Origin of the sequence: Bradyrhizobium genosp. A, assembly GCF_049949275.1 — a bacterium.
Lineage (GTDB): Bacteria > Pseudomonadota > Alphaproteobacteria > Rhizobiales > Xanthobacteraceae > Bradyrhizobium.
Genome location: NZ_CP188196.1, coordinates 6,489,793 through 6,546,963, shown reverse-complemented (window position 1 = coordinate 6,546,963; position 57,171 = coordinate 6,489,793). Strand labels below are relative to the sequence as shown.

General features: G+C 65.1%; 47 protein-coding genes, 1 other RNA gene and 2 pseudogenes (2 of these 50 cut by a window edge). 37 read left to right on the top strand and 13 right to left on the bottom strand.

Annotated elements, in window-relative coordinates; genetic code table 11:
- Together ACP2YP_RS30690 and ACP2YP_RS30685 are read left to right on the top strand one after the other, a co-directional pair.
- Positions 1-524, top strand: partial view of a DUF899 domain-containing protein gene (locus tag ACP2YP_RS30690; RefSeq protein WP_426419961.1) — the 3' portion only. Its footprint begins 259 nt before the window's first position; only the last 524 of its 783 coding nucleotides appear in the window; the start codon falls outside the window, past its left edge; it ends in the stop codon at positions 522-524.
- Positions 467-868, top strand: coding sequence for a hypothetical protein (locus ACP2YP_RS30685; RefSeq protein WP_426419960.1), 402 nt, complete (start codon positions 467-469; stop codon positions 866-868). The genes ACP2YP_RS30690 and ACP2YP_RS30685 overlap by 58 nt, the downstream gene beginning before the upstream one ends.
- A 44-nt stretch (positions 869-912) precedes the next feature.
- On the opposite strand, the gene ACP2YP_RS30680 is transcribed toward ACP2YP_RS30685, so the two are convergent.
- Complete coding sequence (locus ACP2YP_RS30680) at positions 913-1,245, bottom strand: GIY-YIG nuclease family protein (RefSeq protein WP_426419959.1); 333 nt, start codon at positions 1,243-1,245, stop codon at positions 913-915.
- Positions 1,246-1,478: 233 nt separating this feature from the next.
- Positions 1,479-2,183, bottom strand: a complete 705-nt coding sequence (locus ACP2YP_RS30675; RefSeq protein ID WP_426419958.1) for a L,D-transpeptidase — start codon at positions 2,181-2,183, stop codon at positions 1,479-1,481.
- 274 nt (positions 2,184-2,457) lie between these two features.
- Here ACP2YP_RS30675 and ACP2YP_RS30670 point away from each other — a divergent pair, with 274 nt between their 5' ends.
- From ACP2YP_RS30670 to ACP2YP_RS30660, 3 genes are all read left to right on the top strand, one after another.
- Positions 2,458-3,510 (top strand): glycosyltransferase family 4 protein, encoded by a 1,053-nt coding sequence (locus ACP2YP_RS30670; protein WP_426419957.1) that lies wholly within the window; start codon positions 2,458-2,460, stop codon positions 3,508-3,510.
- A 33-nt stretch (positions 3,511-3,543) separates the two neighbouring features.
- A complete protein-coding gene (locus tag ACP2YP_RS30665; RefSeq protein ID WP_426419956.1) occupies positions 3,544-4,233 on the top strand; it encodes a methyltransferase domain-containing protein in 690 nt (229 codons plus the stop codon).
- Between the two features lie 155 nt (positions 4,234-4,388).
- On the top strand, positions 4,389-5,048 hold the full coding sequence (locus ACP2YP_RS30660) for a hypothetical protein (protein WP_426419955.1): 660 nt from the start codon (positions 4,389-4,391) through the stop codon (positions 5,046-5,048).
- 143 nt (positions 5,049-5,191) lie between these two features.
- Here ACP2YP_RS30660 and ACP2YP_RS30655 read toward each other — a convergent pair whose 3' ends face one another.
- The gene (locus ACP2YP_RS30655) at positions 5,192-6,856 is read right to left on the bottom strand and encodes an aminotransferase class III-fold pyridoxal phosphate-dependent enzyme (protein ID WP_426419954.1); all 1,665 of its coding nucleotides are present in this window, start codon (positions 6,854-6,856) and stop codon (positions 5,192-5,194) included.
- A gap of 35 nt (positions 6,857-6,891) precedes the next feature.
- Here ACP2YP_RS30655 and asd point away from each other — a divergent pair, with 35 nt between their 5' ends.
- Both asd and ACP2YP_RS30645 read left to right on the top strand, forming a co-directional pair.
- Positions 6,892-7,755: an archaetidylserine decarboxylase gene (asd, locus tag ACP2YP_RS30650; RefSeq protein WP_426419953.1), complete on the top strand. Its 864-nt coding sequence runs from the start codon at positions 6,892-6,894 to the stop codon at positions 7,753-7,755.
- Between the two features lie 66 nt (positions 7,756-7,821).
- Positions 7,822-8,391 carry an NUDIX hydrolase gene (locus tag ACP2YP_RS30645; RefSeq protein ID WP_426419952.1) on the top strand — a complete coding sequence of 190 codons (570 nt, stop codon included), beginning with the start codon at positions 7,822-7,824 and terminating at the stop codon, positions 8,389-8,391.
- Positions 8,392-8,601: 210 nt separating this feature from the next.
- On the opposite strand, the gene ACP2YP_RS30640 is transcribed toward ACP2YP_RS30645, so the two are convergent.
- A complete protein-coding gene (locus ACP2YP_RS30640; RefSeq protein WP_426426315.1) occupies positions 8,602-9,990 on the bottom strand; it encodes a FecR domain-containing protein in 1,389 nt (462 codons plus the stop codon).
- Between the two features lie 270 nt (positions 9,991-10,260).
- Complete coding sequence (locus tag ACP2YP_RS30635) at positions 10,261-11,037, bottom strand: DUF2147 domain-containing protein (protein ID WP_426419951.1); 777 nt, start codon at positions 11,035-11,037, stop codon at positions 10,261-10,263.
- A 513-nt stretch (positions 11,038-11,550) separates the two neighbouring features.
- On the opposite strand from ACP2YP_RS30635, the gene ACP2YP_RS30630 reads away from it, so the two are divergent.
- The gene (locus ACP2YP_RS30630; protein WP_426419950.1) at positions 11,551-12,750 is read left to right on the top strand and encodes an extensin family protein; all 1,200 of its coding nucleotides are present in this window, start codon (positions 11,551-11,553) and stop codon (positions 12,748-12,750) included.
- Positions 12,751-12,809: 59 nt separating this feature from the next.
- Here ACP2YP_RS30630 and ACP2YP_RS30625 read toward each other — a convergent pair whose 3' ends face one another.
- Both ACP2YP_RS30625 and ACP2YP_RS30620 read right to left on the bottom strand, forming a co-directional pair.
- Positions 12,810-13,154: a DUF6665 family protein gene (locus ACP2YP_RS30625; protein WP_426419949.1), complete on the bottom strand. Its 345-nt coding sequence runs from the start codon at positions 13,152-13,154 to the stop codon at positions 12,810-12,812.
- A gap of 54 nt (positions 13,155-13,208) precedes the next feature.
- A complete protein-coding gene (locus tag ACP2YP_RS30620) occupies positions 13,209-13,844 on the bottom strand; it encodes a TetR/AcrR family transcriptional regulator (protein WP_426419948.1) in 636 nt (211 codons plus the stop codon).
- Between the two features lie 195 nt (positions 13,845-14,039).
- Between ACP2YP_RS30620 and ACP2YP_RS30615 the strand changes: the two genes are divergently transcribed.
- From ACP2YP_RS30615 to ACP2YP_RS30595, 5 genes and pseudogenes are all read left to right on the top strand, one after another.
- Complete coding sequence (locus ACP2YP_RS30615; RefSeq protein ID WP_426419947.1) at positions 14,040-15,347, top strand: HlyD family efflux transporter periplasmic adaptor subunit; 1,308 nt, start codon at positions 14,040-14,042, stop codon at positions 15,345-15,347.
- A 30-nt stretch (positions 15,348-15,377) separates the two neighbouring features.
- Positions 15,378-16,964, top strand: a complete 1,587-nt coding sequence (locus ACP2YP_RS30610) for a DHA2 family efflux MFS transporter permease subunit (RefSeq protein WP_426419946.1) — start codon at positions 15,378-15,380, stop codon at positions 16,962-16,964.
- Positions 16,965-17,089: 125 nt separating this feature from the next.
- Entirely contained in the window at positions 17,090-17,314 is a 225-nt protein-coding gene (locus tag ACP2YP_RS30605) for a hypothetical protein (protein ID WP_426419945.1), read from the top strand.
- 4 nt (positions 17,315-17,318) lie between these two features.
- Complete coding sequence (locus ACP2YP_RS30600) at positions 17,319-19,118, top strand: ABC transporter ATP-binding protein (protein WP_426419944.1); 1,800 nt, start codon at positions 17,319-17,321, stop codon at positions 19,116-19,118.
- A 55-nt stretch (positions 19,119-19,173) separates the two neighbouring features.
- A pseudogene (locus ACP2YP_RS30595) lies at positions 19,174-20,581 on the top strand (MATE family efflux transporter).
- Here ACP2YP_RS30595 and ACP2YP_RS30590 read toward each other — a convergent pair.
- Complete coding sequence (locus ACP2YP_RS30590; protein ID WP_426419943.1) at positions 20,578-21,321, bottom strand: sulfite exporter TauE/SafE family protein; 744 nt, start codon at positions 21,319-21,321, stop codon at positions 20,578-20,580. The pseudogene ACP2YP_RS30595 and the gene ACP2YP_RS30590 sit on opposite strands and share 4 nt — an antisense overlap.
- Before the next feature lie 337 nt (positions 21,322-21,658).
- Between ACP2YP_RS30590 and ACP2YP_RS30585 the strand changes: the two genes are divergently transcribed.
- A complete protein-coding gene (locus tag ACP2YP_RS30585; protein ID WP_426419942.1) occupies positions 21,659-21,940 on the top strand; it encodes a hypothetical protein in 282 nt (93 codons plus the stop codon).
- 68 nt (positions 21,941-22,008) lie between these two features.
- On the opposite strand, the gene ACP2YP_RS30580 is transcribed toward ACP2YP_RS30585, so the two are convergent.
- Positions 22,009-23,385, bottom strand: coding sequence for a PLP-dependent aminotransferase family protein (locus ACP2YP_RS30580; RefSeq protein ID WP_426419941.1), 1,377 nt, complete (start codon positions 23,383-23,385; stop codon positions 22,009-22,011).
- 79 nt (positions 23,386-23,464) lie between these two features.
- On the opposite strand from ACP2YP_RS30580, the gene ACP2YP_RS30575 reads away from it, so the two are divergent.
- Both ACP2YP_RS30575 and ACP2YP_RS30570 read left to right on the top strand, forming a co-directional pair.
- Positions 23,465-23,896: a DUF983 domain-containing protein gene (locus ACP2YP_RS30575; protein ID WP_426419940.1), complete on the top strand. Its 432-nt coding sequence runs from the start codon at positions 23,465-23,467 to the stop codon at positions 23,894-23,896.
- A 63-nt stretch (positions 23,897-23,959) separates the two neighbouring features.
- On the top strand, positions 23,960-24,673 hold the full coding sequence (locus ACP2YP_RS30570; RefSeq protein ID WP_426419939.1) for an alpha/beta fold hydrolase: 714 nt from the start codon (positions 23,960-23,962) through the stop codon (positions 24,671-24,673).
- Positions 24,674-24,901: 228 nt separating this feature from the next.
- On the opposite strand, the gene rnpB is transcribed toward ACP2YP_RS30570, so the two are convergent.
- Positions 24,902-25,329, bottom strand: an RNA gene (gene rnpB / locus ACP2YP_RS30565) — RNase P RNA component class A.
- Between the two features lie 148 nt (positions 25,330-25,477).
- On the opposite strand from rnpB, the gene ACP2YP_RS30560 reads away from it, so the two are divergent.
- Together ACP2YP_RS30560 and ACP2YP_RS30555 are read left to right on the top strand one after the other, a co-directional pair.
- On the top strand, positions 25,478-25,828 hold the full coding sequence (locus ACP2YP_RS30560) for a YciI family protein (RefSeq protein ID WP_426419938.1): 351 nt from the start codon (positions 25,478-25,480) through the stop codon (positions 25,826-25,828).
- The gene (locus ACP2YP_RS30555; RefSeq protein WP_426419937.1) at positions 25,825-27,054 is read left to right on the top strand and encodes an RNA polymerase sigma factor; all 1,230 of its coding nucleotides are present in this window, start codon (positions 25,825-25,827) and stop codon (positions 27,052-27,054) included. Before ACP2YP_RS30560 ends, ACP2YP_RS30555 begins: the two co-directional genes overlap by 4 nt.
- Positions 27,055-27,163: 109 nt before the next feature.
- On the opposite strand, the gene ACP2YP_RS30550 is transcribed toward ACP2YP_RS30555, so the two are convergent.
- On the bottom strand, positions 27,164-27,946 hold the full coding sequence (locus ACP2YP_RS30550; RefSeq protein WP_426419936.1) for an N-acetylmuramoyl-L-alanine amidase: 783 nt from the start codon (positions 27,944-27,946) through the stop codon (positions 27,164-27,166).
- A 515-nt stretch (positions 27,947-28,461) separates the two neighbouring features.
- Between ACP2YP_RS30550 and rsmH the strand changes: the two genes are divergently transcribed.
- From rsmH to ligA, 19 genes and pseudogenes are all read left to right on the top strand, one after another.
- Positions 28,462-29,451: a 16S rRNA (cytosine(1402)-N(4))-methyltransferase RsmH gene (gene rsmH / locus ACP2YP_RS30545; RefSeq protein ID WP_426419935.1), complete on the top strand. Its 990-nt coding sequence runs from the start codon at positions 28,462-28,464 to the stop codon at positions 29,449-29,451.
- A gap of 3 nt (positions 29,452-29,454) precedes the next feature.
- Positions 29,455-29,847 carry a cell division protein FtsL gene (gene ftsL, locus ACP2YP_RS30540; protein WP_426419934.1) on the top strand — a complete coding sequence of 131 codons (393 nt, stop codon included), beginning with the start codon at positions 29,455-29,457 and terminating at the stop codon, positions 29,845-29,847.
- Entirely contained in the window at positions 29,844-31,586 is a 1,743-nt protein-coding gene (locus ACP2YP_RS30535; protein ID WP_426419933.1) for a peptidoglycan D,D-transpeptidase FtsI family protein, read from the top strand. The genes ftsL and ACP2YP_RS30535 overlap by 4 nt, the downstream gene beginning before the upstream one ends.
- A gap of 83 nt (positions 31,587-31,669) precedes the next feature.
- The gene (locus tag ACP2YP_RS30530; RefSeq protein ID WP_426419932.1) at positions 31,670-33,142 is read left to right on the top strand and encodes a UDP-N-acetylmuramoyl-L-alanyl-D-glutamate--2,6-diaminopimelate ligase; all 1,473 of its coding nucleotides are present in this window, start codon (positions 31,670-31,672) and stop codon (positions 33,140-33,142) included.
- Complete coding sequence (locus tag ACP2YP_RS30525; RefSeq protein WP_426419931.1) at positions 33,139-34,518, top strand: UDP-N-acetylmuramoyl-tripeptide--D-alanyl-D-alanine ligase; 1,380 nt, start codon at positions 33,139-33,141, stop codon at positions 34,516-34,518. The genes ACP2YP_RS30530 and ACP2YP_RS30525 overlap by 4 nt, the downstream gene beginning before the upstream one ends.
- A 206-nt stretch (positions 34,519-34,724) precedes the next feature.
- Entirely contained in the window at positions 34,725-35,828 is a 1,104-nt protein-coding gene (gene mraY, locus ACP2YP_RS30520) for a phospho-N-acetylmuramoyl-pentapeptide-transferase (protein ID WP_426419930.1), read from the top strand.
- Positions 35,829-35,838: 10 nt separating this feature from the next.
- Positions 35,839-37,236, top strand: coding sequence for a UDP-N-acetylmuramoyl-L-alanine--D-glutamate ligase (gene murD, locus ACP2YP_RS30515; protein WP_426419929.1), 1,398 nt, complete (start codon positions 35,839-35,841; stop codon positions 37,234-37,236).
- A gap of 240 nt (positions 37,237-37,476) precedes the next feature.
- A complete protein-coding gene (gene ftsW, locus ACP2YP_RS30510; protein WP_426419928.1) occupies positions 37,477-38,628 on the top strand; it encodes a putative lipid II flippase FtsW in 1,152 nt (383 codons plus the stop codon).
- 175 nt (positions 38,629-38,803) lie between these two features.
- Positions 38,804-39,904: an undecaprenyldiphospho-muramoylpentapeptide beta-N-acetylglucosaminyltransferase gene (gene murG, locus ACP2YP_RS30505; protein WP_426419927.1), complete on the top strand. Its 1,101-nt coding sequence runs from the start codon at positions 38,804-38,806 to the stop codon at positions 39,902-39,904.
- 201 nt (positions 39,905-40,105) lie between these two features.
- Positions 40,106-41,510, top strand: a pseudogene (gene murC, locus ACP2YP_RS30500) (UDP-N-acetylmuramate--L-alanine ligase).
- Between the two features lie 342 nt (positions 41,511-41,852).
- Entirely contained in the window at positions 41,853-42,773 is a 921-nt protein-coding gene (gene murB / locus ACP2YP_RS30495) for a UDP-N-acetylmuramate dehydrogenase (protein WP_426419926.1), read from the top strand.
- 22 nt (positions 42,774-42,795) lie between these two features.
- Positions 42,796-43,782: a D-alanine--D-alanine ligase family protein gene (locus tag ACP2YP_RS30490; protein ID WP_426419925.1), complete on the top strand. Its 987-nt coding sequence runs from the start codon at positions 42,796-42,798 to the stop codon at positions 43,780-43,782.
- A gap of 348 nt (positions 43,783-44,130) precedes the next feature.
- Positions 44,131-45,159, top strand: a complete 1,029-nt coding sequence (locus tag ACP2YP_RS30485; RefSeq protein ID WP_426419924.1) for a cell division protein FtsQ/DivIB — start codon at positions 44,131-44,133, stop codon at positions 45,157-45,159.
- Positions 45,156-46,478 carry a cell division protein FtsA gene (ftsA, locus tag ACP2YP_RS30480; protein WP_426419923.1) on the top strand — a complete coding sequence of 441 codons (1,323 nt, stop codon included), beginning with the start codon at positions 45,156-45,158 and terminating at the stop codon, positions 46,476-46,478. The genes ACP2YP_RS30485 and ftsA overlap by 4 nt, the downstream gene beginning before the upstream one ends.
- Positions 46,479-46,565: 87 nt before the next feature.
- The gene (gene ftsZ / locus ACP2YP_RS30475) at positions 46,566-48,356 is read left to right on the top strand and encodes a cell division protein FtsZ (protein WP_426419922.1); all 1,791 of its coding nucleotides are present in this window, start codon (positions 46,566-46,568) and stop codon (positions 48,354-48,356) included.
- A 355-nt stretch (positions 48,357-48,711) separates the two neighbouring features.
- A complete protein-coding gene (gene lpxC, locus ACP2YP_RS30470; protein ID WP_426419921.1) occupies positions 48,712-49,674 on the top strand; it encodes a UDP-3-O-acyl-N-acetylglucosamine deacetylase in 963 nt (320 codons plus the stop codon).
- 244 nt (positions 49,675-49,918) lie between these two features.
- Positions 49,919-50,806: an outer membrane protein assembly factor BamD gene (locus tag ACP2YP_RS30465; RefSeq protein ID WP_426419920.1), complete on the top strand. Its 888-nt coding sequence runs from the start codon at positions 49,919-49,921 to the stop codon at positions 50,804-50,806.
- 24 nt (positions 50,807-50,830) lie between these two features.
- On the top strand, positions 50,831-52,516 hold the full coding sequence (gene recN / locus ACP2YP_RS30460) for a DNA repair protein RecN (protein ID WP_426419919.1): 1,686 nt from the start codon (positions 50,831-50,833) through the stop codon (positions 52,514-52,516).
- 84 nt (positions 52,517-52,600) lie between these two features.
- Positions 52,601-54,748 carry an NAD-dependent DNA ligase LigA gene (gene ligA, locus ACP2YP_RS30455; protein ID WP_426419918.1) on the top strand — a complete coding sequence of 716 codons (2,148 nt, stop codon included), beginning with the start codon at positions 52,601-52,603 and terminating at the stop codon, positions 54,746-54,748.
- A 219-nt stretch (positions 54,749-54,967) separates the two neighbouring features.
- Here the strand turns inward: ligA and ACP2YP_RS30450 are convergent, their stop codons facing one another.
- Together ACP2YP_RS30450 and ACP2YP_RS30445 are read right to left on the bottom strand one after the other, a co-directional pair.
- The gene (locus tag ACP2YP_RS30450; protein WP_426419917.1) at positions 54,968-56,122 is read right to left on the bottom strand and encodes an IS481 family transposase; all 1,155 of its coding nucleotides are present in this window, start codon (positions 56,120-56,122) and stop codon (positions 54,968-54,970) included.
- Positions 56,123-56,244: 122 nt separating this feature from the next.
- Positions 56,245-57,171, bottom strand: partial view of a multidrug effflux MFS transporter gene (locus ACP2YP_RS30445; protein WP_426419916.1) — the 3' portion only. It continues 354 nt past the right edge of the window; the window shows 927 of its 1,281 coding nt (coding positions 355-1,281); its start codon lies off the right edge, out of view; it ends in the stop codon at positions 56,245-56,247.

The following is a 57,171-nucleotide window of genomic DNA, read 5'->3' as shown; positions in this document are numbered from 1 at the left end:
ACCGGGCCTTCTTCGAGCCGGGCGTGTTCGGCTGGCCCGACCATGCCTGCCGCGGCTGCTCCATGGTGGCCGACCAGGTCGCCCATGTGTCGCATCTGAACGCCCGCGACACCACGCTGGTGTTCGCCTCGCGCGCGCCGCAGGCGGATATCGCGCGGCTGAAGACGCGGATGGGCTGGGACATTCCGTGGGTCACCATCACCGACAGTTTCGATGCCGATTTCGGCGTCGGCGAGTGGCACGGGACGAATGTGTTCTACCGCGACGGCGAGCGCATCTTCCGCACCTATCTGATCAAGAGCCGCGGCGACGAGCAGATGGGCGGCACCTGGAACTATCTCGACATCACCCCGCTCGGCCGCCAAGAGGTCTGGGAGGATTCGCCCGCTGGCTATCCGCAGACCCCGACCTACAAATGGTGGAATTGGCACGACAGCTACGAGCAAGGTGCCGCGCCCGACAAGAAATGGGTCGAGGTCTCGGACGCCGGAGAGATCGCGCTCCGCGCGGCGGGCGCGCAGTGAGCGAGACCTGCTCAGTCAGCGCGGCCGCCGATGGTGGTCGTGATGGCAGGGAGGTCGTGGCCGCATCCCGCCTCGCCCGATGGCTGGGTCTTGCGGCCACGCCGACCTTCGCGATCATGGCCGCGCTGACGGCCGTGCTCGGCGGCCCGGCGGACATGCTCTGCTCTGCCGGACACGGGCTGTGGCTCGGCGGGATGGTGCCGATGTATCTGCTGATGAGCGCGTTTCACTCAGCCGCGTGGCTGAGGTTGATCTCGGGACGGCGTTGGGTAAGGACTTCCGCCAGTGTGAACGCCTCGTCCTTCGAGACGACCGCTTCGCGGTCTCCTCAGGATGAGGCTTAACTGGCATCCGTGCTTCGGCGAACGTGACACCGCGCATTCAGTCCTCATCCTGAGGAGCCCGCCAAAGGCGGGCGTCTCGAAGGATGATGAGATCCGCGCTTTGCCAATTCCTGGAGCTCGGTAAAATCGCCGCGCATGAAGGCTTCCTTCTTGGCGCGGCTCCATTTCTTGAGCTTGCGTTCGCATTCGATTGCGTCGGTGATCCGATCGAACCATTGCGAGAAGACCAGCGTTACTGGTCTGCGCGACTTTGTATAGCCGCCGAACGTGCCCGCGTTGTGCTGCGCGACTCTGATCTCGAGTTCGGTTCGTGTCGTGCCGATGTAGTAGCTGCCATCAGCACATTTGAGAATGTATAGGTAAGCGCCTTCGGTCATCGTGCCCGCCCCATCCTTCGAGACGCGCGCAAAGGCGCGCTCCTCAGGATGAGGCTAACTGGCATCCGTGACTGGCGGCAAGCATGAAAAATTCGTCGCTGCACAGTCCGCCCTCATCCTGAGGAGCCCGCCAAAGGCGGGCGTCTCGAAGGATGGCCGCAATCACCGGCCCCAAATGAAACGGCCCCGACATCGCCGGGCCGTTCGCATCTCAATCTCGTCAGCGCCTCGCGCTACCGAAGCTCCGCTCTCCGTTCCGTCATCGGCAGCACGATCACCTTGGTGCCGACGTTGACGCGGGAGTAGAGGTCGGAGACGTCGTCATTGGTCAGGCGGATGCAGCCGGAGGAGACGTGCTTGCCGATCGTATCGGGGGCGTTGGTGCCGTGGATGCGATAGACGGTGCCGCCGAGATACATGGCGCGGGCGCCGAGCGGGTTGCCCGGGCCGCCGGCCATGTGGCGCGGCAGATAGGGCTGGCGCTGGATCATTTCCGGCGGCGGGGTCCAGTCCGGCCACTCGGCCTTCTTGGTCACCGACTGGGTGCCGGACCAGGTGAAGCCGTCGCGACCGACGCCGATGCCGTAACGGATCGCCTGGCCGTTGCCGAGCACGTAATAGAGATAGGTGTTAGGCGTATCGATGATGATGGTGCCCGGGGCCTCGCGCGTCGCATAAGAAACTGTCTGGCGGCGGAAGCGGGCCGGCGTCTCGACGGCGTCCGGATCCTCGGACGGCGCGGTCTGATAGGTCGGCGCCTGATAGGGCTGGTACGGCTGAAGCGGCTGCGGCGCGGTCATCGTCGGCAGCGGCTGGAAGAACGGAAACAGCTGCACGGGCGCGGCCTTGACCGGGCCGGCGAACGCGATTGCAGTGACAGCCACGGCACTGACAGCAACGGCGCGCGAACAATTCCTCAACGTGTCCAGCTTGAACATTGGTCGCCCCTGTTTGCTCGGTGTTTCTTGGTCACCCCGGCACCGTTTCGGTGCTCCGTTGCCTCAATCACTAACGGCAAAAAGTTTCGGGACGTTTGCACGGAAAACCGAAAACGGTTTCGTCATGGCAAGGATTGTTTCATGACAGTTTCGTGGCTGGGGTGCGCCCGTTAACAAACAAAACAGCGCGCCGACACTTATGTGACGTCACACGCCTGAAATATCCGTGGTTGATGGTCCTAAGCCGAGAATCATCAAACTCTCGGGATTTCCCATGCGGGTATTAATCGCGACTGACGCCTGGCATCCGCAGGTCAACGGTGTGGTCCGGACGCTGACCTCGCTGGCTGCCGCCGCCAAGGCCCTCGACGTCGAGATCGACTTCCTGACACCGGAGGGCTTCCGGTCGTGGCCGCTGCCGACCTACCCGGGCCTGCGCTTTGCGCTGCCGAGCCGGAAGGAGATCGCGCGGCGGATCGAGAAGGCCGCACCCGAAGCGCTGCATATCGCCACCGAAGGCCCGATCGGCTGGGCCGCGCGGGCCTATTGCCGCCGCAACGGCCTCGCTTTCACCACCTCCTACACGACGCGCTTTCCGGAATACGTCTCGGTGCGGACCGGCATCCCTGATGCCGTCGGCTATGCCGTGCTGCGCCACTTCCACGATGCCGCCGCCATGACCATGGTGGCGACGCCGTCGCTGCGGCAGGAGCTCTCAGGCCGCGGCTTCAAGCGGCTCGGCTTCTGGGGGCGCGGCGTCAACACCGAGCTGTTCCATCCTGATTCCCCCGCCGAGCTGGACCTGCCGCGACCGATCTTCATGACGATGGGCCGCGTCGCGGTGGAGAAGAATCTCGAAGCGTTCCTCGCGCTCGATCTGCCCGGCACCAAGGTCGTCGTCGGCGACGGTCCGCAGAAGGCGGCGCTCGAGAAGAAATATCCGGATGTCGTCTTCCTCGGCGAGAAGAAGGGCGCGGATCTGACCGCGCATCTCGCCGCCGCCGACGTGTTCGTATTCCCGAGTCTCACCGACACCTTTGGCGTGGTGCAGCTGGAGGCGCTCGCCTGCGGCACGCCGGTTGCGGCGTTTCCGGTGACGGGACCGAAGGACGTCATCGCCGATCACCCGATCGGCGCGATCGACAACGATCTGCGCGCTGCCTGTCTGCGCGCGCTCACCATGTCGCGCGAGACCTGTCGCAACTTCGCGCTGGAGCGCTCCTGGGAAAACAGCGCGCGTCAGTTCGTCGGCAACCTCACCTCACTCCAGCCCAGCCGCATCCTGCGCGCCTCGCCTGTCATGGCGCGGCGGCCGGTGCGCGGCTGATCCATAGTTTGACCCACAGCGAGAACCTCATCGATGGCTAAGATCATGAACCTTGACGGCACCCAGCAGCTCGACCTCACCCGCGGCACGGTCGAGCAGGCGTATGATCGCTGGGCGCCCGTCTACGATCTCGTGTTCGGCGGTGTGTTCGCCAAGGGCCGTCAGGCCGCGATCACAGCCACCAACAAGATCGGTGGTCGTGTGCTCGAGGTCGGCGTCGGCACCGGCATCTCGCTGCCGCTCTATGCCCCGAACCTGCGCATCTTCGGCACCGACATTTCGGAAGCAATGCTCGACAAGGCGCGCCGCCGCGTCAGCGAAGGCAACCTGAAGAACGTCGAGGGCCTCGCGGTGATGGACGCCGAGAAGCTCGAATTCCCCGACAATTCCTTCGACGTCGTGATGGCGCAGTATGTCGTCACCGCCGTGCCGAATCCGGAGAAGGCGCTCGACGAATTCGCCCGCGTGCTGCGTCCGGGCGGCGAGCTGATCATTCTCACCCGCGTCAGCGCCGACACCGGCATGCGGCGCTTCATCGAGCAGAAGCTCCAGCCGGTGGTGCGTCCGCTCGGCTTCCGGACCGCCGAGTTCGCCTGGTCGCGCTACGCCAAGTGGCTGGCCGGCGCCAACGGCATCGAGCTTGCCGAGCGTCGTTTGATTCCGCCGCTGGGCCATTTCTCGCTGGTGCGTTTCCGCAAGGTCGACGTCGCCAAGGCAGCCTGAGTCGGGCAGCTGTGAGCGGCGGCATGGTCCGCCGCTCACGCTATTGCGTGCGTCATCGCGTCGCTGCCGATTGTCATATGACAAAATGATGATGTCACACGACAGACATCGAATCCCTGTAAATCCTGAAACCCGAAAGCATTTTGGGGGAGAGCATGATCAAGAATTATCTCGAGCAGCTGCGGATCCAGCGCTGGGACGACCATCGCTACTATCACCACAGCCGCATCAATCAGAGCCTGCACTTCGTCAGTGCGCTGAGCTTCCTCTTCGCCTATCTCTGGCTGTTCGTCGATCCGATGATCTCGGCCCTGGTCGGCTGGCTGGTCTCGATGACCTCGCGCCAGGCCGGTCACTTCTTCTTCGAGCCGCACGATTACGACCACATCAACCACGCGACCCACGAGTACAAGGAAGACATCAAGGTCGGCTACAACCTGCAGCGCAAGGTGGTGCTGATGGCGATCTGGGCGGCTTCGCCGCTGGTGCTGTTCGCCGATCCGACCTTGTTCGGCCTGTTCACGCCCTGGGCCAGCGCAACCGATTTCATGCGGCAGGTCGCCAAGATCTGGCTCGTGATCGGCGGCGGCGGCCTTCTGTTCCGCACCGTGCACCTGTTCTTCATCCGCGATGTCGAGACCGGCCTGGTCTGGATGACCAAGATCCTGACCGATCCCTTCCACGATCTGATGCTCTATCGCAGCGCTCCGCTCGCTTTGATGCGCGGCGAGCTGATGGATCCCGGTCTGCATCTCAACCCCGAGCATACGCTGGGCTTCATCGACGAACCCACGCTCGAAGAGCAGCACGCCTGAGCGCGCCGTTCTCACAAAATACTCCGATGTCGATTGGCTACGTCATGCCCGGGCTTGTCCCGGGCATCCACGTCTTAGAGCTTTCGTGCAGAGGCGCGTGGATGGCCGGGACAAGCCCGGCCATGACGGAGGAGGAATCAGTCTCAGCGCCCAAAGCGCTTGGCCAGCATCTCTTTCAGGATCTGCCGCTTGATGGTCTTGTTGGTGAGCACGCCGTCATGCCACCAGAAGCCATCGGCCTTCATCTTCTCGGCGGCGCGGACGAAGCGGTCGGCGACTTCGGCGAAGTCGGCGTCGGTGTAGTTGAGGCTGAAGATCAGCCGGCCGGTACCGACCCAGCTCAGCGCCAGGCCTTCGGCGCGCAGGTAATATTGCAGCATCCAGTTGTAGCGGGACGGGGTGGTGTATTTCACCGTCCAGATCGACGAGAGATTGGCGAACCGCACCGGCAGCTTGGCGTCGGTCATCATCTGGTTGAGCTTTTGCGCGCGACCGTTCCAGGTCGCATCCAGCCCGTCATAGATGGCGCGGAAGTTCGGGCTGGCGAGCCGGCTCAGGAACTCGTCCATTGCCGTCATGACGTAGGGATGCGAGTTGAAGGTGCCGCGGGCGAAGCAGATGTCGGCGGGACGATCGTCGCGGAAGCGGCGCATCAATTCGCGTCTGCCGCAGACCACGCCGACCGGCAGGCCGCCGGCCAGGCTCTTGCCGTAGGTCACCATGTCGGCCTTGACGCCAAAATATTCCTGGGCGCCGCCGGCAGCGAGTCGGAAGCCAACGAACACCTCGTCGAAGATCAGAACGATGCCGCGTTCGGTGCAGACCTCGCGCAGCTTCTTCAGCCACTCGGTGTAGGCTGCGCGATCGAAATTACCGCCGCGGGACGAGTCGACCAGGGAGGAATCGCCGGGCGCATTGCCGTTCGGATGCAGGCCTTGCAGCGGGTTGACCAGCACGCAGGCAATGTCCTTGCGCGTGCGCAGCACGTGAAGGGTCTTCTCGGACATCTCGGCGAGTGTGTAGGTCTCGTGCGCGGTGATCGGATTGCCGACACCCGGCTGCACGTCGCCCCACCAGCCGTGATAGGCGCCGGCGAAGCGGACGAGGTGCGTGCGCTTGGTGTGGTAGCGCGCGAGCCGCACTGCCTGCATCACCGCTTCGGTGCCGGACATGTGGAACGAGACCTCGTCGAGGCCCGAGATCTGGCACAGCCGCTGCACGTTCTCGAGGATGACGGGGTGGTAGGGGCCGAGCACCGGTCCGAGCGCATGCGCCCGCTTCTCGGAACCCTCGATGCACTCCTTGTAGAAGTCGTTGCCGAAGATGTTGACGCCGTAGGACCCCGTGAGGTCGTAGGAGGTGTTGCCGTCGACATCCGTCACGGTGACACCGCTCGAGGAGTCCATGAAGGTCGAGGTGCCCAGATGCTCGCGGACGAGGCGCGAGAACTGGAACGGCACGCGGTAGGTTTCGGTGAAGTTGAGGTCGGAGATCGTCTCGGCCGCTTCCTTCGTCATCGCGCGGCCCCGGGGGTAGCGATCGGCGTAGATTCGCGCGAGGCGGAAGAAAGCCTCCCTGCGTTGCATCACCACATTCACCGGCGCGCCGTCGCAGCCGAAATATTTGTCGCCTTCGAACTCGTAAAACGGAAGCAACTTGGCCACCCGGCGCGACATTTTGGAGTGTCCGGCGAGCGAGCGGTGCTTGGCGCGGGACAATGCGATGCGCGCCTTGAGTTTTGGGAAGGCTGCGGCAGCGGACGCTGCGGCGGCCACGGAAAATGAGAGAATCGGGAGTGTCGTTTCCATGACAACAAGCGCTAATACTGCGAGCTGACAGATTCATGACAGTCAAAGCCCTCATCGCCTCTTTCACCCAGCAGGAAGACCTCAACTTCCTGTTGACCAACCGCATCCCCCGCGCGGCGCTGACCCGCTTCATGGGCTGGTTCTCCAAGATCGAGAACCCGCTGGTGCGGGACGGCTCCATCGCGCTGTGGAAGCTGTTCTCCGACCTCGATCTGTCGGAGGCCAAGAAGGACCATTTCAGGAGTCTGCACGACTGCTTCACCCGGGAGCTCAAGCCGGGCCTGCGGCCCTTTGATCCGGATCCTGCGGTGGTCGCGAGCCCCTCGGACGGCATCGTCGGCGCCCATAGCCGGATCGCCGACACTGAGCTGTTCCAGGTCAAGGGCGCGCCCTATTCGCTGCTCGACTTGCTGGGCGACCCCGCGCTGGTCGAGCAGCACCGCAACGGGAGCTTCGTCACGCTGCGGCTGACCTCGAGCATGTATCACCGCTTCCACGCGCCGTATGATGCGCATATCGAGCGCGTCACGCTGATCCACGGCGACGTCTGGAACGTCAACCCGATCGCGCTCAAGCGGGTCGAGCGGCTGTTCTGCAAGAACGAGCGCGCCGTGATCCGCACGCATTTGTCGACCGGCGAGGCCGTGACGCTGGTGCCGGTCGCCGCGATCCTGGTGGCGAGCATCCGGTTGCACTTCCTCGACATGGTGCTGAACGCGCAGACCAGGGGGCCGGTCAATTTCCCCTGCGACGTCAACGTGAGCAAGGGCGAGGAGCTTGGCTGGTTCGAGCACGGCTCGACCATCATCATTCTCGCGCCAGGGGATTTTTCGTTCTGCGACGGTATCGTCGAAGGAACGCGCATCCGTGCAGGTCAAGCGCTGCTGAGGAAAATCTAGCCTTCAATCTGCCGTTTCGGCCGCCTATATCGTCCGCGGGGACGAATCGACGACACGGGTTTGGTGATGGCGCGGGCGCCGGTGATGGCGGCGGGTGGTATTGTGTTGCGGCGTAGCGCGCCGCCGCTGGTTGCGATCGTGCGTCAGCGCAAGCGCAATGAATGGGTTTTGCCCAAGGGCAAGCTCGACGACGGCGAAACGCCGAAACAGGCCGCGCACCGCGAGGTGCTGGAGGAGACCGGCCACGAGGTCGCCATCCATGAATTTCTGGGCACGCTCGTCTATCAGTCGGGCGGGCGCTCAAAGGTCGTGCATTTCTGGCGGATGGAGGCCGAGGGCGGCCAGGTCCGTGAGCTGATGAGCGACATCAAGGCGGTCGACTGGGTGCCGCTCGAGGAAGCGCTCGCGCGCCTGTCGCGCGAATATGAGCGCGCCTTCCTCACTGAGGTCGGCCCGATCGCGATTACCGCGGCCGGCCTCGCATCGTCACCTGCGCCGGAGCCGACGCCAACATCGGCTGCCGACGACATCGATGCCGCCCTGCAGACGCTGACACCGGCCGAAGCGGCCTCGGTCGACGAATTTCGGCATGGCCTGCTGCAGAAGGTGCGAGCCTGGCTTCGCGGAGAGGCGTGAGGTCTCATCACCTCTGCTTGCAAGATGGCGAGCATCCGAGAGTCAGCATGATTGGGGTAGCGTCAGCTCTCTCCAAGTCGTCATTGCGAGCGCAGCGAAGCAATCCAGAATCTTCCCGCGGAGGGACTCTGGATTGCTTCGCTTCGCTCGCAATGACGGAGGAGAGAGCAGGACGGGGAGCGCACCGCGTGCTCGGCGCGCACACTGCCTCTATCGCTTCTTCTTTTCCTTCGGAGCCGGCGCAGGCCTGCGCGGTGCGGCTGGGCGTTGTGCGCCGGGCAGGCGTTGTTGGAAGCCGGGCTGGCGTGGCGCGACGCCTTGTTGCGGCTGTGCGCCGGGCTGCAATCCGGTGCGCGGTGTTTGCGGTTGTGGCGTGACCGTGCCAGGCGCTTGCGGAGATTGTCTGTTGCGCTTCGGCTGCGTCTGCGGCGCGCTGCCGGGCTGTGTGCCTTGTCCGGTACGCGGCTGGGCGGCCGGCTGTCCCGTGCCCTGCTGCTGCTGACCCGCGCGCGGCGTGCCTGGCTGCCCGCCCTGTCCCTGACGCTGCGGCTGCTGCGTGCCCGGCTGCGTCCCCTGACGGTTCGGTGCACCCGGCGGCTGCTGACCCGGACGGTTGTTCTGACCCGGCTGGCCGTTCGGCCGCTGCGGCTGCGGGGTCGGCGCCGTGTTCGGACGCAATTGCTGCTGTTGCGGCGGCTGTGCCGGTCGCGGAATGCGGCTGATCGCGGCCGGATTGGCGCGACGGAAGTCGCGCTGCTCGGTGACTATCTGGCGGCCGGTCGTCTGCGCCGCATGCACCTGGTTGACGAAGCCGCGGTCGCGCGCGATTTGCTGCGGCGGGATCGTGATCGGCACCGCGGCAAAGCGCATGCCGCCGGGGCCGCCTGCACCGGGCCGGATCGCAAAGCCGCTCGAGGCTTGCGTCAGCGCGCCGAGCCGCGTGCCGCTCGTGCGGTCGTTGACGTCGATGTGGCCGACCCGGCCGTCGGCGTCGGGATAGAGTTTTATGTTGACGTTATTCGCAGTGTTCGCGGTCGCGTTTTCGGGCACGTCGACGACGCCGGTGGTGCCGCGGATGCCGAGCGTTGCGGTGGGCGTTGCGATCTTCATGTCGCCGCTCTTCGCCACCGCAGCCGCGACGAAGGCGACCGTGCCCTTGCCGATGTCGAAGATCGCCGAATTCTGCTTGCCGCCGTCCTCATAGACGTAATTGTCGATGGTGATCTTGGCGCTGGCGGAGAGGTTGAATGTGGTGGCGTCGTTGAAGGTGATGCCGAGCGACGAGTTCGAGGAGGTCTGCACGACGTCGTTGAGATAGATGTCGTCGCGCAATTTCAGCGGATAGGAGTTCTTGTCGCGGACAACGGTCGCGATTCCCGTCACGGTGGCGACGTTGCCGATCGGCTCGACGGCAGCGGGCTGTGCATCGGCCGCCGGCGCGGGCGAGGCCGATGGCGTCGGGGAAGGGGCGGGCGTCGGTTGTGCCTGCGGCTGCGCCTGCGCGAGCTCGACCACGTCGGACGCGCACGCCCTGTCCGCACCGGCCAGCGGCAGCGCCAGCAGCGGCAAAGCAAACACGACGCGGCGCCAAGCCACCATCAAAGCCACGAATGAGGTCCCGGTGAGAACACGAGGCGAGATCGGCCGATATCAGCCGGAGCTGGCTGAATGGCGGATGAACGTCGGTCGCACGGGACGGGCGAACGTTCAAACGCCACGTCCCGGTGTCAGGGACGTGGCGCCATCCTCTTGCTCGTCATTCCGGGGCGCGACGAAGTCGCGAACCCGGAATCTCGAGTAGTGCGAGTTCTCGGCCCGAGATCCCGGGTTCGATGCTTCGCATCGCCCCGGGATGACGCGCTTCGCGCCTCAGCTCACCCGCTTCCAAGTCTGGCCGCCGCAGAACATGCCGCCGAAGGCGCAACCCTGCACACGCATCGCATTCGGGCCCTTCATCGCGATCGTCGAGTCGTAGTTGCGGCCGGAGTCGGGATCGTGGATGCGACCGCTCCACTTGGCGCCGTCGGGCCTCATGTTGATCAGGATGCGCTCGTTGCTCTTCTCGGCATAGCCGCAGAGATTGGCGCCGCATTGTTCGACGCGTACATTGCCCTTGTTCTCTTCGGTCGCCCACACACCGAGCGGCGTGTTCGCAGCCTGTACGGGAGCGACAGGAGCAGGCGCAGGTGCCGGAGCCGGCGCATACGCGGGAGCCGTGGCGACCGGAGCAGGAGCGGCAACCGGCGCCGGCTGCGTGGTGGTGTCGATGGACGGCGCTGCGGCAATGGTTGTCTGAGCGGCGGGAGCAACGGCGGGCGCTGCCGGAACGGTGGCTTGCACCGGCGCCTGCTGCACGGGTTGCTGCTGCACCGGAGCCGGCGCGGGGCTTGCCGTCGTCGTGCTCGGCGTGCTGTCGTCATCGTCCTTGGAGCCGCCAAGGCCGTTGAGATTGATGTCGTTCAGCTTGATCGGCTTGTTCGACAAGCCCGGCGCCACGATGGTGACGCAATCGAGCGAGGCGCAGTTGCGCGGCGTCTCGATGCGGACGCGCTGGCCTTCGATCTGGAACGAGATCGAATTGCCGGCCTGCGCGACGGCGGTCGAGGCGAGGAAGAGTGCGGTGGCGGCGATGGTGAGCTTGTTCATGACAACCTCCAGAATGGCGTGGGTCCCGATATGGACTGAAGTCGATGGCGGACCGGATGTGGTTCGACCTTATGCCCGATACGTCCGGCGCTCTGTGATGAACCTCACAACGGCTGACCGGGTGAGCCAGCGCACATTCCGACTGCTCGAATTTCTGAGCAACGCAAAGCACCCGGCGGCCAGACGATCTGGCTCAGTCGGGCGGGGCCCGTGATGCGGTCGGTGGACGCTGCTAGATCATGCCGAGCACGATGGCGCCGACGAAGGCCATGGCGAGATACGCGGTGACAACGCTCAGTCTGCCGACGAACGTCATGACGTTGCTCCATGAGATCCGCTTGGGATCGCTCAGCGCGCCGTTTTGCGCGCGATCGTCATGGTTAACAGAAACTCACCGTTGAAAAAAGGCAGTCTTATTGTCGTTCACCTGCGGCCGCCGGCGCGTCATGGTAAAGGAAAGCTGAAATCGACACGTTGAAGAGTCTTTAAGTAAATTCACCGAACCTGCCGCGCATGACGCGCGGAGTTCGTTTGTATCTCGTCGGCTCCATCGTCCTTGTTTCGCTCGCGGGTTGCGGACGCGGCTTTTTCCAGGCCGAACGTGAACCGTGGCGGGCCGAGGCCGAAGCGGCGTGCCTGAAATCGGGCGCCGTGAAGGAGAGTGCCGACATCGTCCGGATCGAGCCGATCTCAGGCCCCGGCATGTGCGGCGCCGAGTTTCCGCTGAAGGTCGCCGCCATCGGCGAGGGCACCAGCAGCTACGGTTTCGCCGACGAGGAGCTGCGCCCGCCCGGCAGCATCGGCAACCAGCCGCGCTGGCCAACGACGCAGCCGCAAGCGAATTATCCAGCATCCCCCTATCCGCAGCGGTCGAACTATCCCGAGAGCGCGGTGCGCCAGCCTTCCGGCTATGGCGCCTCCTCCGGCCCGGTGTCGCTCAGCGCGCCCGGCGTGGCACCGCAGGAAGACGAGATCGACCTGCCGCCCGAGGGCACCGATGCCGCGGGCGCCGCGCGCTACATGAATGCACCGAGCTATCCGGCGCGGCCCCCCGGTCCGGCGCCGTATTCGCAAGCGCCAGCGCAACAGCCGTTGCCGCGGCTGGGTCCCGCGCAGGGCAATCCCGTCACCGCCGTCGGTCCCGTCGCGGTGAAGCCGACGGCGACGCTGGCCTGTCCGATCGTCTCCGAGCTCGATCGCTGGTTTGCCGACAGCGTGCAGCCTTCGGCGATGCGCTGGTTCGGCCAGCGTGTGGTCGAGATCAAGCAGATCTCCGCCTATTCCTGCCGCGGCATGAACGGCAATCCGCATGCCCACATTTCCGAGCACGCCTTCGGCAACGCGCTCGATGTCGCCGGCTTCACCCTTGCCGACGGCCGCCGCATCTCGGTGAAGGATGGTTGGCGTGGCCTGCCGGAGGAGCAGGGGTTTCTGCGCGACGTGCAGTCGGGTGCCTGCGCACATTTTACCACCGTGCTCGCGCCGGGTTCCAACGTCTATCACTACGATCACATTCACGTCGACCTGATGCGCCGCGCCAGCCGCCGCCTGATCTGTCAGCCGGCTGCAGTCTCCGGCGAAGAGGTCGCGGCGCGAGCGCAGCAGCGCAATCCGTATGCGAACAATCGCGATCCCTCCGTGACCGGCGCGCTCGGTGCGCGCAAGAGCAAGCGCGAGAAGGTCGACGAGGAAGACGAGTTCTCGGACGATTAGTCGGACGCAATCCAAAATGGGCGCCGACATATCTCAGATGAATTGAGTTGGTTAGAACGTCATCTCGAAATCCGCTTCGTCGACGGCGCTGGCGCCAGCCCCATGCACCGCTGCACTTCGGCCGGGACGTTGTAGGTCCGCATGATGTGGCGGCTGTCGCGCAGGCCGGTCGCCTCGCGTTGCACCACGAACATCCAGAGCGCCTGGCCGGCGGTCATCACCAGCTTGCGCCTGGCCGGCTGCATCGCGGCCGGCGTCTCCGGGAGTGCGTGGGCGGCATCGAACGCGCGCAGTTCCGCGAGCGCCTGTTCGAGCGCGCGGCCCATCCGTCCAAGCGCTGAAGCCTGTTCCTGGACGATCTCGTAATGAAAGATATCGACCGGCGGGCGAAGATCACGGGACATGGCGCTCAATATAATGCGGCGCGAACCGCATGCGCAACGCGTGGCCTGCCGCCGTTACTTCGCCTTGTACGCGGCCAGGAACATCCACGTCGCGCTGTCGATCACTTCCATCATGCGCTGTTCCGATGGCGGCGGCGCGGCCTGGAACACCAAAGGCAGGAAGAGCGAGGCCTTGCACAGTTCCATGAATTGCGAGGCGGCCAGGTCGCAATCATCGATCGCGAGATCACCGGGGGCGACATGGGCTTTGAGATATTCCGACAGCCGGCTGATGGTCTTGTCCAGCACGCGGAAATAATAGCGGCGGCCGACGTCGGGCATGCGCTCGGCGATTGCCATCACGGTGCGGATCGCCGATCCGCCGCCGGGCCGGCAGAGCAGATGAAGATAGGCCGCGCCGAAATCCCTCAGCGTGGTCTCGGCGTCGCGCGCGGGGTCGAAATTGAATACAACCTGGCCGTGCTGGAGCGCTTCCTCCTCGAGGATGGCTTCGAACAGCGCGCTCTTGTCGGCGAAGTAGACGTAGAGTGTGCCCTTGGAGACGCCGGCCGCGCGCGCGATCTCGCCCATGCTGGCGCCGTCAAAACCCAGATCCATGAACACTTTACGGGCGCCGGCCAGGATCTGGCGCCGCTTGGAGCTGTCCTCGTCCGGGAGCGAGTGCAGTTGTTCGCGGTTGGGTGCAACCATTGGTTTAGGGTCTCGGAAGGTTTTGGACCGGGGCTTGGACCAAGAAACGCAAATAAAGGATTCGGGCCAGTAGGTTCCGGTCCAGGAATATTAGTAGATTGACCGAACCGTTCGGTCAATGGTAATTGGAATGGGCGAGCGGAAAGCAGCCGTGCGACGGCTGCTCCGGGTCGCGTTTTGATTGGGGAGGCCTTTATGGCCACGTCGAGAGACCAGGCTGCGCGCGTCCTTCGCCAGGAAGCGGTGGAGACGACGGTGGCGGATGGTGAAGCTGCGACCGGGACACCCGCAGTGCTCGCCGAGCAGCTGCGGTCTCATGTGACTGAAGAAACCAAACGCCGCACCGGCGAGGCGCCGGAGAAGCCCGTCACCGACCAGCCGGCCCCGACCGTCCCCGCCGCTGCCGCGCCAAAATCCGGCAAGCGCAAATTCGTCATGATGGGAATCGGCCTGGTGCTCGCGCTCGCGGCGGCAAGCTATGCCGGCTACTACACGCTGGTCGGCCGCTTCTTCGTCTCCACCGACGACGCTTATGTCCGCGCCAACAACACCATGCTGGGCGCGCGCGTGTCGGGCCACATCTCCTCGATCCTGGCCGGTGACAACACGCTGGTGCATGCCGGCGACACCGTGCTGCGCATCGACGACGGTGACTACAAGATCGCGGTCGATGCCGCCGCGACCCGGATCGCGACCCAGCAGGCCACCATCGATCGCATCGGCCGCCAGGTCGCGGCGCTCGACAGCCAGGTCGCGCAGGCCAAGGCGCAGCTCGTCTCTGCCGAGGCGGGCCTCAAGCGCGCCGATCTCGACTATGAGCGCCAGCAGGCGCTGAGCAACAAGGGCTTTGCCTCGCGCGCCACGTTCGAGACCTCGGAAGCCGGACGCGACCAGGGCGCCGCCGCAGTCAAGGCCGCGCAGGCCGCCTACGATGTCGCGGTGAGCAATGTCGATGTCGCCAAGGCACAGCAGGTCGAAGCCCAGGCACAGCTTGCCGAGCTCAAGACCACGCTCGCCAAAGCCGAGCGCGACCTCGCCTTCACGGCGGTGCGCGCCCCGGTCGACGGCATCTTCTCCAACCGTCTCGTCAGCGCCGGCGACTTCGTTGCCGTCGGCCAGCGCCTCGGCAATGTCGTACCGCTCGACGACGTCTATATCGACGCCAATTTCAAGGAGACCCAACTCAAGCGCATCCGTCCCGGCCAGCCGGTGACGATCAAGGTCGATGCCTACGGCATGCGCAAGTTCTCCGGCGTCGTCGACAGCATCGCAGCGGGCTCCGGCTCCGTGTTCACGCTGCTGCCGCCGGACAACGCCACCGGCAATTTCACCAAGATCGTGCAGCGCGTGCCGGTCCGCATTCGCGTGCCGAAGGAGGTTGCCAAGCAGAACCTGCTCCGCGCCGGCATGTCGATCTACGCGACGGTCGACACCAACAAGGGTGCCGCCGACGCCGACAGCGAGATCGATCTCGACGATCCCACCATGATCCATCCGCAGTAGGCGCGCGACCCAGCGCTGCGAGGTCAGACCATGGCAAACGCCACGACTGCTTCACCTGCCATGATGGCGGCAGCCGCTTCGGAGCGCATCGCGCCGAAGCGGCTGTTCGCCTTCATCATCATGGTGTTCGGGATGTTCATGTCGATCCTGGACATCCAGATCGTCTCGGCTTCACTGAGCGAAATCCAGGCCGGCCTGTCGGCAAGCTCGAGCGAGGTCTCCTGGGTCCAGACCGCCTATCTGATCGCCGAAGTGATCGCGATCCCGCTGTCAGGCTTCCTGTCGCGCGCCTTCGGCACGCGGCTGCTATTTGCGATTTCGGCGGCCGGCTTCACGATTTCGAGCCTGCTCTGCGGCTTCGCCACCACGATCGAGGAGATGATCCTCTGGCGCGCGCTCCAGGGCTTTCTCGGCGCCGGCATGATCCCGACGGTGTTCGCCTCGGCCTACACCGTGTTCCCGCGTTCGAAATTCCATATCGTCGGCCCCATCATCGGGCTTGTTGCGACCTTAGCTCCCACGATCGGACCGACGGTCGGCGGCTACATCACCGATTTGATGTCGTGGAACTGGCTGTTCTTCATCAACGTCGTGCCCGGCATCGGCATCACCCTCGGCGTGTGGGCGCTGGTCGATTTCGACGAGCCGCATTTCGAGCTGCTCGATCGCTTCGACTGGTGGGGCCTGATCTTCATGGCCGGCTTCCTCGGCACGCTGGAATACGTGCTGGAAGAAGGTCCGCAATATGAATGGCTGCAGGACACGACCGTGGCGATCTGCGCCTGGATCTGCGTCGTCTCGGCGATTGCCTTCTTCGTCCGCGTCTTCACGGCGGCCGAGCCGATCGTCAACCTGCGCACCTTCACCAACCGCAATTTTGCGGTTGGCTGCGTGCTCCAATTCTGCATCGGCATCGGCCTCTACGGACTGACCTACATTTATCCGCGCTATCTTGCGGAAGTGCGTGGCTACAGCGCGTTGATGATCGGCGAGACCATGTTCGTCTCCGGAATCACCATGTTCCTGGTCGCGCCGCTGGTCGGTCGCCTGATGGCGAAGTACGACATGCGCTACATGATCGCGTTCGGCCTGATCGTGTTCGCGATCGGCTCCTACCAGATGACCTGGATCACGCGCGACTACGATTTCTACGAGCTGCTGATGCCGCAGATCCTGCGCGGCATCGGCATGATGTTCGCAATGGTGCCGACCAACAACATCGCACTCGGCACGCTGCCGCCCGACAAGGTGAAGAATGCGAGCGGCCTGTTCAATTTGATGCGCAATCTCGGCGGTGCGGTCGGGCTCGCTGTCATCAACACCGTGCTCAACGATCGCGCCGACCTGCACATCACGCGTCTGCAGGAGCGCGTGACCTGGGGCAATGCGACCGCGACCGAAACCCTGACCATGCTCCAGCAGAAGTTCCAGGGCCTGGGCGACTCCACCCTGATGGCAATGAAGCAGCTCAGCCAGATCGTGCACCGCCAGGCCGTGGTGATGAGCTTTGGCGACGCCTTCTTCATTCTGACCTTGTTCTATCTGAGCCTCAGCGTCCTGGTCACGCTGCTGAACAAGCCGGCCTCGCCGTTCGGCGCCGGCGGCGACGCGCATTAGCGGCCACACGATCGGTGTCGTCGCACCAAAATGCAACACTCGCGCGTGATCTCGCGCGAGGCCGTTGCAAATCGCGAATCATACATCTATAAAGCGCACCTCATTCAATCGAACCGGGGAGAGATTTGCATGATTTCGTCGCATTCGCAGATCGCGTTTCCGCGCTCGATGATGATCTGGCTCGGTACATATTCGGCCTGCTAGAGGCCACTTCCGCCAGCTTCGATTGGGCTTTTTTCCCGATCGCTCCGCCTCCCAAGTCAAAATCAGTTCAAAGTGACGCCGTCTCGGCCTTCGCGGCCGGCCTGCGTCCATCGATGGAGCCGGCCCGCGGCAAAGCGGCCGGATGACGCCATGACCGCTCTGTCAAAAAAGCCCGCGGCTATTCGCGTGGTCCTGCCCTTCGTGTTCTGGCACTGGCTGAATCAGCCGGGGCGCACGCTCGCCATTGCCGCCGGTCTACTCGGCGCGACTGTCGCCGACCTGTTCATGCCGGTGTTTTCAGGACATCTGGTCGATGCGCTGACGCGTGGCCCGTCCGATCCTGCTGCCCGCCACGCCGCGCTGGTGGCGCTGGGCGGCATCGTGGTGCTGGGCGCAGCGTCGATGGTGTTGCGCCTGACCGGCTTGCAAGTGATCGTGCCGTTTACGCTGAAGATCATGTCGGACGTGGCGCAGGACGCATTTCTGCGCGTGCAGCGCTTCTCGACCGACTGGCACGCCAACTCCTTCGCGGGCTCGACCGTGCGCAAGATCACGCGCGGCATGTGGGCGCTCGATTTGTTGAACGACACCCTTCTGCTGGCGCTGCTGCCGTCGCTGGTCGTGCTGATCGGATCGATGATCCTGCTCGGCGTGCACTGGGCCTCGCTCGGCGCGGTGATCGCGCTCGGTGCGGCCGCCTATGTGACGATGACGGTGCTGTTCTCGACGCGCTACATCGCGCCGGCCGCGCGCGTGTCCAACGCCTGGGACACCAAGGTGGGCGGCACGCTGGCGGATGCGCTGACATGCAATGCGGTGGTGAAGTCGTTCGGCGCGGAAGCGCGCGAGGATGCACGGCTGGCCCGTGCCATCAAGCGCTGGCGCGTGCGGGTGCGGCGGACCTGGTTCCGCTACAACTACACCGCCATGGCGCAGCTCTCGCTGCTGCTATGCCTGCGCGGGTCGGTGATCGGCGGCTCGGTGCTGCTGTGGATATACGGGCATGCCTCGCCCGGCGACGTCACCTATGTGCTGACGAGCTACTACGTCATCCACGCCTATTTGCGTGACATCGGCATGCACATCAACAACCTCCAGCGCTCGGTCAACGACATGGAGGAGCTGGTGGCGATCCATGACGAGCCGATCGGCATCGCCGATGCCGGTGACGCGCGGCCGATCGCGATCGAAGGCGGCGAGATCGTGTTCGACGACGTCACGTTCCACTATGGCGGCCATCGCGCGCCGCTGTATGACGGGCTGTCGGTCAGGATCCGTGCCGGCGAGCGCGTCGGCCTCGTCGGTCGCTCCGGCTCCGGCAAGACGACGTTCGTCAAGCTGGTGCAGCGGCTCTACGACGTCACCGAAGGTCGGGTGCTGATCGATGGGCAGGATATCGCAAGGGCCACGCAGCAATCGCTGCGCAGCCAGATCGCGATCGTGCAGCAGGACCCGATCCTGTTTCACCGCTCGCTCGCCGAGAACATCGCCTATGGCCGGCCCGGTGCCAGCCTCGAGGCGATCGAGCAGGCGGCGCGGCTCGCGAATGCGCACGACTTCATCCTGCGCCTGCCGAAGGGCTACGGAACGCTGGTCGGCGAGCGCGGCGTGAAACTGTCGGGTGGCGAGCGGCAGCGCGTGGCGCTGGCGCGCGCCTTCCTGGCCGATGCGCCGGTGCTGATCCTGGACGAGGCGACCTCGAGCCTCGATTCGGAATCGGAGGCGCTGATCCAGCAGGCGATGGAGCGGCTGATGAAAGGCCGCACCTCGATCGTGATCGCGCACCGCCTGTCGACGGTGCGCAGCCTCGATCGCATCCTGGTGTTCGACCGCGGCGAAATCGTCGAGCAGGGCACGCATGCCGTGCTCGCGGCCAAGCCTGGCGGAATCTATCGCAGCCTGTTCGAGCGCCAGGTGGTGGAGCTCGGGCATATCGCAGCAGCGGAATGAGGCGCGCGGCGGCAGGGCGAAAGCCCCGCCGTCACGTCGTCGAGGATGGAGTGAGATGAAGGATCTGACGCGCGGCTCCATCGTGAGCCACATCCTGAGCATGGCGCCACCGATCGTGGTCGGCATGATCACGATCATGATCTGCCAGCTGGTCGACCTGTACTTCGTGTCCGGGCTCGGCGATGCCGCGGTTGCCGGCGTCGCTGCGGCCGGCAACGCCGGCTTCCTCGTCAACGCGCTGATGCAGATGCTCGGCGTCGGCACGGTGGCGCTGGTCGCGCATGCCGTGGGCCGCAAGGATCGCGACGACGCCAATCTCGTGTTCAACCAGGCGGTCGTCCTCTCGGTGCTGTTCGGGCTGTTGACGCTGCTCGGCGGCCTTGTGCTGGCGCGCCCTTATATGCGCGCGATTGCCAACGATGAGGCCACCATCAATGCCGGTACCACCTATTTTCTCTGGTTCATGCCGGCCTTAGCGCTGCAATTCGTCACGCAGGTGATGGCGGCCGCGCTGCGGGCCACGGGCATCGTGCGGCCGAGCATGCTGGTGCAGGTGCTCGCCGTCATCATCAACATCGCGCTGGCGCCGGTCCTGATCACGGGCTGGGGCACCGGATACGCGCTCGGTGTCGCCGGAGCGGGCCTGGCAAGCACGATCGCGGTCTTCATCGGCGTGCTGATGCTGTTTGCCTATTTCCGCAGGCTGGAGCGCTATGTCGCCTTCCATCCTGCGCAATGGCGTCCGCAATTGCGGCAGTGGAAGAGGATCCTCAATGTCGGCTTGCCCGCCGGCGGCGAGTTCGTGATGATCTTCATCTTCATGGCCGCGATCTATTACGTGCTGCGCGACCTTGGTCCGGCGGCCCAGGCGGGCTTCGGTATCGGCACGCGCGTCGTGGGCTTGATCCAGATGCCGGCCCTTGCCGTCTCGCTCGCGGCAGGGCCGATCGTCGGCCAGAATTTCGGTGCGGGCAATCATGAGCGGGTGCGGGAGACCTTCGTCAAGGCGGCGCTGATCGCGACCGTCGTGATGATCGCGCTGACGATCCTCGTGCAGCTCAAGCCTGGATTGTTGCTTGCCGGTTTCTCGAATGATCCGGAGACAATGAGCGTCGCGTTGCTGTTTCTGAAGATGATCTCGCTGAACATGGTGGCGCAGGGATTGATCTTCACCTGCTCCAGCATGTTCCAGGGCCTCGGCAACACCAAGCCGGTGTTGTGGAGCTCGGCGACGCGCGTCCTCACCTATTCCCTGCCGGCGATCTTTCTGTCGACGCGGCCGGGCTTTCGGATCGAGTACGTCTGGTATCTGTCGAACGCGGCGACGACGCTGCAGGCGGTCCAGAGCCTGTGGTTGCTGCGCCGCGAGTTCAGGGAAGCGGCTGGTGACGCGCCGGCAGCAGGATGCTCCGAAGCAGGCGGCGCCTGAGCCCGTTGCGCCTTCGGTGCGCGAGCCCGCCTAGAACGCGCCGATGCTGTTCCAGACGAGGGTAGCGCCCGACAGGAACAGCAGGCCGAGCACGACATCGCCAAAATGCTTGTCGCTCAGCGCGTGATAGACGCGCGCTCCCAGCCACGCGCCGATCAGCGTGCCCGGGAATGCGACCATCGCGAGCCAGACCACCTTGAACGCGACCAGGCCTGAGGCCGTCTGCAACACCAGTGCGGCGGCGAGCACGGTGAAATTGAACAGCTGGAAGATGCCGCGCCGCTCGTGCTTGTTCCAGCCGCGGATGTTGGCCCACAGGATCGGCAGCGGTCCGGATAGTCCGGCGAGCCCGCCCAAAATGCCGCCGGCAAATCCGATCGCACCATCGGCGATGCGGCCGCCGAAGGTGATGGCGAATTGCTTCTTGTTCAGGTACAGCGCGCTCGAGAAGACCAGCAGCAGCACGCCGACACTGAGCTTGAACACTTTTGGATCGGCGGAGGCGACCAGCATGGTCCCGAGCGGCACGCCGATCAAGCCGCCGATCAGGAACGGCCACACCAGCGACAGGTCAAAGCTCTTCCACATCGAGGGCAGCGTCGAGGTCTGCGCGATCACCGAACAGATCAGCACCAGGGGCACCGCGAGCGAGGGCGGCAGCACGTAGAGCCAGATGCCGAGCGCCATCAGCGCCGTGCCGAATCCCGCCAGCCCCGAGACGAAGCCGCCGGCCAGCGCGCCGAACAGGAGCAGCGCAATCGTGAACGTTTCCACCCCTAAGTTCCTGTTGTTGCGATCTCGTGATCACCGCACCGTGCATAGCACAGCCGCGGGCGTGGCGGTCAATGCATGCTTGCGCGCAACCGCGACCTGAAATCGTCGGGCATTTTCGAACGACACGCCCACGTAGTGCGCATAGGAATTTGGGCTAGCGGCTCGATGAGCGCAGCCTTGGTGATCCGCAGTCCCCGGGTTGGACAATGGAGAACGACCATAGAGGCGCCGCGCCCGTGATGCCACCGATGTGACTTATCGTGAACCCGCTCCTTGTTGGAACGGCGCGACCTGATTTGTATCTGAAGCGGGGCGGCTGTCGATTGGAGAGAAAGCGATGCGTATTATTCTGGCTTCGGGCCTTTTGATCGCCCTGGCGGGCTCTGCGAACGCGGCTACCGTGCACCACGCGCACCGGCACCATGTCATTGTTCGTCCCGATCAGGGCGGAGCCGCCTCAGACCCCGCTTCGGCTTTTGGCTACGCGCCATCCGGGCCGGCGATCTACCGCCGCGCGGCACCGTACGGTGAAAACAATGACCTGTATCCGGGAGCTTCCCAGGGTTACGCGCCTGGCGAACGCGAGCAATTTATCGACAGCGTGAGACAAGGTGGCTAGATCGCGCAAGCATACCGGATGATCTTGCCAACTGCGATCGCCGAGATGCAGACGCAGGTCTTCGCGCCTTAGACGATCTGCCTGGTATCGGCGAGCCTCTGCAGCGCGCCGATCAGAATCCGAAGTGCTTGCGTGAGCTCCGCGCGGTTGCGCGCGGCGCCGAGCGAAAGCCGCGCAGCGTTCGGCGGGTTGCCGTCAACCACAAAAGAGTCGCTGGCCACGACGGCGAGCCCATCGCGCAACAGCTGCGCGGTGACATCGCGGCGGCCCAATCCCTCCGGCAGCCGCAGCCACAAATGATGTGCGGCGGGTTTTGCCTGGAACTGAAAACCCTTCAATGCGCGCTGTGCCAATTGCTGGCGGCCGACGGCCTCGTTGCGGATCGCGGTGATGATGCGGTCGGCGACGCCGGTCTCGAGCCAGTGCGTCACCAGCGCGACCATCAGCGGTGCCGGCATCTGCACGGTCGCCTGGAGATGGCCGCGCATCTGAAGCTGCGCGCCGCTATTGGGTGTGAGCAGATAAGCGACGCGCAGCGCCGGCGCGATGCATTTTGACAATGTGGTCGCCAGATATGTCCGCTCTGGGATGAGGTTGGAGATCGGCGCTGCCGAGCGATCGAGCAGCCCGTAGGCGTCGTCCTCGATCAGCAGCGTATCGGCGTCGCGGACGATTTTGGCGATCGCGCTGCGACGCTCGGGGGCAAGAGTCGCCGTGGTCGGATTGTGCAGCGTCGGAATGAGATAGACGGCCCTCGGCCGGTGCGTGCGGCAAGCCTTCGCCAGCGCATCGGGCAGCACGCCGCCGTCATCCATGGCGACGCCGACGAGCTTGACGCCGAGTTGTGCTGCTGCGGCCTTGATGCCGGGGAAGGTGAGGGCCTCTGTCAGCACAATGTCGCCGGACCGCGCAAGGTGCGCGAGCAGGTTGAACAGGATCGTCTGCGCGCCGGGAAAGATCACGAGCCTATCGGCATGCGCATGCGGAACGCGTGCGCGCATCCAGCGCGCGGCGACCTCGCGCTCATGCGCGCTGCCGCCGGGCGGCTGGTAATTCAGGAATGCGGTCAGTCCCGATTGCGCGCGAAGGGCTTCGAGGCCAGCGATGATGCGCTCGTCGAGCTGCGCTTCGAGGGGATGCGGCGGCACGTTCATCGAGAGGTCGATCGCGACGGGATGCGGCAGGTCGACCACGCGGCGTGCGCTGGTCTCCGACACGAACGATCCCTGGCCGACCCGGGCCTCCATGATGCCGCGGCGCCGCGCCTCGGTGTAGGCGCGCGTCACCGTGGTCAGATCGATGCCGAGCGCCTTGGCGAGGGCGCGCTGCGTCGGCAATTGCTGCCCACGCACCAGCCGGCCGGCGGCGATATCGGCTTCCATGGCCTCGACGATGCGCTGATAACGCGGCCCGCTCAGCTCCGAGATTGTAGGAGTCCAGTCCATGCAATTTGGGCCCATATCCTTTGAATGTATGGATGCAAGATATTATTGTATGGATCAGCAAAACGGAAGAGGTGTCGTCATGGCGACCGGTTCAGTCTCTCTGGCAAAGGCGATGTGGCGCGGTTTTCGCGGCAAGTGCCCGAACTGCGGCGAAGGGCATATGTTCGGGCGTTTCCTCAAGGTCGCCGACAGCTGCGATCATTGCGGCGAGGAGCTGTTCCACCAGCGCGCCGATGACTTCCCGGCCTATCTGGTGATGGTCGTGGTCGGCCATCTCGTGGTGCCGGCGATCCTCGTGATCGAGACCGCTTATGCACCGCCGGTCTGGCTGCAGCTCGCGGTATGGCTGCCGGTGACGCTGTTTGCCTCGCTCGCTTTGCTGCAGCCAACCAAGGGCGCCATCGTCGGACTGCAATGGCAGATCGGCATGCACGGCTTCGAGGCAAGCAAGCTGCGGCGGGAAGCCGGTCAGCTTGCGCCCGTGCTGGCGAAGGAGCCGCGCGCGGCCTGACGCCCGGCGGCGTTTACATCAGCTACACTCCATCGTATCAAAACAAGAACGATGGAAGCGCCGATGACCCCACGCGCAAAAACCTTCCTGCTTTGTCATGGCGCGTGGTCCGGCGGATGGGCCTGGAAGAAGATCCATCCGCTGATGGCGCAGGCCGGCCACCGCCTGGTCGCGCCGACCTACACCGGGCTCGGCGAGCGCGCGCATCTCGCCAGTCCGGCGGTCGATCTGGAGACACACATCCAGGACATCCTCAACGTCATCACATTCGAGGATCTCGGCGACATCGTGCTGCTCGGCCACAGCTATGGCGGGATGGTGGCGACCGGCGTTGCCGATCGCGCAAGAGAGCGCGTGGCGCAATTGATCTATCTCGACGCCTTCGTGCCGCGCGATGGCCAGTCGCTGTTCGATCTCAACGAGGCCGGGCGCGAGCCGATGCGCAAGGCTGCTGCCGCCGGCGACGGCTACCGCATCCCGCCGAACCCGCCGCCGCCGGATACGCCGCAAGCCGATCTCGATTGGCTCAACGCGCGCCGTATCAACATGCCGATCAAATGTTTCGAGACGAAGCTGAAGCTTCAACACGGCGAACCCGCGATGCCGCGCAGCTACATCTATTGCAAACGCATTCCGCCGGGCGACGTGTTCGGGCAGTTCGCGCAGCGGACGAAGACCGAGGAGGGCTGGCGCTATTTCGAGCTCGACGCCAGCCACGCGCCGAACGTGACCGCGCCGGAAGCGTTGATGGGCGTGTTGGAGAAGATCGTCGCCTGACCCACGCCCGTCATTCCGGGCCTGCGTAGCACGAGCCCGGAATCCATTTCTCCACTAACTCTGCGGCCTGATGGATTCCGGGCTCTCGCTTCGCGAGCCCCGGAATGACAGCCGGGCCAAAAATGGTGAGGGGTCCGATGCGCTAACATCGAACCCCTCGTTGCTTCTTCAGCAAGACGCGTTTTCTTCACGCGAACCGGAAAACCACTTCGCTCGAAAACGCTTTAGAATATCAGCCGGCCTGTAAGCCGGGTTCTGTAAGGCACCGTCCGCTTGCGCGAACGATACGTGACGGCCATTCCTCTGGGACCATGTTTGCACATGGCCTCGAGCAACCTACCCGGACGGCGGGCCTGACATCGCCCCGCGGCGTTATCGCTCAAAGCGAACAGCCCGCTACGCCGTCCCTATTCGGTTTTGCTCCCGGTGGGGTTTACCATGCCGGCTCCGTTGCCGGACCCGCGGTGCGCTCTTACCGCACCTTTTCACCCTTACCCCGCGAAGCCCGAAGGCGAAGCGGGGCGGTTCGTTCTCTGTGGCACTTTCCCTGGGGTTGCCCCCGCCGGACGTTATCCGGCACCGTATGTCAAGGGAGCCCGGACTTTCCTCCCCGGCGGCCTTTCGGCACTTGCCGGAGCGGCCGTCCGGCCGACTGACGGCCTAGGCAATGGGCATTTGTGACGGTTTCGTCAAGGCGATATCGCGCAGCAGGCGGTCTGCAAATAATTTATCCTGAAGATGTCGTTTGGTGTGTGCCCCGTTCGACTGGATGTCGGGAATCCCCCGAACAATAGGAGTTAAACGATGCAGTATCTGCTGCTGATCTACCGGAGCGAAGCGGAATTGAACAAGATGACCCCCGCAGACCGTCAGGCGATGTCGGCGGAGTATGGCACTTACACGCAGTCCATCGTCCAGAGCGGCCATTTCAAGGCCGGCGACGGCCTTCAGCCGAGCACGACGGCGACCACGGTGCGTGTGCGCGACGGCAAGACCATGACGACCGACGGTCCGTTCGCGGAAACCCGCGAGCAGCTCGGCGGCTACTATCTGGTTGAGGCCAAGGATCTCGACACTGCCATTGCGCTGGCAGCACGAATTCCCAACGCCAGGGATGGGTCGATCGAAGTCAGGCCGATCATGATCTACAAGTGATCTCGGCCACCGACATCGACAGGATATTCCGCGACGAGGCGGGGCGGGCGCTTGCCACCCTGATCCGCCTCGTCGGCGATTTCGATCTGGCCGAGGATGCGCTCCAGGATGCGTTCGCGGTTGCGCTGGAGCGCTGGGCGGCCGGCGAAGTCCCCGACAATCCGCGCGCCTGGCTGGTCAATGTCGGCCGCAATAAGGCGATCGACCGTGTGCGTCGCCAGGCTGCTTTCCGCGGCAAGCAGCAGGCGCTCCTGCTCGAGCTCAATGCAGACCCGCCGGCCGAACAGCCGGCGATGCTCGACGACGACATGCTGCGGCTGATCTTCACCTGCTGCCATCCGGCGTTCGCGACCGAAGTCCAGGTCGCGCTGACGCTGCGCACGGTCTGCGGCCTCTCCATCGCGCAGGTCGCGCGCGCTTTCCTCATCAGTGAGGACGCGATGGCGCAGCGCCTCGTCCGCGCCAAGGCGAAGATCAGGCTTGCCGGCATTCCCTATGAAGTGCCCGAGCGCGAGGCGCTGGCGCCGCGGCTCGATGGCGTGCTCGCCGTCATCTATCTCGTCTTCACCGAAGGCTATGTCGCAACCGCGGGCACGCACCTGATGCGGCCTGACCTTGCGGTCGAGGCGATCAGGCTCGGTCGCTTGCTCGACCAGCTGATGCCTGACCGCGCGGGGATCAAAGGGTTGCTGGCGCTGATGCTGCTGCACGATGCGCGCCGTGCCGGTCGCGAGACCGCGGCCGGCGACATCGTTCTTCTGGAAGAGCAGGACCGCTCGCTCTGGGATCGCGCGCAGATCGAGCAAGGCCTGCGTCTTGTCGATCACGCGCTGCGCGTGCCGGGCCGGCCGCAGCCTTATGCGGTGCAGGCCGCGATCGCGGCGCTGCATGCCCGCGCACCGAGCTTCGAGGAGACCGATTGGCCGCAGATCGCCGGCCTCTACGAAGTGCTGCTGCGCATCAGCCTGTCCCCGGTGATCGAGCTCAACCATGCCGCCGCAGTCTCGATGGTCGACGGTCCGGCGCGCGCGCTCGATCTCGTCGACGCCATCACCGCGCGCGGCGGGCTGGACGGCTATGAGATGTTGCCGGCGGTGCGTGCCGATCTGTTGCGCCGGCTCGGCCGCCACGACGAGGCGCGCGAGGCTTATGTCGCGGCGACGGCGGCGACGCAGCTCGAGCCGTTGCGGCGGCTGTATGCGCGGCGAGTGCGGGAGATGGAGTAGTCGCCACATGATCCGTCATTGCGAGGAGCGAAGCGACGAAGCAATCCAGACTGTCGCTGCGGAAAGAGTCTAGATTGCTTCGCTTCGCTCGCAATGACGGCTTGCACCGTCACTTCGAGGCGACCGCGGCCCCATCCGCCGGCAGGCTCGCCAGCAGCGCCTGCAAGGTCGACAGCGTCGAGTGATCGGCAACGCCATCCAGGCGTGCGGGGCGGAAGTGGCGCTGGAAGGCGGTGACGACTTCCATCGTCGATGCATCGTATTTGCCGGTCAGCGGCACGCCGTAGCCGTAGCGTGCCAGCGCCTGCTGCAGGCTCAGCACCTCGCCGCTGATGGTGCCGAGCATCAGGGTTTCGCCGCGCACGACCGGCGCCGGCGTCACCCAGTGACCGACGCCGGAATTGGCCAGCGAATGCCAGGGAAATTTCTCGCCGGGATCCTTCTTGCGCGCGGGCGCGACGTCGGAATGGCCGAGCACCCGGTGCGGCGCCACCTTGCGGCGGAGCATGATGCCGCGGCACAGCGCGATGACCGCCGCAATCTGGCGCAGCGGATATTCCGGATAGCCCCAATCGTGGCCGCGATTGATGATCTCGATCCCGATCGAGCAGGAGTTGATGTCGTCCTCGCCTGCCCAGGACGAGGCGCCAGCGTGCCAGGCGCGCCTGGCCTCCGGTACGCATTGCACGATGCGGCCGTCTTCGAGCACGACATAATGGGCCGACACTTCGGTGCCGGCCGTGCACAGCCGCGCAAGCGCGCCCTCGACGTCGGGCATGCCGGTGTAGTGCAGCACGATCATGTCGGGCTGCCGTCCCTTGCTGCGCTCGCCGTGATTGGGCGAGGGAATGATGTCGGAGACGATCGACGAATCCGGCTCGAACGTCCGCATGGTCGCCGCGGCCTTGGGAACCGGGAGAACGCGCTGACGCTTCGAATCAGTGCCAGATGGCGTGGATGGACCGGACGACATAAACAGCTCAAGTCGGACAGAGAATGGGCCAAGCCCTCTTTACTATTCCTTTACCCTCCATTCCGCGCAATCGCGCGGTTCGGTTAACGGGCGCATTTTGGGCCAGTGTGTGGATGACGCATCACCGGCGGCCTTTTCGACTTGTAACGAGCCGATCAACGCTTTCTTAACGCTAAGGGCCGTTACTGAGGGGTGAAGAGCCGACCCGCGTCCTGAGGCGGCCAGAAGCGATTTTGGCTCGAAATCCCATGGCTGCCCGACATATTCCGCTGGGAGCACCGGGGTTGCCACCTGGGACGACCGGGCTCGGCGCGCATGCTGGCAAGTATGCTGGAGAGGGGTTGGGTCGTGGAACCGCCGCGACGCGGAATTATTCGAGGCGTGATGGGCTGCTTCGCCCCCGACTTTACCTGCACGTTCGGCAGGCGCGACGCATGAGCGACGCGCCGCACATTCCCGTGCTTGGCCGCGAGGCGATCGAGCATCTCGCGCCGCGCGAGGGCGGCATCTATGTCGATGCCACCTTTGGGGCCGGCGGCTACAGCCGAGCGATTCTCGACGTGCCGGGAACCCGCGTGATCGCGATCGACCGCGACCGCACGGCGATTGCCGGCGGTTCCGAGCTGGTCGCGCGCGCGGCCGGCCGGCTGACGCTGGTCGAAGACCGCTTCTCGCATCTCGCCGAGGTCTGCGCCGCGCAAGACGTCGACGCGGTCGACGGCGTCGTGATGGATGTCGGGGTGTCCTCGATGCAGCTCGACCAGGCCGGCCGCGGCTTCTCGTTCCGCCTCGACGGTCCGCTCGACATGCGCATGGGGCAGTCGGGGCCGACGGCTGCTGACGTCGTTGCGCGCGCCTCGGAAAGCGATCTCGCCGACATCATCTATCTCTTCGGCGAGGAGCGGCATTCGCGCCGCGTCGCTCGCGCCATCGTGGCTGATCGGCAGGAGACGCCGTTCACCACCACGCGCGCGCTTGCCGATCTGGTCGGCAGGGTGGTGCGCTCGAAGCCCGGCGACATTCATCCGGCGACGCGGACGTTCCAGGCCCTGCGCATCTTCGTCAATGAAGAGCTCGAGGAGCTCCAGACCGCGCTGGCGGCGGCCGAGCGCGTGCTCAAGCCGGGCGGCCGTCTGGTCGTGGTCTCGTTCCATTCGCTGGAAGACCGCATCGTCAAGAATTTCCTCTCCGAGCGCGCCAAGACTGGCGGCGGCTCGCGCCATCTGCCGGAAGTGGCGCAAGGCGCGCCGAGCTTCCGGCTTTTGACGCGGCGGCCCGTAATCGCCGGCGAGGCGGAGCTTGCGCACAATCCGCGTGCCCGTTCCGCAAAATTGCGCGCCGCCGAGCGCACTTCGGCGCCGGCGCATGACGATGCCGAGCCGTCGTCCTGGCCAAAACTCTCCGACGTGATGAGGGGCGGCTAGCACATGCGTTTCATCCACCTTCTCGTCATCGGCGCGCTGATCTTCGCGGCCGCCTATGTCTACCGGATCAAGATGGACTCCACCGCCCGCACCGAGAAGGTGCTGCGGCTGCACGCGGAGATCCGCGAGCAGCGCGACGCGATCGCGCAGCTGCGCTCCCAATGGGCTAAGCTCGATGCGCCCCTGCGCCTGCAGGGTCTCGTCGAGCGGCATCTGCCGCTCAAGCCCGTCAACGGCACGCAATATGATTCATTGAAGAACCTGCCGGACCGTCCGCCGCGGATGTTCAGGCCGGGCGAGCCTGATCCGATCGGGTCCATGATCAACACCATCGAAGCCGCGAGCGATCCGGATAGCGTGACGGGCTCCGTGCCCCAGCCCGAGGACAAGCAATGAGCGGTACGCCTCCGGTCAAGCCAACGGAACCGTGGCGGCAGCGGCTGATCCGCAGTCTGCTCTACGGGCGCAACGTCGATCGCGCCGTGAAGGCGCGCGCGCGCGTCGGGCTCGCAATGCTCGCCTTCGCCCTGGTCTACGCCCTGATCGGCAGCCGGCTCGTGATGTTCGCGATCGGTGCCGACGCTCATAGCGCGCGTCGGGCTGCCTCGCAGGAGGTGGTTGCGACCGCGCGGCCCGACATCGTCGATCGCAACGGCGCGATCCTCGCGACCGACGTCAAGGCGGCCAGCATGTTCGGCGAGCCGCGCCGCATCATCGACAAGGACGAGGCGATCGAGCTTCTGACCGCGACGGTACCCGACCTCGACGAAGCCGAGGTGCGCGACCGCCTGTCGACGCGCAAGGGGTTCGTCTGGTTGAAGCGCGAGATCACGGCGAAGCAGCAGCAGGACATCCACAAGCTCGGCATTCCCGGCATCGGCTTTCTGCGCGAGAACAAGCGTGTCTATCCGACCGGCAACGAGGTCGCCCATCTCATCGGTCTGGTCAACATCGACAACCAGGGCATCGCCGGCATGGAGAAGTGGCTCGACAACAACGGGCTCGCCGATCTCCACCGCGCGGGCTTTGCCACCGATCGCCTGCAAAAGCCGATCGAGCTGTCGGTGGATTTGCGCGTCGAGCACGCGCTGCGCGATGAGCTGCTCAAGGCCAAGGAGAAGTTCCACACCAAGGCGGCCTCCGGGCTTGTCACCAACGTCAACACCGGCGAAATCATCGCGATGGTCTCGGTGCCGGATTTCGATCCGAACAATCCGAAGGAAGCGCACGACCCGGACCGCATCAACCGCCTGACCACCGGCGTCTACGAGATGGGCTCGACCTTCAAGGCATTCACCCTCGCGATGGCGCTCGACACCGGCAAGTACGGTCTCGACTCGCTGTGGGACGCGCGCGGGCCGCTGCACTACGGCAAGTTCGCGATTCATGACGACGAGCCGAAAGGCCGTTTCCTGAACATGAAAGAAGTCTTCACCTTCTCCTCCAACGTCGGCGCGGCGCGGATTGCGCTGTCGCAGGGAGTGGAAGCCCACAAGGCGTTCCTGCGCAAAATGGGACAGCTCGATCGGTTGCGCACCGAGCTTCCGGAGAGCGCCTCGCCGATCCTGCCGCGGCGCTGGAGCGAATTGAACACCATCACCATCGCATTCGGCCACGGCATGGCGGTCGCGCCGTTGCAGGCCGTGATGGGCGTCAGCGCGCTCGCCAATGGCGGCCTGCTGATTCCCCCGACCTTCCTCAAGCGCTCCGAGGAGGAGGCGCGGGCGATCGCCAGGCGCGTCATCAAGCCCGAGACGTCGGACAAGATGCGTTTCCTGATGCGGCTAAATGCGGAAATCGGCACGGCGCGCAAGGCGGACGTGAAGGGCTATTATATCGGCGGCAAGACCGGTACCGCAGAAAAGGTGGTCAACGGCCGCTATGCCAAGAAGCGGGTGCTGACCGCGTTCACCGCGATCCTGCCGGCGGACAAGCCGAAATATCAGCTCCTGATCATGCTCGACGAGCCGCAGGCCCTGAAGGAAACCTACGGCTTCATCACGTCAGGCTGGAACGCCGTTCCCACCGCAGGCAACGTCATTACCCGTATCGGGCCGCTGCTCGGGATCGAGCCCCGTTTCGACCTGCCGCCCGCGGACCGCCTTATTCTTGCAGCATCCAGGGCAACCCAGTAATCAACTGGGGTGGCCCTCGCCGGTGCTGATTCGGCTTTTCCTGACGATTCGGCTTTCCGGCGCGGCATGTCGACTGGAAGACCATGAAGCTGTGTGAACTCTTGGGTCAGGACGTTTTGGGCAACGATGCCGCGATCGAGCCCGCTGTTGCGGCGCTCGAGCTGAGCGGCGTTGCGCTCGACAGCCGCGTGGTCAAGCCGGGCGATCTCTTCTTTGCGCTGGCCGGCAGCAAGACCGACGGTGCGCGCTTCATCGATGCTGCGATTGCAGCCGGCGCGGTGGCGGTGGTCGGCGATCATGCGCCCGATGGCTGCAAGGTGCCGTTCGTCCCTGTCGCCAATCCGCGCCGCGCGCTCGCACTGGCTGCTGCGAGATTCTTCCCGGCCCAGCCTGCGACGATTGCGGCGGTGACGGGAACCAGCGGCAAGACTTCGGTTGCCGCGTTCACGCGCCAGATCTGGGAGCGGCTGGGGCATGCCTCGGCCAGCATCGGCACCATCGGCCTCGTCTCGCCGAAACGCACCGTCTACGGTTCGCTGACGACGCCGGATCCGATTGCGCTGCACCGGCAACTCGATGAGATCGCGCGCGAGGGCGTGACGCATCTCGCCTTCGAAGCGTCGTCGCACGGGCTCGATCAATATCGCCTCGACGGTGTGCGCGTCTCCGCGGGCGGCTTCACCAATCTCTCGCGCGACCACATGGATTACCATCCGACCGTCGCGCATTACCTCGCAGCAAAACTCAGGCTGTTCCGCGAACTTGTTCCGCCCGGTGGCGCCGCGGTGATCTCGGCCGATCATGATTGCTCGGCGGAGGCGATCGACGCTGCGACGACGCGCGGCCTTCGCGTGATGGCGGTGGGCCGTCACGGCGACGGGGCAGGCGAGGGCATTCGCCTCACCGAGGCCGTGGTCGAAGGCTTCTCGCAAAAGCTGGCGCTCGAGCATCGTGGCAAGCGCTATGCAGTCCGGCTGCCGCTGGTCGGCGAATTCCAGATCGAGAACGCGCTGGTGTCGGCCGGCCTTGCCATCGGCACCGGCAGCGATGCCGCCAACGTGTTTGCGAGCCTCGAACATCTCGAGGGCGCCAAGGGCCGGCTCGAGCGGGTTGGCGAACGCAACGGCGCGCCGATCTTCGTCGACTATGCGCACAAGCCCGATGCGCTGGCGAAGGCGTTGCAGGCGCTGCGGCCCTACGCAAAGCGCAGGCTGATCGTCGTGTTCGGCGCCGGCGGCGATCGCGACGCCGGCAAGCGGTCGATCATGGGCGAAATCGCGGCTGAAAATGCCGATCGCGTCATCATCACCGACGACAATCCGCGCGGCGAGAAGCCGGAAGCCATTCGCGCCGCGATCCTCGCCACCGCGAAGGGCGCGCGCGAAATCGGCGACCGTGCGGCCGCGATCCGCGCTGCGATCGCGGAACTGGAAGATGGCGATGCGCTGCTCGTCGCCGGCAAGGGCCACGAGACCGGGCAGATCGTCGGCGGCGAGGTCCTGCCGTTCAGTGATCACGAGGCGGTTGCCGCCGCATTAGCATCGAGGGTCGCATGAGCGGGCCACTATGGACGGTTGCCGAGGTGGCGCGCGCGCTTGGCGCGACCGGCTCATTCCCGGACACGCCGATCGACTTCGTCACCCAGGACAGTCGCCTGGTGAAGCCGGGCAGCCTGTTCGTGGCGCTGAGCGGCACGCCGAGCGGCGGCTTCATCTCGGCCTTCGCCAGCGCGCGCGACGGCTGGGAGTTCGCGGACAAGGCGGAAGCGTCAGGCGCGGTGGCGATGATCGTGCCGCACGAGGTCGCGGGCGTTCGCATTCCGCAGATCGTCGTGAAGGACACGCTGATCGACGGCCTCTGGGGCCTCGCGCGTGCCGCACGCGCGCGTTTCAACGGGCCGGTGATCGGGCTGACCGGCAGTGCCGGCAAGACCAGCACCAAGGAGTTTCTGGCGGCCTATCCCAATGCCTATGCGAGCCCGTCGAGCTTCAACAATTTCTGGGGCGTGCCGCTGACGCTGTGCAACACCCGGCCCGATGCCAGCCTCTGGGTCGTCGAGATGGGCATGAATCAGACCGGTGAGATCGCGCGGCTCAGCGAATTGACGCGGCCGACCGTCGCGCTCGTCGTCAATGTCCAGCCGGTGCATCTGGAAAAGCTCGGCTCGCTCGACGCGATCCGCCGCGAGAAGGTGTCGATCGCGCTCGGCCTGCCCTCAGATGGCGTGCTGGTGCTGCCAGCCGGGATCAAGGCGCCCGACTGGAAGGGCAAGGTGGTGCGCTTCGGCGAGAAGGCCGAGGTGCACGAGGTTGCGCACGCGCCGCATGGCGAGAGCTGGCAGGTCGTGGCCGCGATCGGCAAGAAGGAGATCGCGTTCAGCCTCACGCCGGGCGCACCGCACCGCGTGCAGAATGCGCTCGCCGCCCTCGCCTCGGTTCATGCCGCGCATCTCGATGCTGCGACGCTTGCGATCAAGCTCGATCGCGTCGGCATCATGACCGGCCGCGGCGTGGAGCAGACAGTCGGCGGCGTGACCGTGATCGACGACAGCTTTAACGGCAATCCCGCGAGCGTCGCTGCTGCGGTGCAAAGCCTCCAGGCGCGGAACATGACCGGCGGCCGCCGCATTGCGGTGCTGGGCGACATGCTGGAACTGGGCGACGACGCACCGAGCTACCACACGGCGCTGACCAAGCATCTCGACGGCATCGACGGCATCTATTGCGTCGGGCCGCTGATGCGGCACCTCTATGACGCGCTTCCCGCCGGCAAAGGGCTCGGCTGGCACCACGATCCCGCCACGCTGAAGCCGGGCGAGGTCGCAAGCATGCTGAAGGCAGGCGATGTCGTGGTTGTCAAGGGCAGCAAGAAGATGTTCTGGGTCAACAAGTTTGTGCCGGGCCTAGTGGCCGCCTTGCAGGCAAAGGCGTAAACTGCTTGGAAGGCGCTGTTCCCGAATCCCGCCGTTTTGCGGCGCCAAGCCGGCAGGCGTCTTGCGGTCAGGTTTCTTGCCGTCAAGTTTCTTGCCGTAAGTTTCTTGGAGGTCGCCCGCCCCATGATGAAGACCAGGGAATGCGCGTGAGGCGAAATCTGCGTCTGAAAAAGCCTGCGTGCGAAAGGCGCCATAGGACCGTCTGAATGTTTTACTGGCTGATCGAGCTCTCCAACACATTTCCGGGCTTCGGTGCAGTGCGCACCGTTCTGAACGTCTTCCGCTACATCACCTTCCGCACCGGCGGCGCCGTCGTCACCGGCGCGCTGTTCGTGTTCCTGTTCGGGCCCTGGATCATCGATCATCTGCGCATCCGCCAGGGCAAGGGCCAGCCGATCCGCACCGACGGTCCGCAATCGCATCTGGCCAAGAAGGGCACGCCCACCATGGGTGGGCTGATGATCCTGTCCGGCCTCACGGTCGGCACCGTGCTGTGGGCCAATCCGCTCAACCCCTATGTCTGGATCGTGCTGGCGGTGACGCTCGGCTTCGGCTTCGTCGGTTTCTATGACGATTACCTCAAGGTGACCAAGCAGACCACGAGCGGGTTCGGCGGCAAGCTTCGCCTGCTGATCGAGGCGATCATCGCGCTGGTCGCCTGCTATGCGCTGGTGCGGCTGAACCGCGATCCTGCGTCGACCGCGCTGACGATTCCCTTCCTGAAGGACACCGTGCTGCATTTCGGCTGGTTCTTCATCGTATTCGGCGCCTTCGTCATCGTCGGCGCCGGCAATGCCGTGAACCTCACCGACGGCCTCGACGGCCTCGCCATCGTGCCCGTCATGATCGCGACCGCGAGCTTTGCGATGATCGCCTATCTCGCCGGCAACGCGGTGTTCGCCGATTACCTCCAGATCAAATATGTCGCCGGCACCGGCGAGCTTGCGGTGCTCTGCGGCGCGCTGCTGGGCGCCGGCCTCGGTTTTCTCTGGTTCAATGCGCCACCAGCTTCGATCTTCATGGGCGACACCGGCTCGCTCGCGCTCGGCGGCATGCTGGGGGCGATCGCGGTCGCGGTGAAGCACGAGATCGTGCTCGCTGTGATCGGCGGCCTGTTCGTGCTGGAGGCGGTCTCCGTCATCGTGCAGGTGGTCTCGTTCAAGCTCACGGGCAAGCGCATCTTCCGCATGGCGCCGATCCATCATCATTTCGAGCAGCTCGGCTGGACCGAACCGCAGATCGTGATCCGCTTCTGGATCATCTCGGTGATGCTGGCACTCGCCGGTCTCTCCACGCTGAAGCTGCGCTGACGGTACCGCGATGATCCCGATTACATCCTTCGCCGGCAAGACGGTCGCGGTGTTCGGCCTCGGCGGCTCGGGGCTCGCCTGCTGCCACGCGCTGAAAGCCGGCGGCGCCGAAGTGATCGCCGCCGACGACAATGCCGACAACGTCGCCAAGGCCGCGCAGGCCGGTTTCATCACCGCAGATCTGCGCAACATCTCCTGGTCGAATTTCGCCGCGCTCGTGCTCGCGCCCGGCGTGCCGCTGACCCATCCGGTGCCGCACTGGAGCGTGCTGAAGGCGCGCGAGGCCGGCGTCGAGGTGATCGGCGACATCGAACTGTTCTGCCGTGAGCGCCGACGGCACGCACCGGACGCGCCGTTCATTGCGATCACCGGCACCAACGGCAAGTCGACCACCACGGCTTTGATCGCGCATCTCACAAAGGTTGCGGGCTACGACTCCCAGATGGGCGGTAATATCGGCACCGCGATCCTGTCGCTGGAGCCGCCGCGCATGGGCCGCGTCCACGTTATCGAGATGTCGTCCTACCAGATCGACCTCACGCCCTCGCTCGATCCCTCCGTCGGCATCTTGCTCAATGTCAGCGAAGATCACATCGATCGTCACGGCACCATCGGACATTACGCTGCGGTGAAGGAGTGCCTGGTTGCGGGCGTGCAAGCAGGCGGCACGTCGATCGTCGGTGTCGATGACGGCTATTGCCGCGACATCGCCGACCGGCTTGACCGCGCCGGCAAGAACGTGGTGCGGATCTCCGTCAGGAATCCGCTGGCGAGCGGCATTCATGTCGAGCATGGCACCATCGTGCGTACCGCGGGCGGCGCCAGGAGCGAGGTTGCAAAACTCGGCGGCATCGGCTCGCTGCGCGGCCTGCACAATGCGCAGAACGCGGCCTGCGCGGCCGCCGCCGCGCTTGCGATGGGCATCAGCCTGGACGTGCTGCAGGACGGCCTCCGTAGCTTTCCGGGCCTGGCGCACCGCATGGAGCAGGTCGGCCGCCGCGGCAACGTGCTGTTCGTCAACGACTCCAAGGGCACCAACGCCGACGCCACCGCGCATGCGCTGTCGTCCTTTGCCGACATCTTCTGGATCGCGGGCGGCAAGCCGAAGGCGGGCGGCATCACTGGCTTGACCTCCTTCTTCCCGCGCATCCGCAAGGCCTATCTGATCGGCGAAGCCGCGCAGGAATTTTCAGGTACGCTCGGGACGGTGGCTCACGAGATCAGCCAGACGCTCGATGTCGCCGTCGAGCACGCGGCACGCGACGCGGAAGCTTCAGGTCTCACCGACGCGGTCGTGCTGCTGTCGCCGGCCTGCGCCTCCTTCGACCAGTACCGCAACTTCGAAATCCGCGGCACCAAGTTCCGCGAACTGGTGCAGGCGCTGCCGGGTGTGAAGCCGGTGGTGTGAGGGCAAGCGGCTATCCCTTGCTCCGCTGTCGTCGTCCGGCTTGACCGGGCGACCCAGTATTCCAGAAGCCGTGCTTGAGCCGAGGGGCCGCGGCGTACTGGATGCCCCGGTCAAGCCGGGGCATGACAGTGTGTTGTGTGATGGCAGCGGGGATGATCTCCAATCATCCGCAATTCCTTAACCCCCCGGTAACCAACCTCGGCGACCAATGGACAGACCTCTGTCCGAAAGCGGCCGCCCATGCTCTCCCGTGAAGAACGCACCCCCTTTACCGAGTGGTGGTGGACCGTCGATAAGCCGCTGCTCGGCGCGATCCTGGTGCTGATGCTGACCGGCGTCATCCTGTCGCTGGCGGCGAGCCCGCCGGTCGCGACCCGCATCGGGCTCGATCCCTTCCATTTCTTCAGCCGGCACGTGATGTTCCTACTGCCGTCCTTCACGGTGCTGCTCGGCGTTTCCTTCCTGTCGCCGCGCGCGATCCGGCGAAGCGCGCTGATCATCTTCACGATCAGCATCATCCTGATCGTGGTGACGCTCGCGATCGGCCCCGAGGTCAAGGGCTCGCGGCGCTGGATCACGCTGCTCGGCGTCAACATCCAGGCCTCCGAAATCGCAAAGCCGTCGTTCGTCGTCATCGCGGCCTGGCTGTTCGCGGAATCGACCAAGCGGCCGGAGATGCCGGCGACCTCGATGGCGTTGGTGCTGCTGTTGATGCTGGTCTCGCTGCTGGTGATGGAGCCGGATTTCGGTCAGACCATGTTGATCCTGATGGTGTGGGGCTCGCTGTTCTTCATCGCGGGCATGCGAATGATCTGGGTGTTCGGCCTGGCCGGTGCGGCCGCGGCCGGCCTGTTCAGCGCTTACCTGTTCGTCCCGCACGTCGCGGGCCGCATCAAGCGCTTCATGAACCCGGCCTCCGGCGACACGTTTCAGGTCGATACCGCGATGGAGGCCTTCTACAACGGCGGCTGGTTTGGCCTCGGACCGGGCGAGGGGATCGCGAAACGCAGCCTGCCGGACAGCCACACCGACTTCGTGTTCGCGGTCGCCGCCGAAGAGTTCGGCATCATCCTGTGCCTCGCCATGGTGATGCTGTTCGCCTTCGTGGTCATTCGTACGCTGTCGCGCGCCTATGCCAATGAAGACATGTTCTCGCGCTTTGCGGCCTCGGGTCTCGCGATCCTGTTCGGCGTGCAGGCCGCGATCAACATGTCGGTCAACCTCCAGCTCATCCCTGCCAAGGGCATGACGCTGCCGTTCATTTCCTATGGCGGATCCTCGATCGTGTCGTTGGCTTACGGCGTCGGCATGATGCTGGCCCTGACGCGGCTGCGCCCGCGCACCGAGGTCGAGGCCCGTGGCCATGCCGAGGCGATGCGCAGCTACGCGTGATCCTCACCCTGAGGAGCCGCGCTCTGCGCGGCGTCTCGAAGGGCGAGGCCCAAGTGGAAATTCGGGCCGGGCCTTCATCCTTCGAGACGCGCGTTCCGCGCTCCTCAGGATGAGGGGCAGGCAGCTTGGCCGGCTGCGCTCGCAATGACGGCGGAGGCTCTGTAAAAGGGCACTCATGGACAATTCCCCCTTGATTCTTCTCGCCGCGGGCGGCACCGGCGGTCATTTGTTTCCGGCCGAGGCGCTCGGGGTCGAGCTGATCCGGCGTGGCTTTCGCGTGCGCCTCGTGACGGATGAGCGCGCATTGCGCTACAGCGGGCTGTTCAGCAAGGACATGATCGACGTCGTCGCGAGCGAGACGGCGCGCGGCCGCAATCCGGTCCAGCTCGCTTATGCCGGCCTCACCCTCGCCACTGGCACGCTGTCTGCTTACCGCCTGATCAAGCGATTGAAGCCCGCTGCCGTCATCGGCTTCGGCGGCTATCCGACATTGCCGCCGCTGGTTGCGGCAAAGTTCGCGGGCGTGCCTGGTATCATCCACGACGCCAATGCTGTGCTCGGCCGCGCCAACCGGTTTCTGTCGAGCCGTGTCCGCGCCATCGCAACATCCTTGCCGGGCGTGCTCGACCGCGATCCGACGCTGGCAGCCAAGACCACGACGGTCGGCACGCCGATGCGGCCGGCGGTCCTCGCTGCGGCGGCGGTGCCATATGCCGCACCCGAAGCGAACGGCCCGCTGCGCCTGCTCGTCGTCGGCGGCAGCCAGGGCGCGCGCATCATGGCCGATACCGTGCCCGGTGCGATCGAGCGGCTCGAGCCGGCACTGTGGAGCCGGCTGGTCCTGACCCAACAGGTCCGCGACGAGGACATGGCGCGCGTGCGCGCGGTTTACGACAAGCTCAAGATCAAGGCCGAGCTGGCGCCGTTCTTCACGGATCTGCCGGCGCGGCTCGCCTCCAATCATCTGGTGGTGTCGCGCTCCGGCGCCGGTACGGTGGCCGAGCTTGCCGCGATCGGAAGGCCTTCGATCCTGGTGCCGCTGCCGGGCGCGATCGACCAGGACCAGTTCGCCAATGCCGGCGTGCTGGCCAAGGTCGGCGGCGCCATTCGCATTCCGCAGACCGAGTTCACCTCGGATCGTCTCGCCGCAGAGATCTCCGGTTTCGCGGCCGAGCCGGCGCGCCTTGCCGCCATGGCTGCGGCGGCGAAGGAAGCAGGCCGGCTCGATGCCGCCGAGCGGCTGGCCGATCTGGTGGTCAAAGTCGCGGGAATCTGACGCGAAACCCGCCAAATTTCCTACTTTTGCCGTCATGGCCGGGCTTGTCCAACCAAGTCGGATTTATCCGACTTGGTTCTTTTAAAAGTGACGGCACTCGGTATACCGAGTGCCTATGCATCCACGTCTTGCAAGAAGTGGTAAAGATTCGTGGATGCCCGGGACAAGCCCGGGCATGACGACGGAACGACGGGATAGAGCATGAGACTGCCGCGCGAGATCGGACCCATCCACTTCATCGGGATCGGCGGGATCGGCATGAGCGGCATCGCCGAGGTGCTGGTCAATCTCGGCTATGCCGTGCAGGGCTCGGATGCCTCCGACAATTACAATCTCGACCGCCTGCGCAAGAAGGGTGCGAGAGTTCTCGGTCGGCCACAAGGCCGAGAATGTCGACGGGGCCGAGGTCGTCGTCGTGTCCACCGCGATCAAGCGCGACAATCCGGAATTGATGGCGGCGCGGGAGCGGCGCATTCCCGTGGTGCGTCGCGCCGAGATGCTGGCCGAATTGATGCGGCTGAAGAGCTGCGTCGCGATTGCCGGCACGCACGGCAAGACCACGACGACCACGATGGTCGCAACGCTGCTCGACGCCGGCGGGCTCGATCCCACCGTGATCAACGGCGGCATCATCAACGCCTATGGCTCCAACGCGCGTCTCGGCGCCGGCGACTGGATGGTCGTGGAGGCCGACGAGAGCGACGGCACGTTTTTGAAGCTGCCGACCGATGTCGCGATCGTCACCAATGTCGATCCCGAGCATCTCGACCACTTCAAGACCTTCGAGGCGGTGCAGGACGCTTTCCGCGCTTTCGTCGAGAACCTGCCGTTCTACGGCTTTGCCGTGATGTGCATCGACCATCCCGTGGTGCAGACCCTCGTCGGCAAGATCGAGGACCGCCGCATCATTACGTACGGCGAAAATCCGCAGGCCGACGCGCGGCTGCTCGACCTGACGCCAATGGGCGGTGGCTCGAAATTCAAGGTCGCGTTCCGCGATCGCAAGACCGGCGCCGTGCACGAGATCGCCGATCTCATGCTGCCGATGCCGGGCCGTCACAACGCCTCGAACGCGACGGCTGCGATCGCGGTCGCGCGCGAGCTTGGCGTTTCAGATGACGCGATCCGCAAGGCGATCGCCGGCTTCGGCGGCGTCAAGCGCCGCTTCACCAAGACCGGCGAGTGGAACGGCGTCACCGTGATCGACGATTACGGCCATCATCCCGTCGAGATCGCGGCCGTGCTGAAGGCAGCGCGGGACTCCACCAACGGCAAGATCATCGCCGTGGTACAGCCGCATCGCTACACCCGCCTTCAATCGCTGTTCGAGGAGTTTTGTACCTGTTTCAACGATGCCGATGCAGTGGTCGTCGCAGACGTCTATGCCGCCGGCGAGACGCCGATCGATGGGATCGACCGCGATCATTTCGTCGCGGGCCTGCGTGCGAATGGTCACCGCGAGGTAATCCCGCTGCCGGGGGCGACGGAGCTCGCCGGAATTGTCATGGGCGTGGCGAAGTCTGGCGATCTCGTCGTGTGCTTGGGGGCCGGCAACATCACGCAATGGGCGTATGCGCTGCCGGACCAGTTGAAGGCGCTGGGGTAGGGCTCTGATGAGAGTCTCACAGACAGCCACACGGCAAACTGCGCTCCCTCCCCCCTTGCGGGGGAGGGCGGGGGAGAGGGGTGACCCCGGGCGAGGTCTGAGTTCGTGGCTACCCCCCTCCCTACCCCTCCCCCGCAAGGGGGGAGGGAACCCATCCGCCGTTGCCTCCCTGACTCTCGCAAAGGATCAGAGCGCAGCTGTGACGCTGTCTGAGGTGAGCACGCTGGTCAGGCTCCCTCCCCCCTTGCGGGGGAGGGTTGGGGAGAGGGGTAAGCCCCGGGCATCGGCGGACAACGTCGCACGACGCAATCTCAATTCAGCTCGCATGCCCGTCGGCGCGCCATGAGCTTCCCCGACATCACACCCGAGCTCAAAGCCGCGATGCCGGAGCTGCGGGGGCGGCTGCTGGCCAACCAGTCGCTGGCCGAGCTGACCTGGTTTCGCGTCGGCGGTCCGGCGCAGGTGCTGTTCACGCCGTCGGACGAGGATGATCTCGCTTATTTCCTCGCGCATCTGGCCAGCGACATCCCCGTCTATGTCGTCGGTGTCGGCTCGAATCTTATCGTCCGCGATGGCGGCATTGCGGGCGTGGTGGTCCGGCTCGCGCCGCGCGCTTTCGGTGAGGCCACTGCGAGCGGCGACGTCGTCACCGTGGGTGCGGCCGCGCTCGACAAGCGCGTCGCGGAGGTCGCGGCCTCTGCCAACATCGGCGGGCTCGAATTCTACTTCGGCATTCCCGGCACGATCGGGGGCGCGCTGCGCATGAATGCGGGCGCCAATGGCGGCGAGACCAAGGATGTTCTGATCGAGGCGCGCGGCGTCGGCCGTGACGGCACCAAGCACGTCTTCTCCAATGCCGACATGAAATTCGTCTACCGTAACAGCGGTGTCGATCCCTCCATCATCTTCACCTCCGCACGCTTTCGCGGCGAGATCAGGGGTACTGATGCGATCCGCGCGCGGATGGCGGAGGTGCAGACCCACCGCGAGACCGCGCAGCCGATCCGCGAAAAGACCGGCGGGTCGACCTTCAAGAATCCTCCCGGCCATTCCGCCTGGAAGCTGGTCGATGCCGCCGGCTGCCGCGGCCTGCGCGTCGGCGGTGCGCAGGTCTCCGAGATGCATTGCAACTTCCTGATCAACACGGGCGATGCCACCGCGCACGACATCGAGACGCTGGGCGAGACCGTGCGCGAACGGGTCAAGGCGAATTCCGGAATTGAGCTGCACTGGGAAATCAAGCGGATTGGAATTCCCGGCTAACCAGGACAGGGGACGAGAGAACATGCGCACCACCATCCTCTTTGGCGGCTCCAACCGGGAGCGTCTGGTTTCCGTCGCTTCGGCCCAGGCGCTGCACGAGGTGCTGCCCGAGGCCGATCTCTGGTGGTGGGACGTCGAGGACAAGGTGCACGTCGTGCAGTCCAGGCAGCTGCTCGAACATTCTCGGCCCTTCGAGGACGAGTTCAAGCCGGGCACATCAGGCATTCCGCTGGCGCAGGCGCTCGACAAGGCCAAGGCGGAAGACCGCGTCCTCGTGCTCAGCCTGCATGGCGGGTGCGCCGAGAACGGCGAATTGCAGGTGATGTGTGAAGCGCGCGGCGTGCCGTTCACAGGCTCCGGCTCGGCCTCCTCGCATCTCGCCTTCGACAAGATCGCAGCCAAGCGCTTTGCCGCGCTCGGTGGCGTGACGCCGCCTGAGGGCATCGCGCTGGAAAATATCGATGATGCCTTCGCCGAATATGGACGGCTGATCGCAAAGCCGGCGCGCGATGGATCGAGCTATGGCCTGATCTTCGTCAACGCCAAGCAGGATCTCGTCGCCGTCCGCAATGCCTCCAAGCACGAAGAGTATGTGATCGAGCCCTACATCGCCGGCGTCGAGGCGACCTGCGGCGTGCTGGAGCGCACCGACGGATCGATCATCTCGCTGCCGCCGATCGAGATCATTCCCGGTGAGGGCAATTTCGACTACGCCGCAAAGTATCTCTTGAAGTCGACACAGGAGATTTGTCCGGGCCGCTTCACCGCCGAGGTCACCGCCGCGCTCAAGACCGAGGCGATGCTGGCGCATCGCGCGATGTCCTGCACCGGCTATTCCCGCTCCGACTTCATCGTCTCGGAGAAGGGGCTGGTCTATCTCGAAACCAACACGCTGCCCGGGCTGACCAAGTCCTCGCTCTACCCCAAGGCGCTGAAAGCCGAGGGCATCGCATTCGTCGACTTCCTCCGCGACCTGATCGAGCTGGCGGTGCGGCGGGTACAGAAATAGTTAGGATTGGTTAACGGCTGCGAGGGCGAAAACGGCCGGTTTGGTGCCCAAAGCCGGTAAAATACCGGACATCGTGGCATAACTGCCTCAGAGAGCTGGGCAAAAAGCATTCTTCGTTAACGAACTTTACCTTTTGTTTACCAGGAAGTCCGAAGGTTAACGCTGGCGGCGCATATGGCGTTTTGGCTGCCGGCGCGTGAGCCGTTTCGGATTGTCCCCGACCGGCGAACGCTTTGAAGGGGAGCGGTTTCTTCTGCCGAAGACCATTACCCGGCCCGGCACGTCCGAGACGTCATGTTCGCCAGGACCCGCGCGATGTCGCGGGCAAACTGTTGACGAGCTCGTGCAATGGATGGTGCAGGAAGCCTCACCCGGTCGTTTTTGAGATCGCTGAGGCCCCAAGCTGACCTGAAGGCGGCCGCTATCGGAGCGGTCGTGCTTCTGCGCGAGTGGGTGCAAGAGAAGCGAGACGCCAAGCGCGATCAGACGCGCGCTGCTGCCAGGCAAAGGATCAAGGCCAAGGCCGTCGTCGAGCGCGAGCCGCCGCCGCGCCTGATCGCGCTGGTCGAGCGCTATCTGCCGCGCCGGGTCGGGATCAGCATGACCGTGCTGCTGTTGATCGGCAGCTGCGGCCTCGGCATCGTCAAGGGCGGCCATCTCCAGGATTTCATCACCGCGGTCAGCGACGCGCGCAACGCCATGGCCAATTCGGCCGGCTTCCGCATCACCTCGGTCGTGATCAACGGCCGCAAGCAGCTCAGCCAGGACGAGATCCTCGCGATCGGCGGCGTCAGCGGCCGCTCCTCGCTGCTGTTCCTCGATGCCGACGACGTCCGCGACAAGCTCAAGGCCAATCCCTGGATTGCGGACGCGACCGTGCTGAAGCTCTATCCGGGCCAGCTCATGATCGAGATCATCGAGCGCAAGGCGTTCGCGCTGTGGCAGGAGGCCGGCCGGCTCTCCGTCATCGCCGACGACGGCGCGCTGCTCGAGCCCTATGTCTCGCGCCGGTTCCTGTCGCTGCCGCTCGTGGTCGGGAAGGGCGCCGACACCCAGGCTCGCGACTTCCTCGCGCTGCTCGCCCGCTACCCGCAGGTGAACTCTGTGACCAAAGCCGCGATCTATGTCGGTGAGCGGCGCTGGAATTTGAGGCTGAAGGACGGCCTCGACATCCGCCTGCCCGAGCAGGACGTCGGCAACGCACTCGCCGCGCTCTCCAAGCTCGACAAGGACGACCGACTGTTCTCGAAGGACATCGTCGCGATCGACATGCGCCTGCCCGACCGTCTGGTGGTGCAGCTGTCCGACGACGCCGCCAAGGCGCGCGAGGATCTGTTCAAGGACAAGAAGAAAAAGAAGGCCGGGGACGCCGCATGACCGGTCTTGATCGCACCCAGACGCCGAAGACGCGCCCGATGCCGCATAAGCGTGGCGGCCTCGTTGCCTGCCTCGACATCGGCACCAGCAAGATCGCCTGCATGATCGCGCGGTTGAAGCCGTCGGCGCCGAGCGAGGCCCTGGGCGGCCGTACCCACGCGGTGGAGCTGATCGGTTACAGCCAGATCCAGTCGCGCGGCATGAAGGCCGGCGCGGTGGTCGATCTTGCCGAATGCGAGCAGGCGGTGCGCCAGGCCGTCGGGCTTGCTGAGAAAATGGCCAAGGTGCGGGTCGAGTCCGTTTTGCTGTCGGTCTCCGGCGGCCGGCTCGCGGGCCAGCTGGTCGAGGCCGTAGCCGACATCCGTGGCGGCGCGGTGACGCCGGCCGATGTCAGCCGCGTCACCTCCACCGGCATGCGCCACGCCACCGGCGAGGGCCGCACCGTGCTGCATGCGCTGCCGGTCGGCTACACGCTCGACGGTGTCAAGGGCATCCGCGATCCCCGCGGCATGGTCGCGCATCAATTCGGCGTCGACATGAACGTCGTCACCTGCGACGCCACCGTGGCGCGGAACCTGATGCTGGCAGTGGAACGCTGCCATCTCAACGTCGAAGCCATGGCGGCAAGCCCCTATGTGGCCGGCCTGTCGGTGCTGACCGACGACGAGGCCGATCTCGGCGCCGCCGTGGTCGAGATGGGCGCGGGCACCACCACGATCGCGGTCTATTCCGGCGGCCGCTTCGTGCACGCGGCCGGATTTGCGGTCGGCGGGCAACACATCACGATGGATCTCGCGCGCGGACTCTCGGCGACCATTGCCGATGCCGAGCGAATCAAGACGTTATACGGCACCGTCATCACCGGCGGATCGGACTCGCGTGAGCTGATGTCTGTACCGACGGCCGGTGACGACCAGGATCTGCCGCAGATCGTTTCGCGCGCCACCATCGCCAACATCGTCAAGCATCGTGCCGAGGAAGTCTTCGAAATGGTTCGGGACAAGCTGAAGGATTCGCCCTTCGCGGCAGAGCCCAAGGGCCGTGTCGTGCTCTCCGGCGGCGCCTCGCAGCTCACCGGCCTCGTCGAGCTCGGCACCCAGATTCTCGGCCGGCCCGTGCGGGTCGGACGTCCGCTCGGTTTTGGCCGGCTGCCCAACGAGGCGAAGAACGCCGCGTTCGCGGTGCCGGCCGGACTTCTCGTCTACCCGCAATATGTTCACCACGAACATGTCGAACCGCGGCATACGCGGCAGCAGGTCAGGACAGGAACGGGCGGTTATTTCGGAAAGGTCGGACGATGGCTACGCGAGGGCTTTTGATGACCGCTTTCCGCAATTGTCGATTTTCACCAACTCCCGCGGCCGCAGGCCGGGGCGAACCCACGCGCGCGTGATCGAGAGGCAAACATGACCATCAGCATCAACGTTCCTGATATTCACGAGTTGAAGCCCCGCATCACCGTGTTCGGCGTCGGCGGCGCCGGTGGCAACGCCGTCAACAACATGATCACGGCCGGCCTCCAGGGCGTCGACTTCGTGGTCGCCAACACCGACGCGCAGGCGCTGACGATGTCGAAGGCGCAGCGCATCGTGCAGATGGGCACCGCGGTGACGCAGGGCCTCGGCGCCGGCTCGCAGCCGAACGTCGGCGCTGCCGCCGCGGAAGAAGTCATCGACGAGCTCCGCGACCATCTCTCGGGCGCCAACATGGTGTTCGTCACCGCCGGCATGGGCGGCGGCACCGGCACCGGCGCTGCCCCCGTCATCGCCAAGACCGCGCGCGACATGGGCATCCTCACCGTCGGCGTCGTGACCAAGCCGTTCCACTTCGAGGGCGGCCGCCGCATGCGCACCGCCGAAGCCGGCATCAACGAGCTTCACAAGGTCGTCGACACGCTCCTGATCATCCCGAACCAGAACCTGTTCCGGGTCGCGAACGAGAAGACCACCTTCGCCGACGCCTTCGCGATGGCCGACCAGGTGCTCTACTCGGGCGTGGCCTGCATCACCGATCTGATGGTCAAGGAAGGCCTGATCAACCTCGACTTCGCCGACGTGAGAGCGGTGATGAGGGAAATGGGCAAGGCGATGATGGGCACCGGCGAAGCCTCCGGCGACAAGCGCGCGCTGACCGCTGCTGAAGCCGCGATCGCCAACCCGCTGATCGACGACAGCTCGATGAAGGGCGCCAAGGGCCTCTTGATCTCGATCACCGGCGGCAAGGACCTCACCCTGTTCGAGGTCGACGAAGCCGCCACCCGCATCCGCGAGGAAGTCGACCAGGACGCCAACATCATCGTCGGCGCGACCTTCGACGAAGCCCTCGACGGCCTGATCCGCGTCTCGGTCGTCGCCACCGGCATCGAGCAGGCGGCGATCGCCCGCAACAGCCAGGCGACGTCCGCTCCGGTCGCGAACGCCGCGCCGCAGGCGCAGCAGGCTCCCGCTGCTCCGGCCGCCGCCGCCGAGAGCCGTCTCGCCGACCTCACCGCGCGCCTCCGCGCCGACAACCAGCGCATGGCCGAGCGCGCCCAGAAGCTGGAAGCGCAGATCCCGGCCGCCGCGCCCGTCGCTGCCGCACCGCGTCCCAATGTCGAGCGTGCGGCGCTTGCCGCCATAGCGGCTGCCGTTTCCGAAGTCCCGCAGGCGCCCGCGCCGATGCAGACCTATGGCGACGTCACCGTACGCCCGATCGCGCAGAAGCCCACGCTGTTTCCGGAGCCCGAGCAGGCGCCGCTCGCCATGCATGAGCCGATGACGCCGGACACCTTCATCCCGCCGCAGGCCGAGCGTGCCCCGGCCCGCGCCCCGCGCATGCCGCGGCTCGAGGAGCTGCCGATGCCGGCCCAGGCCGAGCTGCGTCAGGCGCGCGGCGAGGTCGAGGAGGAAACGCCGCAGAAGACCCGCCTGTCGCTGCTCCAGCGCCTTGCCAATGTCGGCCTCGGCCGTCGCGACGAGGAGACCGAGGCCCCGATCGCCGCCCGCACCGCCGGTCCCGCCATGCCGGCGCTGCCCGAGCGCAAGCCGCAGCGGACGGTGCAGCAGCAGATCGCCGCTAGCGAACCGGTGTCGGAATATGCCCGCCGGCCCGCGCCGCAGGGTCTCGACGCCCATGGCCGCCCCGCACCTGTTGCGCCGGCGCCACAGGGAGACGACCATCTTGATATCCCGGCCTTCCTGCGGCGGCAGGCGACCTGAGGATTGTTACAATAAGGCAGACGCAAAAAGGTCCCGGCGGGAAGCTTGCCGGGACCTTTCCTTTTGTCCCGTGCATATCCGGATTGCGCATTCAAGCAACTGATTTTAAATCATTAATTACTTGTTCGGTGCTTCAGTAAAGCTGCCGATAACCGTCCCAAACACCGGCGCAATTTGGTTAAGCCTTGGCGCGAATACGGCGGGTTTGGGGTAACAATCGGTAAAAAAGCGTGAGTTGGCGCTGTTTAGGGCAGTGACTATGGTTTGCCGTGACTTGGGGATACGAGATTCGGACGGCCTTGGCCGGTAGTCGGATTTGTATAAGTCGCAGTGGGTCTTAGTGGGGCGGTTCCTGATGAAGTTTAGCCGGCAAACAACGCTTCGTGCGCAAGCCACCGTGGCCGGCGTCGGCGTTCATTCCGGACTTCCCGTGACCCTCACGATTGGACCTGCACCTGTCGATGCAGGTTTTATTTTTGTCCGCACCGGACTCGAAGGAAGTGACCGCGAGGTTCAGGCGACTGCTGAGCACGTAGTTGCGACGGATCTCGCGACCGTGCTGGGCGACCGTGATGGTCCGCTGATTTCGACTGCCGAGCATGTGCTTGCTGCACTGCGGGGAATGGGTGTTGATAACGCCACCATCGAGATCGACGGCGCGGAAGTGCCGATCATGGATGGCAGCGCGGCGGCCTTTGTCGCGGCGATTGATCAGGCAGGCATCGTCACCCAGCCGGCGCAGCGCCGGTTTATCCAGGTCCTGAGGCCGGTCTCGGCTGCAATCGGCGATTCCTTTGGCGAATTGCGTCCCTACGCTAACGGTTTCCGCGCCCAGGTTGAAATCGACTTCACCAATCCCGTGATCGGCCGGCAGGATTACACGCTTGAGCTCAGCCCGGAACGCTTCCGGCGCGAAGTTGCCCGGGCTCGCACCTTCGGGATGATGTGCGACCAAGCACGGCTGTGGGGCGCCGGCTATGCGCGCGGTGCCTCCTTCGACAACACCGTCGTGTTCGATGATGAGCGGCTGCTCAATCCTGAGGGCCTGCGTTACGCCGACGAATGCGCCCGCCACAAGGTGCTGGACGTCATCGGCGATCTCGCGCTGGCCGGGCTGCCGCTGCTCGGCGCCTATCGCTCGATGCGTGGCGGCCACAAGCTCAACCATGCCGTCCTGACCGCGCTGCTCGCCGACCGTACCGCCTGGCGGGTGGTCGAGGGCGAGGCAGCCCGCCGCACCACGCGTAGCGTGGTCGAGATCGGCAGTGGTATCGTTGGCGGCCGGATCGCCGCGGCCTACGGGCCGGACGTGTCCTGAAGGCTTACTGAGGCAGGCGGCCGGACGGCGCTGTCTCCGGGAAACTCCTGGTAACCATGATCGACTAGGATTGCGGCGTTTTCGCCTTAATCCGGGCGGAATGCCTGCCTATCCGATAGGTTAACAATCGTTTTTCGGTTACACCGACGTGGTCGCATGGCAGGCACCACGGTTACATTTCGCGCCTGTGACGGGGATCACGGGCTGGCGGGCACCGCATCACAGGGCGTCAGGTCTTAAATTCATGTCGGCACAGCGTATGACGCGCGGATATCTCTTGGTTTCACCGCGAGCCCGTGGGCTGCTTCAGGTCGCAACGCTCTTCCTGCTCGCCTTGCCGCTGGCCGGCTGCGGCACCGGCTCGCTCTGGGACAAGTTCACCGCCAAGGACGACACCTTCGTCGAGGAGCCTGCCGACAAGATCTACAATGAGGGCTTGTACCTCATGAACGAAAAGAAGGACATGAAGGCGGCGAACAAGAAGTTCGAAGAGGTCGACCGCCAGCATCCCTATTCCGACTGGGCGCGCAAATCGCTGCTGATGTCGGCCTACGCGTCCTACCAGGGCGGCGACTATGACAGCTGCATCGGCGCTGCCACCCGCTACGTCACCCTGCATCCGGGCAGCCCGGACGCCGCTTACGCGCAATATTTGATCGCCGCCTCGCACTACGACCAGATCCCGGATATCAGCCGCGACCAGGCGCGCACCGAGAAGGCGATCGCCTCGCTGGAAGAGGTGGTGCGCAAATATCCGACGTCCGAATACGCGACCTCCGCCAAGGCCAAGATCGAGGGCGCGCGCGACCAGCTCGCTGGCAAGGAAATGAATGTCGGCCGCTACTACATGGGGAAGCGCGACTACACGGCCGCGATCAACCGCTACAAGGCCGTGGTGACGCAGTACCAGACCACGCGTCACGTCGAGGAGGCGCTCTACCGTCTCACCGAAGCCTATATGTCGATCGGCATCGTCGGCGAGGCCCAGACCGCCGCCGCCGTGCTCGGGCATAATTTTCCCGACAGCCGGTGGTACAAGGACGCCTATAATCTTGTAAAATCCGGTGGTCTCGAGCCGAGCGAGAATCAGGGGTCCTGGATCAGCCAGACCTTCAAGAAGATTGGCCTCTAGGTCTCGGCTAGGAAATCTGGTTCCATGCTGGCGCGTCTGTCGATCCGTGACATCGTCCTGATCGAACGGCTCGATATCGAATTCGCCACCGGACTCGCGGTTTTGACCGGTGAGACCGGTGCGGGCAAATCCATCCTGCTCGATGCCTTTGCGCTGGCGCTCGGCGGCCGCGGCGACGCCGGCCTCGTGCGCCATGGCGCGGAACAAGGGCAGGTCACCGCCGTCTTCGATATCCCGAAGAATCATCCCGCGACGAAAATTCTGGCCGAGAACGGGCTCGACGACGCGAGTTTTGCAGAATCTTGCGAAATGATCTTGCGCCGGGTCCAGCTCGCCGACGGCCGCACCCGGGCCTTCATCAACGACCAGGCGATCAGTGTGCAGACGCTGAAGGCGGTCGGCGCCGCCCTGGTCGAGATCCACGGCCAGCATGACGAGCGCGCGCTGGTCGATGCCGCCACCCATCGCCGCCTGCTCGATGCCTTTGCAGGCCTTGAGAAGGACGTCGCAGCCGTCGAAGCCCTCTGGGACGCGCGCCGCACCGCCAACACCGAGCTGGAAGAGCATCGCGCCGGCATGGAGCGCGCCGCGCGCGAGGCGGATTATTTGCGCCACGCCTCCGACGAGCTGAAGCAGCTCGCGCCGAAGGACGGCGAGGAGACCTCGCTCGCCTCGCGCCGCACCACCATGATGCAGGGCGAGAAGATCGCCTCCGATCTGCGCGAGGCGCAGGAGGTGGTCGGCGGCCATCATTCGCCGGTTGCGGCGCTCTCGGCCGCCGTGCGCCGGCTGGAGCGCCGCGGCGTCAACTCGCCGGCGCTGGTCGAGCCCGCGGTGAAAGCAATCGATGTCGCGATCAACGCGCTGGAGGAGGCCGACCAGCATCTCCAGGCGGCCCTGGCCGCGACCGATTTCGACCCGGCCGAGCTCGAACGCATCGAGGAGCGGTTGTTCGCGTTGCGCGCCGCCTCGCGCAAATATTCGACGCCGGTCGATGGCCTGGCGGCGCTTGCCGCCAGATACGCCGCCGACGTCGTGCTGATCGATGCCGGCGCCTCGCGCCTGAAGAGGCTGGAGCAGGCCGCGATCGAGGCCGATGGCCGCTATGCGGTCGCTGCCAAAAAGCTCTCGGCAGCGCGGCAGAAATCGGCCGAGAAGCTCAACAAGGCCGTCAATGCCGAGCTCGCCCCGCTCAAGCTCGAACGCGCCAAATTCATGACCCAGGTCGCGACCGACGAGGCCGCGCCGGGTCCGCAAGGCTTCGATCGCGTCGAGTTCTGGGTGCAGACCAATCCGGGCACCAAGCCGGGCCCGATGATGAAGGTCGCTTCCGGTGGCGAGCTCTCGCGCTTCCTCCTGGCGCTCAAGGTCGTGCTGTCCGATCGGGGCTCGGCGCCGACCCTGGTGTTCGACGAAATCGATACCGGCGTGGGCGGCGCGGTCGCCGATGCCATCGGCGGGCGTTTGGCGCGCCTTGCCGGCAAGGTGCAGGTGATGGCCGTGACCCATGCTCCTCAGGTCGCCGCCCGTGCCGACCAGCATCTCTTGATCTCCAAGGATGCACTGGACAAGGGCAAGCGCGTCGCCACCCGCGTCAACGCGCTCGCCGCCGACCACCGCCGCGAGGAAATCGCCCGCATGCTCGCCGGCGCCGAGATCACGGCCGAGGCGAGGGCGGCCGCAGACCGTTTGCTCAAGGCGGCGAGTTAGGTTTCGGACGCGCGCAGGGCGATCCGGGAACAAAGCGCCCAACCCGCCTTTACCCTCCCGCCCGCTCCGTCGTATCCAAGCACCATGGCAAGAGCAGCAAAATCCAAACCGCTTCGTGATGTCGCCGACCTCACCAAGGCGCAGGCCAAGGTCGAGCACATGCGGTTGTCGCTCGAGATCGAGGGGCACAACGAGCGCTACTACCAGGACGATGCGCCCACCGTCACCGACGCCGAGTACGACGCCCTGCGCCAGCGCCTCAACGCGATCGAGAAACGCTTTCCGGAATTCGTCAGCGGGGATTCGCCGTCGCAGAAGGTCGGCGCGGCGCCATCGGGGCGTTTCAGGAAGGTGCGGCACTCCGTTCCGATGCTGTCGCTCGACAACGCCTTTGCCGAGGAGGACGTGCGCGACTTCGTCGGCCGGATCGTGCGGTTCCTGAAGCTCGACGACGACAAGGTCGATTTCTCCGCCGAGCCGAAGATCGACGGCCTGTCGATGTCGCTGCGCTATGAGGGCGGCGAGCTCGTCACCGCGGCGACGCGCGGCGACGGTGCGGTCGGCGAGGACGTCACCGCCAACATCCGTACGCTCGAAGACGTGCCGCACAAGCTGAAGGGCCGCAACATTCCCGATATCTGCGAGGTGCGCGGCGAAGTCTACATGACCAAGAAGGCCTTCCTCGCGCTCAACGAGCGGCAGAAGGCAGCCGGCGACACCATCTTCGCCAACCCGCGCAATTCGGCCGCGGGCTCTTTGCGTCAGAAGGATCCGACCATCACCGCATCGCGTCCGCTCGGCTTCTTCGCCTATGCCTGGGGCGAGATGAGCGCGATGCCCGAGGATACGCAGAGCGGCATGATCCACTGGTTCGAGCGCTGCGGCTTCAAGACCAATCCGCTGACGAAACTCTGTCACTCGGTCGAGGAGCTGCTTGCCTTCCATCATTCCATCGAGGAGCAGCGCGCAAAGCTCGACTACGACATCGACGGCGTCGTCTACAAGGTCGACCGCATTGACTGGCAGGAGCGGCTCGGCTTCGTCTCGCGCATGCCGCGATGGGCGGTTGCGCACAAATTCCCGGCCGAGCGCGCCATGACGGTGCTCCGCGACATCGAGATCCAGGTCGGCCGCACCGGCTCGTTCACGCCGGTCGGCAAGCTCGAGCCGATCGGCGTCGGTGGCGTGATCGTGCAGAATGTCACGCTGCACAACGAGGACTACATCAAGGGCATCGGCAACAAGGGCGAAGTGCTGCGCGAGGGCCGCGACATCAGGATCGGCGACACCGTCGTGATCCAGCGCGCCGGCGACGTGATTCCGCAAATCGTCGACGTCGTCCTCGACAAGCGGCCGAAGAGCGCGGAGGAATTCCATTTCCCGAAGAAGTGCCCGTGCCCGCTGCACACCGACGTCGTGCGCGGAGAGACGGCCGCTGGCGAAGAGGAGGCGCGCGCCCGCTGCACCGGCGAATTTGCCTGCCCTTACCAGAAGATCGAGCACCTCAAGCTGTTCGTGTCGCGGCGCGCTTTCGACATCGACGGTCTCGGCGAGAAGCAGCTGCAGTATTTCTTCGACGAGGGATGGGTCAAGGAGCCCTCCGACATCTTCACGTTGGAGAAGCGCAACGCAAAACTCAAGCTCGAGGAGATCGAGGGCTACGGCGCGACCTCGGTGCGCAATCTGTTCGGCGCCATCGAGAGCCGGCGCAGAATAGCGCTGGAACGCTTCATCTATGCGCTCGGCATGCGCCATGTCGGCGAGACCACGGCCTTGGCGCTCGCGCGCGGCTACGGCTCCTGGGATGCCTTCCACGATGCCTGCCTCAAGGCCGCCAAGGGCGACGAGGAGGCGATGGCGGAGATGGACGCGCTGGACCAGATCGGCGACACCGTGATCAAGAGCATCGCCGATTATTTCGGCGAGAGCCACAATCGCGGCATCGTCGAGCGGCTGACCGAGGAGGTCGAGATCGTTGACGCCGAGAAGCCGAAGAGCAACTCTGCCGTTGCTGGCAAGACGGTGGTGTTCACGGGCTCGCTGGAGAAGATGACGCGCGACGAAGCCAAGGCGACCGCGGAGCGGTTAGGGGCGAAAGTGTCGGGCTCGGTGTCGAAGAAGACGGATCTCGTCGTTGCCGGCCCCGGTGCGGGCTCGAAGCTCGCGGAAGCCGACAAGCACGGCGTCAAGGTGCTGACCGAGGACGAGTGGCTGAAGCTGATCGGGGAGTGAGGAGGGATTCTTCCCTTCTCCCCTTGTGGGAGAAGGTGGCGCGCGTAGCGCGCCGGATGAGGGGTCTCTCTCCGCGCGGCCCCTCTCAAGGCTTGAGCTCGAGGATAGAACCCCTCATCCGGCGCTTTCGCGCCACCTTCTCCCACAAGGGGAGAAGGAAGAAAGTGTCCAGCGGATGGATAGGTAACACAATAGACCGGATGGATGGGTGACACTCGTTCATGATTTGGTCGGCTGCGGCGCTGTGCTAGCACAGCGCCGCAGCTTGCGTGTTTGCTGGTCGATGATGCCGATCGGCACGTCGAAGAAGCGCACTTGCCAGTATCCGTCCTCGGTTTCCTCGACGACAACTGCTTCACCGTCAAGAGCGCTGCAGATGTGGATGAGGTCGCCACGCCATTTGATCTCGCCGTTGGAGCGGACCTGACGCACCGCGGCTTCGGCTGGATAATCGGGCTCTGGAAGCCGCCTTGGCATCTCACGGGGCGAGGGCTGATAGACGGTTGCAGGAGGGCGCTGGCCAAGCGACTCGTGTGGCCGTTCTTCGTTGTAGTCGCGCACAAAAGCCGCAAAGCGACGGGCCTGCGCGGCCCGGGTTGGCGGCGGTGGCCGCATGGCTTCCAGAAGCGTGAGGTGAAAACGCTCGTGTCGGCCGTTCTGCTGCGGATGGCCAGGATCAATCCGTTCATGCCGGATGCCGAGCTTGATCCACCATACCGACAGCGCCGTCAGGCCCGTGGTCCCGGTCGAGGCGAACGGCGAGCCATTGTCGGAGCAGATGATCTGCGGCAAGCCGTACTCGCGAAACGCCCGCTCCAGCAGCGGTTGGCATTCGGAATATTGCGTGCTGCCCGTCGCAGCCAAACTAATCAAATAGCGGCTGAAGCCATCGGTCGCCGTGAAAGGTTCAACCCGAGATCCGTCGCCCAGTCGGATCCAGCCCTTGTGATCGAGGGCCCATACATGGTTGGCATGCTGAGGCACCGTCAGTTGCCCCATGCGCGGCGGCGCACGTCGCCGAACCCGACGGCTGCTAACCAGTCCCGCCCGTTTGAGGATCTCGCCCGCCGTCGAGGCCGACGGCCAATCGACATCCCCTTGGCAAGCCTCAAGCTTGCTCACAATCTTGCGCGGCCCCCAGCTCGGCCGCTCGAGCCGCAGCCCCACAATCGCATCAACGATGTGCTGCGGCGTCGCGCGCCCATGCACCTGCGCGGCGTGCGAGCGATCCGCAAGCCCTCCAGGCCCTTCCAACCGGTAGCGCTCCAACCATTTGTAGCCGGTCTTGCGACTGATCTCGTAGCGGTCGCAAAGCTCCGTCATCGTCCACAATCCGCTTCGCTGATCCGCGATGAAGCTAACCCGTTGGTCCATTGCGCAGCTCTCTCGCCAAGGCATCGGCTGATCCTCCCAGCCGACAGAGAACTGTCACCCATCCATCCGGTCTACTGTGTTACCTATCTATCCGGTCTGGACAAAGCGTCACCGGGAAAGACTCACATCATCCCGCTCTCGTCCTCCTCCGCCTGCTCGATCAACGTCTTGCTCACCACCAATTCGCGGCGGGGGACGACGAAGATCATCATGCAGGCGCAGAGCAGCGAGATGGCGAGAACGGCCGAGGTCAGCGGCAGCGTTGTTGCGGAATGGCCGCCGAGATAGGCGCCGAATTGCGACATCAGCGCGCCGATTCCCTGCTGGAGGAAGCCCATCGCGCCTGACGCGGTGCCGGCGGCTTCGGGACGGATGCTGATCGCACCGGCCGCGGAATTCGCCATCACGAAGGCATTGCCGACCATCACGATCATCTGCGTGCCGAACAGCCACGCCGGTGCCTCGTTCCAGCCGGCAAAACTCCAGAGCAGGTTCAACAGGCTGCCGCACAGTTGCAGGCCGAGCCCGAACCAGATCAGCTTCTCCAGCGAGTGCCGCGGAGCGAAGCGTACGCAGAGCAGATTGCCGACCAGATAGGCGAACCCCGTCGTGGCGAACCACGCGCCGTATTCGGCGCTGGTCCGACCCATTTGCGTCACGACGATGTAGGGGCCGCCGCCGGCGAAGGTGAAGATGATCTGGGACGCCAGCACCTGGCACATCACATAGCCGATGAAGGCACGGTTCTTGATCAGCACGCCGACGTCGCTGCGGAAGCCGCCGCTGCCGACCGCGCGGTCGCGGCGCGTCTCGGGCAGCGCGATCGCGATGCCGACGGCGACTGCAAGCGCGCCGATCGTGACGGCGTAAAAGATCGCGCGCCAGCCGAACGCGGTCTCGATCAGGCCGCCGGTGAGCGGCGAGACCATCTGGCCGATCATCAGGGCGGCGACCACGAGGCTGATCATGGAGGCGATGCGGTCGCGCTGGTAAATGTCGCGGATGATGGCGCGGCTCACCACCATGCCGGAGGCGCCGCCGAGCGCCTG

Bases quoted from the DNA above. Each gene is read 5' to 3' on its own strand.
- ACP2YP_RS30685 (WP_426419960.1), top strand. From the start codon at position 467: ATGGGTCGAGGTCTCGGACGCCGGAGAGATCGCGCTCCGCGCGGCGGG.
- ACP2YP_RS30680 (WP_426419959.1), bottom strand. From the start codon at position 1,245: ATGACCGAAGGCGCTTACCTATACATTCTCAAATGTGCTGATGGCAGC.
- ACP2YP_RS30675 (WP_426419958.1), bottom strand. From the start codon at position 2,183: ATGTTCAAGCTGGACACGTTGAGGAATTGTTCGCGCGCCGTTGCTGTC.
- ACP2YP_RS30670 (WP_426419957.1), top strand. From the start codon at position 2,458: ATGCGGGTATTAATCGCGACTGACGCCTGGCATCCGCAGGTCAACGGT.
- ACP2YP_RS30665 (WP_426419956.1), top strand. From the start codon at position 3,544: ATGGCTAAGATCATGAACCTTGACGGCACCCAGCAGCTCGACCTCACC.
- ACP2YP_RS30660 (WP_426419955.1), top strand. From the start codon at position 4,389: ATGATCAAGAATTATCTCGAGCAGCTGCGGATCCAGCGCTGGGACGAC.
- ACP2YP_RS30655 (WP_426419954.1), bottom strand. From the start codon at position 6,856: ATGGAAACGACACTCCCGATTCTCTCATTTTCCGTGGCCGCCGCAGCG.
- asd (WP_426419953.1), top strand. From the start codon at position 6,892: ATGACAGTCAAAGCCCTCATCGCCTCTTTCACCCAGCAGGAAGACCTC.
- ACP2YP_RS30645 (WP_426419952.1), top strand. From the start codon at position 7,822: ATGGCGCGGGCGCCGGTGATGGCGGCGGGTGGTATTGTGTTGCGGCGT.
- ACP2YP_RS30640 (WP_426426315.1), bottom strand. From the start codon at position 9,990: ATGGTGGCTTGGCGCCGCGTCGTGTTTGCTTTGCCGCTGCTGGCGCTG.
- ACP2YP_RS30635 (WP_426419951.1), bottom strand. From the start codon at position 11,037: ATGAACAAGCTCACCATCGCCGCCACCGCACTCTTCCTCGCCTCGACC.
- ACP2YP_RS30630 (WP_426419950.1), top strand. From the start codon at position 11,551: ATGACGCGCGGAGTTCGTTTGTATCTCGTCGGCTCCATCGTCCTTGTT.
- ACP2YP_RS30625 (WP_426419949.1), bottom strand. From the start codon at position 13,154: ATGTCCCGTGATCTTCGCCCGCCGGTCGATATCTTTCATTACGAGATC.
- ACP2YP_RS30620 (WP_426419948.1), bottom strand. From the start codon at position 13,844: ATGGTTGCACCCAACCGCGAACAACTGCACTCGCTCCCGGACGAGGAC.
- ACP2YP_RS30615 (WP_426419947.1), top strand. From the start codon at position 14,040: ATGGCCACGTCGAGAGACCAGGCTGCGCGCGTCCTTCGCCAGGAAGCG.
- ACP2YP_RS30610 (WP_426419946.1), top strand. From the start codon at position 15,378: ATGGCAAACGCCACGACTGCTTCACCTGCCATGATGGCGGCAGCCGCT.
- ACP2YP_RS30600 (WP_426419944.1), top strand. From the start codon at position 17,319: ATGACCGCTCTGTCAAAAAAGCCCGCGGCTATTCGCGTGGTCCTGCCC.
- ACP2YP_RS30585 (WP_426419942.1), top strand. From the start codon at position 21,659: ATGCGTATTATTCTGGCTTCGGGCCTTTTGATCGCCCTGGCGGGCTCT.
- ACP2YP_RS30580 (WP_426419941.1), bottom strand. From the start codon at position 23,385: ATGGACTGGACTCCTACAATCTCGGAGCTGAGCGGGCCGCGTTATCAG.
- ACP2YP_RS30575 (WP_426419940.1), top strand. From the start codon at position 23,465: ATGGCGACCGGTTCAGTCTCTCTGGCAAAGGCGATGTGGCGCGGTTTT.
- ACP2YP_RS30570 (WP_426419939.1), top strand. From the start codon at position 23,960: ATGACCCCACGCGCAAAAACCTTCCTGCTTTGTCATGGCGCGTGGTCC.
- ACP2YP_RS30560 (WP_426419938.1), top strand. From the start codon at position 25,478: ATGCAGTATCTGCTGCTGATCTACCGGAGCGAAGCGGAATTGAACAAG.
- ACP2YP_RS30550 (WP_426419936.1), bottom strand. From the start codon at position 27,946: ATGCGGACGTTCGAGCCGGATTCGTCGATCGTCTCCGACATCATTCCC.
- rsmH (WP_426419935.1), top strand. From the start codon at position 28,462: ATGAGCGACGCGCCGCACATTCCCGTGCTTGGCCGCGAGGCGATCGAG.
- ftsL (WP_426419934.1), top strand. From the start codon at position 29,455: ATGCGTTTCATCCACCTTCTCGTCATCGGCGCGCTGATCTTCGCGGCC.
- ACP2YP_RS30535 (WP_426419933.1), top strand. From the start codon at position 29,844: ATGAGCGGTACGCCTCCGGTCAAGCCAACGGAACCGTGGCGGCAGCGG.
- ACP2YP_RS30530 (WP_426419932.1), top strand. From the start codon at position 31,670: ATGAAGCTGTGTGAACTCTTGGGTCAGGACGTTTTGGGCAACGATGCC.
- ACP2YP_RS30525 (WP_426419931.1), top strand. From the start codon at position 33,139: ATGAGCGGGCCACTATGGACGGTTGCCGAGGTGGCGCGCGCGCTTGGC.
- mraY (WP_426419930.1), top strand. From the start codon at position 34,725: ATGTTTTACTGGCTGATCGAGCTCTCCAACACATTTCCGGGCTTCGGT.
- murD (WP_426419929.1), top strand. From the start codon at position 35,839: ATGATCCCGATTACATCCTTCGCCGGCAAGACGGTCGCGGTGTTCGGC.
- ftsW (WP_426419928.1), top strand. From the start codon at position 37,477: ATGCTCTCCCGTGAAGAACGCACCCCCTTTACCGAGTGGTGGTGGACC.
- murG (WP_426419927.1), top strand. From the start codon at position 38,804: ATGGACAATTCCCCCTTGATTCTTCTCGCCGCGGGCGGCACCGGCGGT.
- murB (WP_426419926.1), top strand. From the start codon at position 41,853: ATGAGCTTCCCCGACATCACACCCGAGCTCAAAGCCGCGATGCCGGAG.
- ACP2YP_RS30490 (WP_426419925.1), top strand. From the start codon at position 42,796: ATGCGCACCACCATCCTCTTTGGCGGCTCCAACCGGGAGCGTCTGGTT.
- ACP2YP_RS30485 (WP_426419924.1), top strand. From the start codon at position 44,131: ATGGATGGTGCAGGAAGCCTCACCCGGTCGTTTTTGAGATCGCTGAGG.
- ftsA (WP_426419923.1), top strand. From the start codon at position 45,156: ATGACCGGTCTTGATCGCACCCAGACGCCGAAGACGCGCCCGATGCCG.
- ftsZ (WP_426419922.1), top strand. From the start codon at position 46,566: ATGACCATCAGCATCAACGTTCCTGATATTCACGAGTTGAAGCCCCGC.
- lpxC (WP_426419921.1), top strand. From the start codon at position 48,712: ATGAAGTTTAGCCGGCAAACAACGCTTCGTGCGCAAGCCACCGTGGCC.
- ACP2YP_RS30465 (WP_426419920.1), top strand. From the start codon at position 49,919: ATGTCGGCACAGCGTATGACGCGCGGATATCTCTTGGTTTCACCGCGA.
- recN (WP_426419919.1), top strand. From the start codon at position 50,831: ATGCTGGCGCGTCTGTCGATCCGTGACATCGTCCTGATCGAACGGCTC.
- ligA (WP_426419918.1), top strand. From the start codon at position 52,601: ATGGCAAGAGCAGCAAAATCCAAACCGCTTCGTGATGTCGCCGACCTC.
- ACP2YP_RS30450 (WP_426419917.1), bottom strand. From the start codon at position 56,122: ATGGACCAACGGGTTAGCTTCATCGCGGATCAGCGAAGCGGATTGTGG.